Genomic DNA, 57671 nt, shown 5'->3' on the forward strand with positions numbered 1-57671 from the left:
CTGTATCTGAACGGCACCAAGACGGCTACTCAGACCAGTACAATCGACAAACAAGACCGGATCACCAGCCTAACTTCCACAGGCACGAACCAATACAGTTCCCGTCTGGACGTCGCTTACGATACGCTTGACCGCATTACCAATCAAAAGAACAGCTTGTCCGGTAGTAGCTTTTTCACCAACTATGGCTACGATAAGCTTCGTTTGAGCCAGATTCAGACCAATGGCGCACAAACACGCAACACCGCCAAAGCCAATAATGTAAACTACGAATACACGCCACTCGGGATGGTACAAGCAATCACGTTCCCAACGTTAGCGGATGGAAGTGTATTGAAAGAAAGCTTTACCTATGATGCTTTGAACCGTTTGAGCCAGATGAGCAATACGAAAGGCAGTAACACGTTGTCTGCTTATAGCTACACATACGACAACAACGGCAATATCCTTACGGTGAGTGAAAGTCTAAACGGTGGCGAAGCCAAAACATCCACCTATACCTACGACAAGCTCAACCGCCTAGCCACAGTGAAACGAATTGATGGAAGCACCGCCAGCTACACGTACGATCTACGTGGTAACCGGAAAACGCTGAGTGACACGCAGGAAGCGACAGCGACCAAAGAATCCAGCTATAGCTATGATCTGGATAACAAGCTGATTGCCGCAACCATTGATGGTACCAAAACAACGATTGATTATTTACCGGACGGACTCCGTTCTCAGAAAACAACAGGCACAGCGACCACCCAATACGGCTACAACGGTAGTGGACAAGTGGTATCTGAAAAAGCAAGCAACGGCAACTCTTCGACCTATATCCGAGGCGATCGAGTACTGGTGAAAAAAGACCAGAGTGCAAGTAAAGACTACTATTACCTGTTCAACGGACATGGTGATGTGGTGCAGATGGTTGATACCAGTGGTGCGATTGTGAACAGCTACCGGTATGATGAGTGGGGGAACATTGCTAAGCAACAAGAGACGGTAGCGAACAGCTTCAAATATGCAGGCGAAGCGTATGATAGTGAGACGGGACTGTATTATCTGAAAGCAAGATATTATGATCCGAGTCAAGGACGGTTTTTGAATGAGGATTCAGTGGAAGGTCAGATTACGAATCCGTTGACACTAAATATTTATGGATATGTAAGTAATAATCCTTTGCGTTACATTGATCCTACGGGTAATTCAAATTTTGAAGTAAATCCTGGAACCTTAAATGAGCCAGCTAAGCCAAAAAAAGAAGTATTACAAGATCCGACATATTGGGAAAGATTAAAAAAACGTGCTAACGAAGTGAAAAGTAAGGCTAAAAGAATAAATATATTTGGAGAAATTGCAAGTGCAATCGTTGAAGAGGGAGCTAAAAATGATACATCTAAGTACGTTTGGGATAAACTTTCTCCAACACAACGTGGAGAAATGATTGAAGCAATTCTAGCAGAATATGATTATAAATATTGGTACAATATTGGAAAAACCAAAGGAGGATACTTTCCTATAATTGATTTTACTTCCAATGATCGTCAGGTTGTAAGTCTAAAAACAATAGATGCAAGATTATTTACTAGTGGAGAGTTATTCAATAAAATATCAGAAGATCTAAAAACATTAAAATCTGCAAATATTACTATTGCAGGAGAGCAAGTAAGTCAAGATAGAAGAACTTTAGATGTACGAGTTCCAAAAGGCTATAGTGATAAAGTCGATCTAGAAGGCCTACTACAAAAAGCTGGAGACACAAAAGTATTTATAAGGGAGTTTTAATATGGAAATTAAAAGTTGTAGCATTCGAATTGTAATAAAAAACGAATTTGTATTCGAAGAGAGTATTCTAAAATGGTTAGAAGAAGCTCCATCATTCGAAGTATCTTCTTTTTTAATTGAAGATCGCAAATTTGTAAATCCTATTGCTTGGGATAAAGACTTATTTCATACATTCTTTATCAAAGAATGGTCTAAAAAACCACCTGTATTTATCAAATTCATGGATAATAATCAAAATAAAATTATGTTTGGTAAAGGAAAAAATAATTCAAGTATTATCATAGATGTAGTAGATCCTAATGCTTCTGTAACAGCATGGATTGAATACACTAAAACTTTTTTTGAAAACGATAATAAAGCGATTGTTGCTTGTATCTATCCTAAAGGCGATTATTTTTGGCAAATGAATCTTGATCCTGATCGCTATGAATCGGCAGGTAAATCTTTAGAAAATTTGGAGTTGAAGCCATTTTCTCAAACCATGTCAACCATTGATCCTAAGTCTTTACCTGGATACGCTAATTATATAGATGATATCTGGTTTGGTTCAACATGGATTATGATATTTGGTCAAAAATATTTTGAATTTATTTCTCAAAGTCGTTTACAGTCTTATCCTAATGCATTTGCTATTGAAGTTTTAGAGAACGAAACGATTTTTGTAAAGTTATTTGAAAATCTAGAAGATTACGATACGTTAGAGGCTCGTAAAATACAATTTGATTTTCGGAATTATATTGATCGAGATGAGTTAGTAAAACGATTAAGAAAACTATATTTAGAGTAAGAGAATAATTTAGATCGAAAGGAGTATTCGATTGAAAAAATTATGGATTAGTCATTTGGTTATTTTTTCATTGTTTTTAAATACTTGGAGTTGTTCCAATGGAAGTACAACTATTTTACAAAACAAAGAAATTATAGAGCATACAGATACTAGTGAGGATGTGAAGGATATGAAAAACGATGAATTTATTCAAAATTATCTTCTAGGTCATTGGAAAATCTCAAAAATTATAAAATATTCATGGATTATGACAATGTCTAAAGAAAGTGCTGAAAACTTAGTTCATTCTGAATTTGATTTTACAAACGATTACATTAAAACGAATAGCAAAGTATGGCAATCGATTTTAACCGAATCCGACCAAGACACAACTCCAATGCTTAAAGATCCTCAATATGTTCAAAATATTATAAGCAAGGAAGAGTTTGAAGCTGATGATATGGCGAAATTAACAGAGCTTGGATTCCATGATGGGACAGTTCATATGATTGAGGTCTATAAAGATGAGCAATATGAAAACCCTTGGAGTTTAGGATATATTTATATTGATTCTGTCACACCTAATCGCGCTGTTATTTCTACAAATGGAGTATATTTAGAAATTGAGAAATTATCTTAAAAAATTAATGATTTTATTTAGTCAGCTAGCTGTTGTCTTCTAAAGACAATAGCTAGCTTTTTTATTTTTTTGGCAATTGAGATTCCAATTTATGAAAAACATAAAAATAGATATCGAAAGTGCTTTTTCTGTGTTAAAATCTTTCTGAAATTAAACGGAGTATACATAGAAAAGCTCTGTAGTGAGGAGGTGGTTAGCATAAAAAATAAAGATAGCATTCAACAACGTATTCAGGGATATCTAGATCAAGAAAAGATTAATATATATCAGTTTTCTCAACGTACAGGGATTAATCGGGGCATTCTGAGCAGAGTAATGAATGAGTATCCTCCTAAATTACTGTCACTACATCAATATGATCAAATCACCAAAGTATTCCAGTTACCTGAAGGAACGTTATATTCTCTGTATAGAGAAGAATATTTTCATAAACAGGGAAATTGGCGTCGATTGCGTCCTTTTCTGATGCGCTGTGCCGCGTTGCAACGATTCGATGATATCATTCAATGAATGAAAGACTTGTCAGAGAATTTGCACCATATTCCAGAAATCTTTCTAACTGCTGAACAGATGCTCAAAGAAGGATACGATCAAGCCGCTTTATTACTATATGAATGTGTGATTGAAAGTGAAAAAGATCATTTATCAGAACGGTTGGCGATTAGTCACTACCGGATACTCAAAATTCAGCAGTATGATAAACAGAATCTAGAAGAAATAGCTATTCGTTTTGCAAGTTATCGAACTCGTTTACCTGAAGCTTATGCACTAGATAGTTTGCTTCTTTTAATAAAAATCTATTTTGCTCAATCTAAATGGGATGAAACTATGAATTATATTGAAGAGTTGTTCCAATTGACTCAAGCCATGTACAGTAATCCATATTCGGATGAGACAAATTTATTCAGACCATTAGTTTATTATTACGGAATGAGTTTTTTATGGAAACATGCCGTTTATGATAGTCAAAATTTATTTGAGGAATCCCAAGAATGTATTCCACATTATCAGGATTTAAGTTGGTTTGAAGGACTAAATAAAGAAGGACAAAAAGTAGTCATCAATTTCCAAAAGTTTGCTCATGCTAATTCTCTAAGTCTCTCTATTAAATTGGGTAATTTTACCTCGATCCCAGAATATATAAAATATCTGAAACAGAACCCAAACGAGATCATAGAAGGGCTAAATACGCTATTAGAATCGTCTAATCAATATAGTTGGAATATTCAAGAATGGTTGGATGAATTTAAAATTGAGATCGAACAGTTTCAACATATAAGCATTACTATGCAATCTTTGAATGATGCACAATCAGGCTTGATTCAAGACATTTATCATTATCGCAGATATTCTATTTTTTTCTATAAGTTTGGGATTTACTGTATGCGTCATCAGAACATCAGAGAAGGAATTTCATACATTTTACAATCATTAGAGCTATGTTTAGTGTTTAATGATAAAGAAGGAATAATTAGTGGTTTGTCGTGTATTGAACCCCATAGATCCTTTTTAAATAAAAATCAGGAAATTAAACTCAAAAGATTAAGTGAGGAGGTTAAGAAAAATGAGAAAAACAATGGTTATATGGGCTTCGTACCTTCTTTTGGTTAGTCCAATTATTTTACAAGTAGCAGAATTTATAAAGCCATTAATTCATGGAACGGATTACTAAATGTTATACAGCTCTCTTGGTGTGGTCAAGGGGGCTTTTATTCTATTTATTTTTATCTAAATTACATAAAGTTTTTAATATAACGAATCTACTGGTCAATACACCAACACGGCTACAGGAGCGGTTACCGTACTGAGTCGTCAATCGTCATACTATGATGGATTTGGATTTTTGCGAGTGGATAAGACGTACAACGAAAGTAACGGCTGGACGCGTTCTCAGTATCATCCTGATGATCAAGGACGCGCCATTTATGCGATCGATCCACTAGGGAATACGCAGACCGCTAGTTATGACGCATGGGGGCAACAAGTGGAAGCGACCGATCCATATGGCAACCTGTATATTACAGCCAACCATATGACCCAGCGGAAAAACAATCATTTTGCGATTGCCGCCGCCGATGTATCCGCTTATCGTGCAAATGCAGATAACCGTAGCATCCGTCTCAATGCAGTAGAACAATCCTATGATGTCTACGGCAATCTAGCGACAACGACTGCATTCAAAGACGGTGCTTCTCAAAGCCAACCGATTCAAGAAAGCTACACCTATGATCTACAAGGCAACATCCTAAGTTATACCGATCCGAACCAGACGAAAAACAGCAATGGAGTCACCAGCAACTATTCCTACGATGCTCTAAACCGACTGACTGCGGTGCAAGATGGGATCGACCAGACGACTCGTTATGCGTACGATGGTACAGGCGGTCTGACGAAGATCACTGTGAACGACTCTGCTGGCAAAAGCGAAACATTATACACCAAAGCGTACAACGAAGCCGGACAACTGACCGACAAAACCGATACGTCAGGCAAAAACACAGCCAATAGCTACAGCTCTCGTGGCTTAGTCGAAGAAATGCGAGATCGTAACGGAACGATCACCAACTACCAGTACGACGAACGAGGTCAACGTACGGTAGCGACACTGACTGCAACCAACGGCAATACCTTACAAACGAAAACCATTTTCGGTAGTGGCGGTAATATCTTAACCGACCGACACGAACTGTATCTGAACGGTACCAAAACTGCTACCCAGACCAGTACGATCGACAAACAAGACCGGATCACCAGCCTGACTTCCACAGGAACGAATCAATACAGTTCCCGTCTGGACGTCGCTTACGATACGCTTGACCGCATTACCAACCAGAAAAACAGCTTGTCCGGCAGTAGCTTTTTCACGAACTATGGCTACGATAAGCTTCGTTTGAGCCAGATTCAGACCAACGGCGCACAAACACGCAACACCGCCAAAGCGAATAATGTAAACTACGAATATACGCCACTCGGGATGGTACAAGCAATTACGTTCCCAACGTTAGCCGATGGCAGTGTGCTCAAAGAAAGCTTTACCTACGATGCACTCAACCGTTTGAGTCAGATGAGCAATACAAAAGGCAACAGTACTTTGTCTGCCTACCGTTACACTTATGACAACAACGGCAATATCCTTACGGTGAGTGAAAGTCTCAATGGTGGCGAAGCCAAAACATCTACCTACACTTACGACAAGCTCAACCGCCTAGCAACGGTGAAACGAATCGACGGAAGCACCGCCAGCTACACGTACGATCTACGTGGCAACCGGAAAACGCTGAGTGATACGCAGGAAGCATCAGCCACCAAAGAATCCAGTTACAGCTACGATCTGGATAACAAGCTGATTGCAGCGACGATTGACGGTACGAAGACCACAATCGACTATTTACCGGATGGACTCCGTTCTCAGAAAACAACAGGCACAACCACTACTCAATACGGCTACAACGGTAGTGGACAAGTGGTATCTGAAAAAGCAAGCAACGGCAACACTTCGACCTATATCCGTGGCGATCGGGTACTGGTGAAAAAAGACCAGACGACAAGCAAAGATTACTATTACCTGTTCAATGGACACGGTGACGTGGTGCAGATGGTCGATACGAGTGGAACGATTGTGAACAGCTACGGATACGACGAGTGGGGAAATATTGCTAAGCAACAGGAGACGGTAGCGAACAGTTTCAAATATGCAGGCGAAGCATATGATAGTGAGACGGGACTTTATTATCTGAAAGCGAGATATTATGATCCGAGTCAAGGACGGTTTTTGAATGAGGATAGTTATGAGGGACAGATCACGAATCCGTTGACGCTTAATATTTATGGATATGTAAATAATAATCCATTAATCTATGTTGATCCCACAGGTCACTATAATCAAGCGAGTGGAAGTGGTGGAAGTCCTTCCGAAGCTCGTTATTATAACTTAGCGAATGCCATAGATACACGAGTCGTAATTAATATGCGTGGAAGTAATCAGAACACTCAGCAAAATATGCTGACCAAATTAATTGATAATTATAAATATTCATTTTATGGACAATCTTACAATGGAGAAATGACACGTAACCAATTCACTTATTTGTATAATATGTCTACTGATTCCAATAATCCAGGAAGTGTAAAATGGGCACTTGCTCAATTAGATGATTTCTTTACCAATGGAATGAACGATAAAAATAGTGATATCGCTTTAGGTTTTGGTATGGGAGGAGCAGGAGCATTAGGAGGTGCTGGTAAAGGCAGAAGTAGTGATTATTTATCTAAAGCTTTAAAACAACAAAATTTATCAAGCGCACCTGCAAACTTTAAACAGTCTTGGTCTCAAGATGGGTACGATTATCAAGTAAGGATTCATCCTGCTAATCCTCAGTATGGAAAAGAAGGAAGTATATATCGAGTTGCACGTAGACAGCAAGGTCAAGATGCAAAAGGTCAAGGATATGGGTGGGAATATATTGATACCAACGGAAATTGGCATCCTACAAGTACATTAAAACCGACGAGTGATAAATATAATGCGAAAGCAGCAGCAGATACGCATATTAATTTACCGTAAAGGACGTGATTTCTGTGAAAAAAAATGATGTCTTATTATTAGTTAAAGATATTAATAGTAAATTAAAAAATAATCTATGGTTTGATTTTGAAGTGGTTAAATATGAAAAAAATGAGGTCATTATTGGTGGCGGGAAAAGCTTATCCTATCCACATGAAATTGAGATTCAGTTCACAGACGTATTTTTTATATCCTTACCTATGGAGTGGCAAACTGATACTTCAAAGGATGTATTGGTTATTCTTGAAGGTGAAGAGGCGTATAATATAAATACTCAGTTTCAAGTAGAACAAGGTCATTATATTTTCAAGTTTATTCCAGAAGGTTATTCAGAGGAGTTTGGTTGTTTGATTGGCGCAAAGAATATTACGGTCGATTTTTAGTGATAAATACAAATATATCATGAAAAAACTTTGAGGAATAAATTTCTTCAAGGTTTTTCTTTGAACTGATTAAGTTGAAAGTAAATACAGAAATTATATAATCATAATATTGCGGAGATACATCGGGTAAAAACACAGCGAATAGCTACAGATCACCCACTACCAGTACGACGAACGAGGTCAACGCACGGTAGCGACACTAACCGCAACCAATGGCAACACCTTACAAACGAAAACTATTTTCGGTAGTGGCGGCAATATTTTAACCGTAAGCGAAAGCCTCAACGGTGGGGAAGCGAAAACGTCCACCTACACGTATGACAAGCTCAACCGCCTAGCCACGGTGAAACGAATCGACGGAAGTACGGCAAGCTACACCTACGATCTACGTGGTAACCGGAAAACAATGAGTGACACGCAGGAAGCATCAGCGACCAAAGAATCCAGTTACAGCTACGATCTGGATAACAAACTGATTGCCGCAACCATTGATGGTACCAAAACAACGATTGACTATTTACCGGACGGACTCCGTTCTCAGAAAACAACAGGCACAGCGACCACCCAATACGGCTACAACGGTAGTGGACAAGTGGTATCTGAAAAAGCAAGCAACGGCAACTCTTCGACCTATATCCGAGGCGATCGAGTACTGGTGAAAAAAGACCAGACCGCAAGTAAAGACTACTACCTGTTCAACGGACATGGTGATGTGGTACAGATGGTCGATACCAGTGGTGCGATAGTGAACAGCTATGGGTATGATGAGTGGGGGAACATTGCTAAGCAACAAGAGACAGTAGCGAACAGCTTCAAATATGCAGGCGAAGCCTATGATAGTGAGACGGGACTGTATTATCTGAAAGCAAGATATTATGATCCGAGTCAAGGACGGTTTTTGAATGAGGATAGTTATGAAGGACAGATTACGAATCCGCACAGTATCAATGGATATACGTACGTTCATAACAATCCGTTAATCTATGTCGATCCCACAGGGCATGTTACAGAATCGTATAATGATGGAGCATTACGGAATTTATTGCAAGATGCTCGAAGTAAGGTGAATTCAAAGTCCGATGCATTATACTCGAAGTATAAAGCGAAGGTAACTGAAGTCTATGGGAATTTCGTAGATGATAACACATACAATTACCTGTTTGATTTAACGACAAAGACAAGTACGTATGGAAATAGCACAGGGAAATCAGACTGGGCGATAGAGCAGTTAGTTAGTGGTTATCAAGAATATGAACTGGCAGAGTATATTGCGACAATGGCTATGGGAGGAGTAGGCGGTGTCGGACCAGGTGGTGGAAAAGGTAGAACATATAGTGCAAATGGAAATGCAGAGTTAAGGGCATTGAGAAGACCTGCATTTGATGAATGGGTAGAAAATGGTTTTACTGTAGGTGATAATAAATTTCAGCTGAATCAGCATGCATATAATAGTCTATTCAAATCCGGTCGAAAAGATATAATGCCAGATGATATTGTAGGAGCATTAGAAAATCAATCAATGCCTGCGGCACCTGGAAGTGTATTGTATACAAATCCTCATACTGGAACTAAAGTCTATGTAAATCCTGAATCCAAATCTGTAGTAGGAATTCAACCTAAAAAATTTCAAGATTAGTAAGGAGAATTAAAATGACTTTAAGACTACTTGCTCTTAATAAAAATAATTTAATTTCAAAATCTATATGTACTTATACACCATCGATTCGAACATTTAATATTGTAACTAAACATATGAATGATGAATGTATACCTTATCAGATAGGAGTGGGTATTTGCATATGGTTAAATGAATCAGGCGCAATGGGAGAAATTGAACTTATATATCCTATACAAACATCCAAACACAATTTCTTTGAACCAAATAGTGTTGAAAAAATTATAGGAGAGCCTATCTTTAGTGTTAGTGAAACTGATTACGATAACGTGACCGTTGAAATTTCCCAAGACAATTTCGTAATATGGTTGAAAAGCAAAAGTGAATTTGATTTAAAGATTATCTCCGAGAATATCTATTACTTGTTTCAAGATAATAAATTAGTTGCAATAGGATCAGAATCTTACGATACCATAGAGTGAATTTATTTGATAAATAACTATATTTAGTGATAGTTTTAATTTGTAAGAAAGAAAATATAGTAGATAGAATAAATTAAAACATCTTCAAAAAACTGAAGTCCTTTTGAAAAGTGAAGGACTAATTTTTGAAGGTGTTTTTCATTTTCATATACTAGAGTCGATTATCAAAGATCAGTTTTCATAGAATATAAAAATAACTAATAATATATAGCGTTTTAGTAAAATATCGAAATTAGTCTGGATAGGGAAAAACCAATGAATTCTACAAAGATTAAGTTTGTAGCTGAAGAATATTCTGAAGAGGTAGAACTTTTGATTGTAGCAAAACAGATTTCGTATCGATTGTTAACAACTAAGAAGGAAATATGATATCTAACGTAAGCGAACTCACTATTGATGAGATAGGTAAAAAAGGTGCTGTTCAAGACTATCGTATTATATCTAGAGCAGATCAGGTCTATAAACAGACAAATGGTGATGTTCAAGCTTCAGGTGGTTTTTCGAAAATATAAAGATTAAAAAAGGGTTACCTTTATTAAAAGTAGTTTCTGATTCAACTGAATTTTGTATCGAGAATACTGATAACGGATTTATTATGTGGTTTGAGAAAGAAAAAGAAATTGATTTGAGAATAGAATGTAATGATATTTCTTTTCTTATTCAAGGTAATGAACTTCTAGGTATAGCTTGTACTAAAATAAATTTTATTTAAAAAATAACACTGTCTATGGGATATTTTAATATCTTGTAGGCTTACATAAAATACTGAAAATAAATGCTAAATCCTAACTCAATAAAGATACGATATACCTGCAAAAAATAGAGAGGACTTTAAAGCAATGGAATTTAAAGATGTTATAGGAGCAAGTGATGGTTCCGGAACCAAGTATATGCGTGTTGAGATGACAAATGGAGATATCATACACGGGCATCCAATTACAGAGGAAGAATACAAAGCATTACTAAAATAGGATGGTGATAATATGCTGGATGATCATGTGGATTTTAGAAGTGGAAAAATAGTGTTCAATGATTTTGATTTAAATTCGGATGTGCCATTAAATGAGCAGATATGGTCTTTGAAAGAAGATATTTTACAAGTTGAATATAGTAATGAATATATATTAGATGTAGGTTGGGTACATGATTTTGATGCTGAAAAAGGTTATTTTAAATTAGTAATTATTCAGCAAGAAGATTGGTTGAATCCAATATTTGTATGGGAAACTAAGAGTGTAAGGCAGTTATATAATTATATGAATGAAGCAGTATCAAAACTTGAAATATTAGTTAAATAATATTGGTAAATTTCTTTTAAAGATGATTTGATTGATTTTAACCAGTCGAAGATAGCTACTTTTGTTTTCAATAACAAAAGTAGCTATCTCCATTTAATTTATAAAAATCATCACGTTAAATAAAATAGAACATTATTATAGAAAATGATTTTTAATGGTACGGCATAATCTAACTAAGACTCAATGCAGTTCCCGTCTGGACGTCGCTTACGATACGTTTGACCGCATCACCAATCAGAAAAACAGCTTGTCAGGTAGTAGCTTTTTCACCAACTATGGCTACGATAAGCTTCGTTTGAGCCAGATTCAGACCAACGGCGCACAAACACGCAACACCGCTAAAGCGAATAATGTAAATTACGAATATACGCCACTCGGGATGGTACAATCGATCACGTTCCCGACGTTAGCGGATGGCAGTGTGCTCAAAGAAAGCTTTACCTATGATGCACTGAACCGCTTGAGTCAGATGAGTAATACCAAAGGCAGTAGCACGTTGTCTGCCTACAGTTACACATACGACAACAATGGGAATATCTTAACGGTAAGCGAAAGTATCGATGGTGGCGAAGCCAAAACATCTACCTACACTTACGACAAGCTCAACCGTCTAGCAACGGCGCAACGAATCGACGGAAGCACCGCCAGCTACACGTACGATCTACGGGGTAACCGGAAAACGCTAAGTGACACGCAGGAAGCGACAGCAACCAAAGAATCCAGTTATAGCTATGATCTGGATAACAAACTGATTGCAGCAACGATTAACGGTACGAAGACTACGATCGACTATTTACCCGATGGACTCCGTTCTCAGAAAACGACAGGTACAGCGACCACCCAATACGGCTACAACGGTAGTGGACAAGTGGTATCTGAAAAAGGAAGCAACGGCAACACTTCGACTTATATCCGTGGCGATCGAGTACTGGTGAAGAAAGACCAGAGTGCAAGTAAAGACTATTATTACCTGTTCAACGGACATAGTGATGTGGTGCAGATGGTCGATACCAGTGGAACGGTTGTGAACAGCTATGGGTATGATGAATGGAGGAACATTGCCAAGCAACAGGAAACGGTAGCGAACAGCTTCAAATATGCAGGCGAAGCATATGATAGTGAGACGGGACTGTATTATCTGAAAGCAAGATATTATGACCCGAGTCAGGGACGGTTTTTGAATGAAGATTCAGTGGAAGGTCAGATCGACAATCCCTTAAGTTTAAATATATATACGTATGTAAATAATAATCCTTTATTATAGTATGACCCATCAGGACATAAAGCAAAATATGCTATTGGTAGTATGAAGTATGGTAGGTACACACATACAGCGCTAGGTACAATTTTTCAGCTAGTTAATTTATTAACTGTTGATGAGGTTGCGTTTACAGAAGAGAAAGTTACACTTACTAGTGGTAAAAACGGGAGGCTAGATTATGCACTTAAAACAGGTACTAGTAGTTATGAAGTTTATGAGTTAAAGCCTATGAGCTATCGTACTAATTCTAAAAAACATGCTTCTGCACTAAAACAACTTAATAATTACGTTAATGGTATAAATGCAAATGGATTTTTAAATGATCCTAAGGCAACTGCTACAAAAGGAACAAAGTTTAATCCAAATGGATTAGTAATTAATGATCCATTTGATTCAAATAAAGTTATCAAATTCTATACGTATGATGATGATCCAGGGATGATATATTATGATTCATTAGACAGAGAAAAACCAAATGAAGATTTAAAAGTAGTACCAGAGCCTAAAACAAGTGAAATATGGGATGCATTATCAGGGTTTTTCGCACCTTCATATCGACCTAATGGAATACCTTTGCCTAATGGACTGCCACCTTTAGGTGGTGACAAAGGAAATGGAGGTTTGACTCCATTTCCAATTCCTATCCCCAAATATATTATTCCATAAGATGGAGGAGAAAATGAAAATACTATCAATAATAAAAATAGTAATGAGTAAAGAATTGGAAAAATTAGGTTTCAAATATCAGAAAGAAAACGATGCTTGGTTATTTATAAGAAATAATAATGGGAATGTAGAAGGTATAAGAATTGAAAAAAGTAATTGGGAAAAAAATTCAATAAGGTTTCGTTTTTTTAATAGCGGAGGACAAATCAGTAGCTTTAGATTAACTGGAGAACGTGGAGAATCATGGTATTACTATGAAAATGAATCTGATTTACGAAATATATTGATTGAAATTTTAGAAATCACTAACAAGTATGCACTTAAATGGTGGAATGAAAATCAGCCTATTGATAGTTATCCCAATGAATTAAGAACAATGTTAAATCATAAAGAAGATTTTCAACTAAGTTCTACTGATCCACAAATGCTAGTTAATGTAGAGGAACTCTTACGCAAACATCCTAAAAAAGATGTAGTGATTGCAATGACTTACTTTTTAGGAAATATATTTATTGAGAACTTAGGTGGAGAGTGGTCATATAATGAGAAGAAAATTCCTTATATAAAACACATTGGAGGATTTGATTTTTTGAATCGAGAAATGTATGATCCAATAAAAAATTTTCTAGATTCTCCTTTTTCAGAAAGTTTATTATCCTATTATAAAAGTTTTGAAGAAACAGTCTCTAACCTCAAACAAGGCTGATTTAAAAGTATATTGTATAGCCACATTAATATGTTGATGTGGCTTTTTTCTATACATTTTGTAGTATGAATTTAAGTTTCTAGAATAAATATAATTAAGTAGGAGGAGAAAATTTGGATAAGACTATAACTTTGAAAAAGATAATGTGTAAGCCTCTTATGAAATTGGGATTTGAGTATAATAAAGAATGGAAGTTTATTCGTAAAAGCAACGGATTTGCTGAATACATTTCTTTAGATCAGAGCCAATGGCAAGACAATGTAATAAGAGTTTATTTTTCAAATGGAGAAAAAACCGTAAGTGCAAAAAGACTAATAGGTGAAAAAGCCAATGATTGGTTTGAATTTCATGATGAGAAGTCTTTAGAAAAAGTCTTATTGAGTATTTTAAATATTACAGAAAAATTAGGATTACAATGGTTTAAAGAAAATGTGCCTAAAATTACTTTTTGCCCGTTTCTAGTTGAGATTTTGGATGGAAAACATCAAGATGAACTAGAGACTTTTTTTAGTTAGACTTTGTTGAAGAGAGATGATCCTAATTCTCTTATACACGCAGAAAGTTTTTTGTTAAAGAATTCGAACGAGAAAGATATAGCGAAAATTAGTTATTTTTTTGGTGAATTAATTATTTATAATTTAAAAGGAAAATGGGATATTGATGAATTTGGAGTTCCCATTTTAAGCCATATTGGAGGAAAAGAAGGCATGAAAAAAAATCCTTATAAAATTGTGTCTCGATTTATAGTTAATCCTCAATTAAACGATCTTATAGGGCATTATAATATTTTGAAAGATTTAGTTAAAAAATAAGTTTTAGTTATATGCTAAAAAATATGATAATCACAAGTAGGTAATTTTTGCTTGTGATTATCATATAATAGTATTAGATTTGATAAATTACATATGATTGAATGTCGAGTTATAGCACTAATCGAAATTTTCACTAATTTAATATATAAAAATAAAAGATTGGTATAACAGTTTTCTTCTCAGAATTCCCTATGGTTCCTTAGATTAGAGGAGGATTTATATCATGAGTATAAGTAAAATGATTGAACAAATAATGGGAGATAGGCTCAAAAAACTAGGATTTAATTATGAAAAGTCAGAAAATCTTTGGCTTTTCATCAGGAAAAAAAGTGGAACTACAGAAGGAATTCAAATTGATAAAGGTAAATGGCAGAAAAAAGCATTTAGATTGACCTATTATAAAGATGGAAAATCTATAGATAGTTTTCAATTTTTAGGTGGAGCTATCACGCAGCAGTGGCATTATTATGAAGATCAAGAATCCGCTCAAAAAATAATAGAGAAATTTTTGGAGATTACTGAACAATATGGTTTACATTGGTTTGAGGAAAATGAAGCTAAATATATAAAATTTGATCAAAATATTTTAAGCCAAGATTTTACTAATGAACTGAAAATATTTATAGAAGAATATAAGCTTTATTATTCAGATCCTAATTGTTTAAGTAAGATAGAACAAATCTTAGAACAAAATCCTACGCTTGAAAATATTTCTTTGGCAAACCGTTTCTTCGGAGAATATATTATTCATCAATTAGGGGCTGAATGGGATTTTCGTCCCAATAATGAAATTTATTTGAATCATATTGGTGGCATAAAAAACTTTAATAAAGGAACATTTCGAATTATTGATAACTATATATCTGACCCTAACATGCATTCGATCAATAAAAGTTATCTGACTATAAAAAATACAGTAGAAAATATTAAATCATCTTAAATTATTTTATTGAAGAAGCTATATCAATCATTACTACATGTGATTAAAAATTTGGGGAAAGTTGAATCTTTTTCAAATGTATTAGTAGTATTACTTTAATGTGTTTCTAATTCTTCACAATTATTTAGGGAGGAATACAATGATAAGAAATAGTGTCTCCATCTATAAAAGTAAGAAGAATAACAATATTTTTATAGTTCCTTCAGGATTTCTGGAAAATGGCATACGAACTACGATCAATAAGCCCATTATTCTAGGTGAGCATTACAATGCAGAAATATTAGGAGAAAGTTTGAAAAAGGGTTACGATATCATTTCGAATCAGGAGTTTCAAAAAGAAGATATCGGAGTTTTAGTGGTTAATGAAGTTACGGGGATTAAAAGTTTTTCGAGTTTTTCTAAGCAATATTTTTGCGTTTCTTCTGGTTATGACTCCATGAATGGATATGATTTTTACTCATTGATAAGAGGAAAAGATGGATCATATATGTATCCAGCTAACCCTTTCATTGAACTTTCGCCAGATGCTGATTATATCAGTATTGGAGCAGCTATTATTAAAGCTTTTGAATCGTGTGAGTAACATGATGAGTCTAACTGAGGCATAACTCAGTTGGACTCATAAATAATTTAACAGACGAATTTTTACATAATGAAAATATAGTATTACCTTTATCAGAAGATAGGGAGGAAAACATGTTACAGTTGCACACTATGATACTTTGGTCTAAACCAAAAGAAAAAGATTTTGAGAGTTTAGCTAAAACGGCTTATAGAATAATGGAAGTGTTAAAAGAATTTGGTTCAGAGGTAGAGCCAAAATATCTAACAGTAAATAGAAAAAAAGATGCTGTTCCTTTTGAATGGAGTTACGAGAATTTTAGAAATACTTTAAAAAAGGGAGTAAACAAAGAAGGAGGTGTAGAGTTTCCTGAATTAGGATACTCTATTGATTTTTTTTCATCTTTGGAGTCTCAACATTCTTCAAGTATAAGAATGAAAATAGGAAATCACAATTCCGAATTTGTTGATAATTTAGTGATTCAATTTCCTAAATTTTATTCTATCGAAAAAATAAATCAAGATAAAGATAAGATCAAAGTGTTATTTAACCAATGTATTCATCTATTTCAACCTTATTGGGGATGCATATCTAATAGTGTGAACATAGATAGATTTGATAATTATGCTAAAAATGATAAACCCTCAACCTTGCATTGGCTAAATTATTGGGGAGAAGATATATTAAGAAATATACCAGCCATAAAAGCTATGTCTGTTCCTGTATATTACACTGAACCGATAGAGAAAGGTTGGTTTATTCAGTTAAAAGATGACCCACTAGACGATACATTAGAGGAAGATGTTCAACTCCAAGCTGAAGCTAACAAATATTATGGTCTTTTAAGTTGATTCACTGAATTTTATTATTTAACTTAATTAAAATGAGATAGCTGGAGAGGTTAATAGGTTTGAAATATCTAATTCAACAATATTCATTGAATTAAGAAAGAACAACAATTTAATATTTTAGTACGTTATTCATGAATAAGCTGGAGGTGCTACAGATAGAATATCAATATAAGATGATGATCCCTCCATTTGAGATGGATGAATATTCAAAATTAACTAAACAACAAGCGCAAGAGTACTTTGATTGGTTTACAACACAAATTCCAGAGAGAATTGAGATATTGTTAGGAGCCATAGAATCATCCGGTGAGAAAAATTTAGAACAATTTGATATGACACCAGAATCATTAAAGCCACTTTGGTCATGGTTAAAGAAGAATATAAAAACTACACCTAAATCTCAGGCTGAAATGAATGAACTAAAAAGAACTCTACCTAATTGGATATTTGAAGATGTAAATGACTGGAAGCTTGATTCCTCAACATTGGTATTGGCAATGGATGTATCTTTATATTTTGCTGAAGTCTTTCTTAAAAATTATTCAAATCTATATTGGAATATATTAAGCAAACCTAAATCGCATGTTGATCTTAATAAACCTGTTATTATTGGTTTTAAGAATGCACCCTTATATCCTCCTAGAATTATCCGTAATTCATGTAGTTGCTATGCAGAAGGGGATTCAAGTAAAAATTTACTGTCCTTATATGAAGTTTGGAGAAATTTTATAAAAATATAATGACGTAGTGCATAAATTGATTAAGTATGTGGAGATAAATTAATAAATATTTGTGCCAAGAAATTAATAACATAAATAGGATCTACAAATGAATAGTGCTAACGTTTAAAATAGAGGAGTTTTAACATGTTAGAAACTTTTGATTTTAGAGATGGAAAAGTTAATTTTAATTATTTTGGGAAAATAGATTATAATTCGTCTCCGCAAGAAGATGATTATTTTCTTAGTGAAGATATGTTATCTCTATCATATGCTGATAATAAGTATATTATTGATATAGGTTGGTATGATAGCAACCAAAGTTTTGTGATTAGTTTAATAAAAGATGATGATTGGGAATTTCCTCAAAAAAAAGAAAAGGTTAGAAATAAAGAAAAAATAGAAGAAGTGTTAACAAAATTTATAGAGTTAGTTTATGAAAATATATAAATTTATTTTTTATGAAATAATATATTTTTTAAGAAAAATGATATAAGGAATGAAAACCAATGTTTACAATAATTTTAGCTGTAGAAGATAATAAAATATTAGAATCTATCTCAAGACCCCATAATCAAGAGTATCTAATTCAGCATTCAGAGGATTATCCAATACTTAAAGAATTATGTATTGATGATTATGATGTATTTAATGAACAGGATACAGACCAGCTAATATTTGAACTTAATAAAATCAAAGAAAACGTAGGAGACATAGAAGATTTAAAGCATATTGATGAAATTATTGGATTAGCTGAAAAGTGCAGGTTTATAAAGGGAAGTGTAATTGCCTTTAATCCATTCAACGCATCTTTATTAGGAGAATAATTTTTTAGGAAAAGCTTGTTCTTTTTATTAAGAAATAAACTAGTTATAATAGGCTAAAGAAAGATCTTGAACTCCAGCTTAAAGCAAATAGATATTATAATCCTATAACCTAATTATCTTAAGCGTAGCTATCTTCTATAAAAAATGATGAAGATCGCTATTTTTATAATAAATACCTACATAATTGACTATTAAAATTAAAGAGGGACAACCGACAAAATGATTAATAAACAAAAGTTTATTGAGAAAAATAGTAAAAGTGCTTATAGTTCATTGATTGATTTTTTGCATTTAGAAGTTACTGAAGATTCGTTTAACTGGATCTACGAATTTCTAAGTGTTAAAAACTTTCGTAATGGAGAATACGAGGGTACACAGTATATCCTCAAAAAATTGAATCCAGATGAAATTGTTATTGTTGATACAGTGGCAGAAGAATTCAGTAAAGATTTATCTACAACTTATTTTCAATTAAATGTAGCAGAGATGTTATATATTATGGATGAAATAGATAAGTGGAAAACAGGGTTTTAACATAAAGTAGTTTTATTGTACGACAAAATAAGAAAAGGAGAACAAGAATAACATGAATTTCCAAAAAAAATATTTTATGCTAAAGAATACTCAACGTTCATGGGAAGTATTGATTGATTTTTTACATATAGAAATCAAAGAAGAGAATTTTAAAACAATATATACTTTTTTAAAAGTAGGAAACTTTAGACAAGGGGAATATGAAGGCAATAAGTATGTTTTAAAAAAATTATATTCTGATGAAGTAATGATTATTGACCTTGCAATAGAAGAAAAGGATAATAATTCTTCCCCACCACCATTTTGTCTAACCGTAAATGAAATGGTGACTATTATGGATAATATTGATGAGTGGAAAAAGTACAAAATAGAGTAGAGAACTTGAAGATATCCGAGAAATTAATTAAAGCGATAGATCTTAATAATTCTAAAATATGGAGATAATACATGATTACAATTATATTAGAATCTAAAACAGTAGACAGAATTGCAAAAGTCTCACAACTGAATAATGAAGTTTATTTATTACAAAATAAATCTGATTATAAAATTCTAAGTGAATTGTCGACTGTTGATTATGATGCTTTTGCTAGAGAAGACATGAAGCAATTGATTATAGAACTAGAGATGTTAAAAGAAGATCTTTATGATGAAAAAGATCTACATCATATTAATGAAATTATTGAATTGACTGATAAATGCATTAGTATTCCCGATAGCTATCTTATATTTACCCCTTTCTGAAATGCAGTTCTTATAAAAAGAAAATATTAAAAAATCAGATTGAACTTAGCTATGTTCTGTTAACTACATAAGAATACAGTTACGTTTTTATTGAACATCTATATAGCCAATCACCACTAAAATAAGAGAGGTAATACATATGTATCAATATCATGGTTGGGCAGTACTTTCTATAAGTGTAGATGATGAGAGCAATCATATAGAAGATTCTAAAATGTTACTCCAAGTACAAAATTATATTTCTAAGATGAAAGATAATATTGATATTATTGAGGTTAAAGCTATAAATGGACAGTATCATTTTTTAATGACTGGATTTTCTAATCACAAAATCATAAGTGAATATAATCCTATAAATATTTTTAGACATATAGGTATATTAGCTTCTGGTTCATACGGGATATTATATGTTTATGATGATGAAGATTTAGAATATTTTAACGAGTTTCGAGTGTACGTTCTGACAAGAGGAGACATTTCTGAAAAATCTGATACATATTTATCACCTTTGATTCCAACAGTAGCAAATAAGTCTGAATTCGAGATTGAGTGAATATTACTAAATAAAACGATGAATAGGTATACGTTATTTATAGTGATAAGAAAATTGAGGTGATTTACTTTTGGTAAAACCTAATCTATTTTGTAAAGTTTTTATTGATACAGAAATACACCAAGATGAATTATTACATCTGATTAATAGTGAGATATCAGGAGAAGTGAATAAGTTGGAGATCACTAACTCAACTTTAATAATTGAAATAAGAAAGAACGTTGAATTTGATAGTGTAAGAAGTGAAAATCTATCGGATGGTTTTTTGTTTTATAAATATTATTTAGAAATAGAACCATTTTCTGAAGTAGTGGAAAGAGATTATATAAAAGCAGTAGCAGATTTGTTAAAGAAACTATGGGAATCAAACATAGGAGCAGTTGCAGCTTGCGACTTTGAAGATTTATTACCTAGAAATAGCAGATAATTTTTTTGGAATTTTATCTATAACCATAACTCTAGAGCAGATAGGTCTTATAATAGGATTCTAAGAAATGCAAAAACGAAATTTTGATTACTATTAACCAAGTAGCTCACTCGAAAATATATAAGAAGAATTAAGAAGGTAATTTATGAAAAATAAAAAAGAAAATCATGAAATCCCTATTTTATTAGACGCTTTAGATGATCTCCAAAATTCTCAAATGTTAGAAGAAGCTAAAGATGTAGTAGATTCTTTAATAGCAATGAGAGAACGAATGATTCCTCACCTTAAACTACAACAACGCGATTCGAGTTTTATTCATTATTTTGCGTATTATGTTATTCCCTACTGTGATACAGAATTTGTTGAATCTATGTGGAATGAATGTAGTAGTTTTTTCTATAAAGAAGATACTACTGAATATACAGATCTTATAATCCTAGATAGTTTGATTCAGAAAAATATAGATGTAGATAAAATAGTTGTTATTTTAAATGATAAATATACTAGAGCATATAATAGTGATCAAAACAAAAGTCTTGTTTTAGACTATTTAAAAGAAGTAAATATATTAATAAGAAAAATAAAAAAATAGATTAATTGCGATTTATTTTGACCTGAAGTTAGTCTCTGAAATTGTCTATTACTTGTTTCAAAGTAAGCAATTAATAGCTATAGTACAAAGATTATATAGTAAATAAAGGAGATATGAAGTTGAGTATAAAAAAAATAATCGACGAATGTGATCCGATTGGACTACTTCCCTATACTCCAGTTCAGATAACACTAGATTTTCAATTAGAATGTGGGAAGGCTATTTTGATATTATGATGTCTTATATTCAGCCTATTGCTAATGGAGAAAAAGGATTATTTTACTATTATGATACGCATATCGGTTGGTACGATCATTCTCCTTGGAAGCTCCTGGATATTTCAGGCGTTATTAATGAATTACAAAGTATAGACAAAACACGTTTAGATCAAACATGTTCAGACATTTTAAGTGATATGTATAACTTAGCTTTACAAGCAAAAAAACAAGAAACGTATATTTGGATTACATATGATTAGTAAATCTATACATTGTTATCGATCTGATTTTGAAAATATTCTAAAAAGGTGAACACAATATGTCATCAATAAAAATTTATGTTGAAGATGATTCGGAGTTAGCAAATTTTGAAGCGTTAAACAAAGGTTTTCGGTCAGATGTGTATGTAGAAATAGGACAACTTAGATATAAATTAGCTGTTCACGATATCGTTAGACTACAGCAGGATGTTCAATCAGAATACGAGAATTATGGATATTACGAGGTCTATCCAAATTTAATTATTGTAAAAGAAGTAACCATAGAAGAAATAACACAAACAGTAACTCATTTATATCAATGTCACTTTTTTGAACACTTAAAACCAATAAACTCGATCGTGCTATGTACAGATAACTAAAATAAAAGGAGAAACATATGAAAAAGAAAATTACTAAAGAAGAATTCATTAATCAAAAAGGTGAACTTGCCTATGATGCAATGACAGATTTTTTAAATCTTGAAATCGATGATGATTTTATTGAAGTAATGTATTCTTTTTTGAGTGTTGCGAATTTTCGGGTGGGAGAATATGAAGGCAATCAATATCTTTTGAGAAAATTAAATGCACAAGAAGTTGAAATCATTGATATTGGATCAGAAGGATTTGTTGAAGAAGAAAAGTTATTCAGATTTAATATAAGTGTAGCTGAGTTTTTATATATTTTAGACGAAATCGATGAATGGAGAAAAGATTTCTGGAAAAATTGATGGGAGGACCATATGGAAGATATTTATCATGTAGCGTTAACTGATATGCAAAAGATAAAGCATACATTTGAAAAGAATGAATCTCTGTATATTGCTGAGATCGATGGCAAAGAAATTCAGAGCTTAACTGATTATTTGACTCAAATGTCCGATATATTTCAATTTTCTATTATTTCAGTAAAAGGAGAATTATAAGGTGGAAATAAAGGTTACGATTCCAGATTATTCGTCTATCAATGGATTGCAATTAGATTGGGAGGAAGATTTTGAGATCTTTTCTAGCGTAGAAAATGATATCGTTAAGATCAGAGCTAATTCAGCAGGTCTAATTTCACTTGCCAAACACTTACTAATCTTAGCCCAAGCAGAAGTGCCAACAGGAAGCCATATTCACTTAGATGAATTGAATTCGTTAGAAACAGACTCAGCAGAAATAATCTTAGAGAAAATATAACTTCAACTGATTTTCACACTATAAAACAAGCTTTGTTACAGTGTAGAAATATCAAAAAAAGCGCGATTTCACTATATTGCATTTTTTTTAAATAATACGTTTCGATTAATTGAGGTGAATATTACGTTTACATATAAACGAACAAATAAAATTATTGAAGGGACACTGATCTACCGAAAAGAAGATCATTCGTTTGACTTTGAGCCAATGAGGAGTAGCGATTTTACTATACTTATTGGATATTTAAATATTACATTCGATTCTCATACTAGAGCAGCACGTCAGATATGGGGATTGAATTCTTATGACTCATGGCAACATAAAACTTTACAAAAAACCGTATCTTTTAAAGGCGATCTATTATTAGACGCTTCAATAAAGATAGAATCAGGAGAAGCTGAAAGAATTATTGAAGTGGATACCTGGTCTACTTTTTACGATAAGCAGTCTGGTTGGATTTGTATAGGTCATCCTGAATGCCATCTTGCAGAAATAGCGATCGAATTTGCTTCTTCTACTATAGCTATTTTAGAAAACTATACCTTGAAAGCTATCTGGCTGAAGCCTCATTTTGTGACTTAAAATAGAGTACAACGAATAGAGATCATATTGTTAAAAAGTGTTCACACAAAAAAGAGATAGATTCATTTATATGAACCTATCTCTTTTTGATTTTACTTTACACCAAGTGCTTATAATACAAATTTGTAGCATCTAATCCATCATTTCCAGACTTGGCGTAGTTCGGGATTTGTCCGGCTTGGATATAGCCTAATGACTGATAAAGAAGATTGGAAGGATCTCCATCTCGGGTATCCAGTACAAGTAGAATACGGTTTTCTTCTGTTGCTTTGTGTTCGATATGTTCCATCAGTTGGCGAGCAGTACCATGACGGCGGTAGTTCAGGTGTACCATAAGCTTGGCTACTTCAGCTCGGTGATCTCCATTGGGCTTGGTACATAGATGTAATTGAATCGTACCGGCAATAATATTGTTGATTTTGGCAACATACAATAATGTTCCCGGTTGTAGCACCTGTCCCCAGTAAGTATTAGCTTCTGCGTGATCCATAGGGGGAAGAAAACCGATAGATGCGCCTGCATCTACAATCTGTACCAGCATATCCGACATTTCATCCAGATACGGTTCGATATGTTGTACTTGTTCGATAACAACTGTCTGTAGCAAGGGAGCACCTCCATATATAAGTCAGTAATACTATAGGTTTTATTGTATCGTCTCACCTTTATTGTAAAAATAGTAAAGTGGAAGCGAAATATTTCTACTTTTCGTATCGAATCGGTTTTCTGTTTTTTAGACGATCAGGTGTCTTGAAACCACAGCGTAGCAAAGTCTACCCATCCTTTAGGATTTACGTGTACTCCGCGCAATGATGGATGATAGATTGTACTGGCTGTGCGTACCACTAGAAATGCACTGGTACAGGATTCCTGTAGTAACTGATTAACAGCAACAGACCATTGCATAATAGCTTCCTGTGCAGAAGAAGCAAGCATATGTTGAGTGAGTTGATCTAATTGATCGACCGTCCGGGCAGGAAGGGAATGTCTGATAAAGTTACGATGTGATTGGACATGTTCTAGTAGGCTAATTGGATTGTCGCTAACCATCGCTTCGAATAATATAAGGTCTGCTTGTTCCATCGTGTCCGGTTGTATCGTCTCTGCCCATGTTACAATATGCACCTGTATAACGATCCCGAATGTCTGATATTGTTGTTGAAGCCAGTACGCATGTGTAGCATGACGGGCAAACGTATACAAATGCAGTGCTTCTCCAGCATAAGAAGTTTGTTGTAACTGCGCTACTATATCTTCTGTCATGATATGATATGGTGCTTGCTCTGCTAACGATTCTGCTTGAATATGTAATCCAGATGCAGGACGCAGATATGTTGATCCTAGTTCGCGTACCATGTGTAGACGGTCGATGCCCTGTACTAACACTTCACGAAATCTGTGATCTTGCAAAATAGTATCTTTTCGCAGATTAAAGGTTAGTGTCGATACCCCTGTGACCGTTTGTGTTAAAGGCATTTCCAGATCGGCAGGAATAGGAAATTCTCCTGTCACTACAGTCAATACACCAGGGCTAGTCCCAAAGCAAGCTTCTGCTTCGTTCTCAGGTACAATAATAATCTCAATCTGATCGATATGACCTCTATATCCAAAATAAGATGGAAATAATGTCAGCGTACATTTTCCAGTATGATGAGATACCACCTGATAAGGCCCTGAACCGATCGGCAGTGTATGTTGTGGATGGGTTGAAAGCTCGGATGCAGGAGAGATCGAAGCAGCACTATGACTAAGATAGAAAAGAAATAGCGCATTCGGTCGGCGTAGTATTATCTGTATTTGATAAGGATGTATCACTTGAATATAGTCGATATCTTGAACCAACCAGTGATGAACAACAGATGGATCTTGTAATCGGGTAAGGCTAGCATATACATCTTGTGCAGTTAACTCTTGTCCATGGTGAAAAGTAATTCCTTTGGTAAGATAAAATGTCCAACAGGTAGCACCTTCGTTAACTTCCCAATGATGAGCAATGTCTTTGGTAAATGTCTGTTGCAAGTGATTGTATTGCACTAATCGGCTGTAGATTTGATGCACTAGATGCGTATCGAAAGCATACAAAGCGTTAGCTGGCTCTAGCGATACAATCGGTCTATAAATCGGCAACCGCAATGTCTCGATCACCCGATCTTGTCCAACCTGTTGTGTACTATATCCGAAGTAAGTCATAAGCCATTCTAGAAATAACGGGCGTACAATAGCGAGTGTCTCATGGGCTTGAAGCCAAGCAAAAGCACTTTGCACATCTCCTTGGAGAACTCGTTCTTTAGCTTCATCTAATAATGCAGTCGTCACCGGATGCAAAAAAGTTAGTTCAGACGTATTTCCACGACCTCGACCGGAGCGAAATTCGATCCAACGCGCTTGTTCCATTTTGGTAATAATTAATTTGGCATTACGAGGTGTGCAAAATAAAGCTTGTGCTAATTGATCCATCGTAATATGAAAAGATTGTTGATCTGCATACTGTTGAAAAGCGAATCTGAGCTGTACATAATCTTCGGCTATTCGCAAAATCGCTCTCTCCTTTACACTATCCAAAGCACACCATGAATAAGTTCTACTGTAAAACATAGTAGCAGAAAAGCAAAAGTAAAGAAAAGTGATCGCTGATAAACAAAATAGATATAATAGATAGTGTATATTGACTGGAAATGGAGATACATACATGTGGATTGCATTGTTAGTAACAGGAATAGTTTATCTAGGCTACTGGTTCGTTCAGCGTATGAAGAGCAAGCGATGGAATACACCGATAAAAGTGATTATCGGATTAGATACACCGCCACCTGCTACCTTTTTTGTCAAAGAAGCCAAGCAACAGGAAGGGATAGACTTTTATCATAAAGCCACATGGTTACGTGTGAAAAGTAACGATTCGATCGCAGTTCAAGTCGAAATCGACCGTATTCTAGCACAGATGGATCGCTTTGCTCCATCCCGGCAATCTGTCAGTGAAAAATGGGTGTTTACGACAGTCGAAGAGTGGATACTGGTAAGCAGTTATGATCTGCCTTCTCCTGAAGATTATCAGGGGGCGCAACAATTGGAACAACTATTACAATTATTAAGCAGTAGATTTGGAGAAGTTCATTATTTTGCTCATTATCAGACCGTTCATTATTACGCATGGGCCAAAGCAATCAACGGGCATTTAATTCGTGCATACGCATACATAAGTACAAAAGAAGATCCTCTCTGGGAAGAAGGTAGATTAACTCCTGAAGAAATACAGTTAGATTTGGATTTTCGAGATACAGGACGAATCGTGGAGTGGGAAGATAGTATAGAGGAAGAACAAAGCCATACACCTGATGAACATTCGGTAAAATTGATCGCTGCTGCATGGCGAGCTACAAGTGAACAGTCTGCTTTTGAGCCGAAAGGTTGATAGTTATAGATCAAAAAGCACAACTGCGCTACATATGGCAGTTGTGCTTTTGAATAAGACATTACTTTTTATATCCGTACACAAAGTGAATAGCACCGGAGTAATCTACATATACATCGTGTACATTCGACTTTTGCAGAAAATACGTATTAAAATAATAAAGAGGGATAGCAACCATCTGATCGGTAAGCATTTTTTCAGCGGCACGATATTCTTTCATACGAGCTTTGGCATCAGTTAAGTTGTATGCTTTTGTAATATGAGCATCATAGGTAGCATTTTTCCAACCTGATGTATTTTCACTGTTCCAGGAAGTAAATAATTCTAGAAAAGCAGCAGGATCGTTATAATCGGCTGACCACCCACTGCGTGCAATCTGATAGTTTTTCTTTTGCTTGTCTTGTAATAATGTATAGAAATTTTCAACTTTTACTTTGATCGTCACACCCAGATTTCTTTTCCACATATCTGTAATCTGATTAGCGACATATTGATTGCCTTCACCATTAGTAATTAACGTGATCGATGGCAGAGAAGTGATATGTTCTTCTCTCATTCCTTTTTTCAATAATTGACGGGCGATTTTAGCGCTAGTCTCAAAGTTCGTTACTGGATATTGTTTACGGAATGTAGAAGTAGCTCCTTTGATTACAGGTGGTACAAATCCATAAGCAGATTTGGGACTAATTAACGAAGAACGTTTGATCGACATCGCAAACGCTTTACGGATATTGACATTGTTAAACGGCTTTTTTGTCACGTTAAAAGTATAATAATAGAGCGATGCTGTGTTTGGATAGACTGTTTCTTTTCTCATGGTGTTAGTCATTTTATAGGTTGGAATATTACTTTCTGTGATGCCTGACCAGTCAATGGCTCCTGATCGGTACATATTATTTTCTTTATCAGGATCGTTGATAAAACGGACAAATACTTGATCAAAATGAACTTTTTCTGCTTGAGCATATTGAGGATTACGAGCTAATGTGATGGAGCGTCCTTTGGTCCAATTGGTAACGACAAAAGGGCCGTTACTTACAATAGATGATGCTTGGCTCCCCCAATGAGTAGAGGCTGTCATACTTGTAGCATGTACAGGGAAAAAGGCAGGAGACGATAATGTTTCGAGAAAGTAAGGCAACGGTTGTTGCAGAACGATTTGCAACGTATGATCGTCTAACGCTTGAAATCCTAATTGGCTCGCATCGGTAAGTGTACCTTTATAATAGTCTTGAGCATGAGCAATCGGAAATAACATAGAAGCTAATGGAGAACGGGTTGCAGGTGATAGTACTCGTTGCCATGCGTTGACAAATTCAGAAGCGACAAGTGGCTCACCGTTACTCCAGCGAGCATCGGCACGTAATGTAAATGTATATGTTTTGCCATCAGGTGAAATGGTCCACGATTCCGCAACCCCTGATTCTATTGCTCCATTCGGTTGGGTACGCACAAGCCCTTCAAAAATTGCTTCCACAATCGTACTGGTTGTGCTATCGCTGGACAATGCAGGATCAAGAGTAACCGGTTCCAAATACAGATTAAAACGAAACGTTTTGGCTGTAGTAGTAGCCGCTTGAGTGATGTTAGATGTACTTGTACCAAATAACAATACACAGGTAAATAAAATCAAAAAACGGGTTATGTAGGTACTTCTCATAAATAAATATATCCTCCTTAACAATAAGTACGTTCCTTCTAGTTATAGCATACTATTGTGTCAGGTAGCGTATCAATTCTATAATGTCCAACGATACGTTTACACATGTTTATCTATAAATATTCAAAAAAATTGTAATTCATGAACTATTGAAGTCGGGTAATATAATAATGTAAAGAAGTAAGAGTAAGGAGAGGCTAATAGTTATGAATAAGGTAGAAGTCATACAATCTGCACAGAGTGAATGGACATGGTATCGAATGAAAGATGTGAAGCTTCTTATGGAGCATCCTGATTTTGATGAACATTTGCAGAAATGGGCGCAGGAAAGCCTGATGTGTACGCACAATCGAATAGCTTCTATTTATTATAAAGAAAAAGACCAAAATTATATTAGTGGAACATTAGCGATTAATATGAATCCGGATCACTGGGAAGATATCAATATATTGCATTACTATATTGATGCGAATCGAATGATCACTATCGGCGATAATACATGGTTGTTACATGATATGAGTAATGAAGAGTGGGATCAATATATTTTGGGCTGTGATTATCCAGTCGATGGGTTTATGTTTGTCGTGAATGCGATTATTCGTGCATTTTTCGGGCGAATGGATGAGATTGAGATGCAATTGAAAGAGATCGAATTTAAAATGAAAGAAAATAATGGCGGGAAATTATTGCGGGAAATTGTAGATTTGCGTAATCAGATGACACGCTGGAACGTGCAGACAGTAGCGCTGAAAGAAATCCGTTTTGCGATCGAAGAAGTATTCCCTGATCTGGTCAAAGACGCGCAGACATTCCATACGTTAAAAGTAAGATTATCCCGTATTCAAATGCTTCAAACAGCCTATGAACATGAAATAGATACATTACTCAAAATCGATGATAACGTAGCAAATTACCGTTCTAATAATATTATGAAAACATTAACAGTCTTTACGGTATTACTAACACCGATGACCGCCTTAGGTGCGATCTGGGGAATGAATTTTAAAAATATGCCGGAATTAGAATGGAAATGGGGTTATTTAGCTTCATTGATTTTGATCTTCGGACTGACTGGCTTAACGTACTGGTGGCTCAAACGTAAAGGGCTGACCGGAGATATTTTGGATATGAATTTAGAACATCAATCCAAAAGTAAGCGTAAAAAGAATATTCCTCACAGTAAATAGATCACAAGATAACATCTCTTATATAGAAGGGAAGGTTGCTTATGTATCCAAAAATATTGTTGGCGGTAGATGGCTCCGAACACTCGTTACGAGCAACAACAGAAGCGATCAAGTTGGTATCATTACAACAGTCAGGTGAGATTGAAGTGGTATTTGTAGCGGATTTCGGCAAAAGTCGTGATGAAGTACTGCGCTATGGAGATATTGATGAATTAGAACTATCTAGACGACAAAAATTATTTCCAATCGAAGAACTTCTGCAACAGCAACAAGCCGCATATGCGATAAAAATATTACATGGAGAACCCGGACAAAGCCTAATCAGGCACGCTAATGATCATTCTTTTGATCTAGTCGTAATGGGAAGCAGAGGGCTGGGCTCTTTGAAAGAAATGGTACTCGGGAGCGTCAGCCACAAAGTAGCCCGTGGTGTCAAATGTCCTGTCCTGATCGTGAAATAAAATACAAAACACGTATACATGTGGAGTCTACCCAAAGTCCTCCCATTTTGTATACGTGTTTTTGTGTTGTTTCTCAAGTTATAAGCGTACTTCGCATCTCATCATCCTGCATATATCTCTGAATTGTCATTTCTATCGTAAAACACTACCTATTATCACTTAGGAACAGATACAGGAACATATTTAGCAACATCTACAGCAACCTGTTCCAGCTTCGCTTTACCCAGTAAATGATAAGGTGAAGAAATGGTTACATAACGATCATCTAATTTGAATGTTAACATATCTACTTTATCCGGTTTGTACCATTTGGCTTTGACTTGATTAGAATTAGGAAGAATTACTGTAGTACCTTTGTAATCATAAGAATAATCACGTGGGGATACCGAAACGGTCATATATTTGAACAAAAAAGTTACTCCATCACCCACACCACTGACTTTGCGAAAAGCATCACCTTTGATCATACGAGTAGGTACATAAGGAGTCTCAAATCCATCAAAGCCTGCAAAAGCTTGAGTGATTTTTTTCAATTGAGTGCTAGAGTAATCTACATTAGTTACAGGATATTGCTTGTTAGTCGTCGTAGAACTAGCAGTAGTTGCTTTAACTTTAACGTTATCTGAATGGGTTGTAGCAGCATGCATGGTAGTTGCTCCTGTCAGAAGTACCCCTGCGATAACCGAAGTTGCGATCCATTTGTGAATATTCATTATTGTACATCTCCTCTGTTGTGTAATTGTCTTGCTTTTTATATTACACATCAAATGTATCTAACTTAAATACCAATTGTATCCAACTTGTAAATAATCACAGCTACTGAAGCAATCATTAAAAAACTGTTGCTAATTTATGACGAATCTTTGGTTGTTACTTTGAGGTAACGATGTTAACTTACATATAGTCGATAGATGGGCGCCTGAGAATCAATCGATCATCAGCAAAAGATTCCAAATAAATAAACAAGTATGGAAACTTTTCAGCTATGGTGTTCGTCTAATAGACAGGGAATAAAGGACAAGCTTGGCAGATAGCGTTTGGCACTATTTCGGGGGAACGAGGATGAATACAAATGAAAAAGAAGATTTGTTCAGCAGTATTAGTAACAGCATTGACGGTAAGCGGAGGTCTACATACACCATCCGTCAGCGCAGCAACACCGATTAAAATTACGATCGATGGAGTTCAGCTAACAACAGACCAGGCACCTGTAATGTCAGCTAACCGTACGATGGTTCCATTAAGAGGTGTTTTTGAAGCGCTAGACGCAAAAGTACTCTGGAAACAAAGCACCAAAACAGTAACAGCTACCAAAGATGGTACAACGATTGTGTTACCACTTGGTTCTAGAACAGCAACAATCAATGGCAAATCTGTTGTATTAGACGTACCTGCAAAGTCGATTAAAGGACGAACAGTTGTCCCTTTACGCTTTGTCAGCGAAGCTTTAGGTGAAAAAGTAGGTTGGAACTCATCGACCAAGACAGTTAGCATTACAACCACTAACTCCAAACCAACAACGCCTACCACACCAACGACTCCATCGACTTCGATCTCACCGGTACCTTATGTGAATACCAAAGTAGTCGGGCAACAAGGAAATGGTAATGATTTAGAAATAAGCTTTCCAGCTTCTGCAAGTACAAAAGGAATCAGTCAGTATCGTATTCTAGTAGTCAAAGCCAATAGTAATACATTTAATATCAATACCGCACAAAATGTACCGGCAGCGAATTATACAGCTATTCCGCAAGGCAGTAGCAATTATACGATCACATTAATGCCTCAAGCTCGTGATACAGACGGACAATTGATTCAGAAAAATGTAAATTACCGTGTCTATGTACTGGCAGTAGGGGCGACTGGATATAACAATGCTTTATCCGTAAGTTCATCGATTGTGTCTCTAGGTGTAGTCGCTACAGCTTCTGCTATAGCAACCGACGTCAAAGCAAGTGATGTCTCCGACAATGGCGATGGACGAGATTTCTCAGTGACATTTACCAAAGCAAGCGATGAAAGTAAATTAAGCAATTACCGTGTATTTGTTGTAAAAACGACAAGTGCAGGTAGCTTTAGTTCAACAGAAGCAGCAAAAGTTAGCAGTTCTAACTATACAACCATTAACAAAACAGGTTCCAATCCAACAACACGCTTAACGAATACCACGCGTGATACATCGGGTGAATTGATTACAACAGGAACAGCATATACGGTATTTGTAGTGTCAATCACAAGCAGTGGCGACAATATTGGTATATCTGCTGGCTCTAATTCATTAACATTAGGACGTACAGTTGAAGCTCCTTCGATCACTAAAGTAGAAGATGTGAGTAACTACGCAGATGGACGGGATATTCAAGTGACGTTTACCAAGTCTTCTGAAGAATCCAAAATTAGCGGATATCGTGTATTCGTAGTGCGTAGCAAAGCATCAGGTGACTTTGATATTGCAACAGCTAACGGATTAGCCTCAAGCCGTTATATCGATGTATCCAAAACAGGTAGCGATCGCACAGTTACGCTATCGACATCACTGAAAGACAGTGGCGGAGAAGCGATTGCCAATGATGTGCCTTATCGTATCTATGTGATGGCGCTTGGTTCAGGTTCGTATGCGAATAGCTTATCTTCTGCTTCTTCTACACTTACACTTCAGACAGGTACGCAATCGACAGGAAATGTGAGTGGAATAGCTGTTAGTGATATTAGCGACTACGGCGATGGACGCGATCTCCAAGTGACATTTAACAAAGCAAGTGATGAAGGATTAGTAAATAACTATCGTGTTATGGTAGTCAAATCAATCAATGCGAGCAAATTCAACCTTTCTACAGCCAATAGTGTATCCAGTTCGAACTATTTACAAATTAGCAAAAATGGTTCTAATCGTACGGTAACGTTCAGTGCAGGTTCCAAAGATGTAAATGGTGATCTGATCAAAAATGGTACTAATTATCAAGTATTTGTTTTAACGACAGGTACAGGAAATGCTTCGGGCAACAATTCATTATCAGGCGCTTCGTCTGTTATTACATTAGCTGCCAATGCTGCAACATCAGCTGTTAATACTGTAGCAACAACGAATAGCAATTCAACAAGTACAGCATCGGATATTACGTTTAGTTTTGTACCGGCTAACGATACCGGTATTTCTGAATATCGTGTCTATGTGGTACGTGCTGATCAAGCAGGTTCATTTAATGTAAATACAGCAAATAATGTAGCTGCGGCAAATTATACACGCATTGCCAAAACAGCAACCAAAGTAACGCAAGCTTTAACAACGAGCACCAAAGATTATAACGGTAATGCGATTGTCAAAGATGTAGCTTATCGTGTGTATGTGTTAAGTGTAGCCGATGGTTCGGTTCGCTCGGTAAATACATTATCTGGAGCATCAAATGACTTTACGATCAAGACATCAACGGTAGCGCCGGTTACTAACCTGAATGCGACGGCAACCAATGGGGGAATCAAAGTAACTTTCTCCAAACCATCCGGTGAAACAGGTATTGCAAGCTATGCTGTGATGCTGGTACCGTCTGCAAGCTCAAACAATTTCTCATTGGCAGATGCGAATCGTGTGAGTGAACGCAATTATGAGACAGTCACCAAAGGCGTATATAGCGAGTGGACATTTACAACAACAGATGTTGATATTAATGGCGCTGCTATCCGCTCAGGTGTTGCCTATAAAGCATTTGTATTATCTATTGCTGATGGACGTGTAGCGACCGTTAATGCTCTCTCTGTAGCTTCGAGAGAAGCTCAAATCATCGCTCAGTAATGCTAAGCGGTATCTATAAGTTCTGTTCTCAAGCAAGCTCTTATCGGTCTTTACCGGTAGAGCTTGCTTTTTGATTGCTCCATCTGTACTGGTGATTCGGGCAAGAACATTTAGATTATTGACTCATTATGTCTATTTTTGGTTATGATAAGGAAGGAAGTATTGATTTTTTTTATGAATCATATCTACTTGCCTCCGGGCGGAAAAGAGGGACATTAATGCAATATGTAAAATTAGGTCGTACCGGTCTCGATGTATCGCGAATTTGTTTGGGATGTATGAGTTATGGAATACCTGATCGTGGAGCACATCCATGGACATTAGATGAGCAGAGCAGTCGTCCTTTTATCAAGCAAGCTTTGGAAGCAGGTATTAACTTTTTTGATACAGCCAATGTCTATTCAGATGGAACCAGTGAAGAGATTGTAGGAAAAGCGCTCAAAGAGTACGCGAATCGTGATGAGATCGTTATCGCTACCAAAGTACATGGTAAAATGCATCAAGGTGCAAATGGTGGTGGGCTTTCACGCAAAGCGATTATGGCAGAGATTGATCATAGCCTACAGCGTCTAGGAACTGATTATGTAGATTTATACCAGATTCATCGCTGGGACCCGCATACACCGATAGAAGAAACATTAGAAGCTCTTCATGATGTAGTGAAAGCAGGTAAAGCTAGATATATCGGTGCTTCTTCGATGGCATCTTGGCAATTTATGAAAGCTTTAGATATCAGTAAGCAAAATGGATGGACACGCTTTGTATCTATGCAGAACTATGTTAATTTACTTTATCGGGAAGAAGAACGTGAGATGCTTCCTCTTTGTAAAGAAGAAGGGATTGGCGTGATTCCATGGAGCCCATTAGCACGCGGTCGATTAACTCGTGACTGGGAAGAAGAAACGTCACGTTCTGAAAGTGATAGCTTTGGTCAAAGTCTATATGCAGCTAGTGCTGAAGCAGATCGTAAAGTGGTAGAACGGGTAGCAGAGATTGCCTCTGAGCGTAATATTCCACGTGCACAGGTTGCACTGGCGTGGGTATTGCAAAAAGAACCAGTCACAGCACCAATCGTAGGAGCAACTAAGCTACATCATTTGCAAGATGCAGTTGCGGCTGTAGATCTTGTTCTAACTGAAAATGAAATCAAGCGTCTAGAAGAGCCATATATTCCGCATCCTGTAACAGGATTCTAAATACGATATAAGCAAAACTCCAATCCTTAATATGTATAGGATTGGAGTTTTTGTTATTGTACTATACGTTATCGTAATAGAATTATCCTACATTACAAGCAGTCACCGTTTTGTTTTTACCTGTGCGTTTGGCTTGATAAAGATAATGATCGACCTGTTCAAATAACTGCTCTTTAGTCTGTTCAGAGCCATAGCTTTGCAGACCGATACTGACTGTAACAGACTTGCCATTCATTTCAGGATGTTGTAATTCAGCAACGCCATTACGTATACTTTCTACCAGAGCATAAGCTTCTTCAAATGTCTGATCAAATAAAAGCAACGCGAACTCTTCCCCACCATAACGGGCGGCAATATCGCTAGAAGACATATGTTGTTGAATCACTTGAGACACTTTCCCGAGAATAGTATCTCCTGCTTGATGACCATACGTATCATTAATAGCTTTGAAATCATCAATATCCAATAAAGCCAGATGAAGCTCAGCACCCTTACTAGCATAATCAAAAGCAGTATCATAATAATCATGAAAAGAAATTTGATTATATAGATTCGTCAGACCATCTGTTTTGGACAGTTTACTCATGATAGCATTTTTGACAATCAGATCTTGCTTCGCTAACATCGTCACCTGTAAATCGGTTAAAATTTCTATACCGCAAGCAACGATAATATGAGCAATACAGGTACTTACAATAATAAAAGCAATCACGGCAATCACATCAAAGGAAGATAGATAATTGCGGAAGTGTGAATCTGTCAGATACAATGAAGTAAATGCGATAAGTTGTAAGACTGAAGGAAGCCATAATAAACGACGTTTGAAAAATACGACAGCTGAAAGAATCGGCAACAAACATAGTGCGGTAATAATACGAATATCATAATTTAGATAAATAATCGTCCATGTGATCAGTGTACTTGCACTAAATAACACGTAAAAAGATAAATGATTCCAACGGACATACATCCATTTTGTGATCAAAGTAACGATGCTCATCCAAAGAGTAGGTAGAATTAGAATATAAATATAGAAATGAGAAGCACTATCGTCATAATCCAAAAATACAAAAGAACCCCACTGAGCAAAAAAGTGGACACTAATGACAATCCAGTATACTCTGAAAAATTGATGTATCCATTTGGACTGCTTATTCATAACATCACCATACAGCCTCAAGATTTAAAATGCGTAATCTTACACATTCATGTAAAGACAAGTATAAATCATTATAGGATCATAAGAAAAGACAAGCTTTACCAAAACAAAAAATATACGTATAGCGGGAGGTAGAATACGATGATCGATCCAAGCTGGTACACACAATTAACATTAGAAGATGATGCTTATGATGTGACTGAAGAAGTAACATTTGAAGGAGACTATACATTTCAACTGATGGGGCAAAAGGTTGTGATGCAAGTAGAGTTTATTCAGGCGATTGACAATGAAGAAGAGATTGAACATCTGACGGCTCCTTCTATAGAACAACAACAGATCTGGGAGCATTATATCGAGCATAGCGAATATATTCAGCAGCATGTGTTACAGATCGTTTTTGAACATTATCAAAAGATTGAAGAGCGTTATCGTCAAGCATGGCAAATTGATCCGCAAGATCCTGCTACGATTCAAGAACGAGATCAATCAATTCCGTATATTACACAGCCGGAGCAATTAAAAGCGTATATAACGTTACAAGGATTTCTGATCAAAGAAACTTCAGCGGAAGCGACGTACTATCTTAATTTTCACTGTACATGGGATACAGAACATGGATTAGGAGTCAAAGTAGTTGATCACCAACCTGTTCATGTGAGTACTTTTTATACAGCATACGATATCGATTAAACGGTAATTAACTAATAAAGTATACGCTTACATTTATTGTTTGAAAGCGATTCAGTTCTGTATGCTCTGGTATAAGTATAAAGTGAGCCTTATGACCTTAGCGATTGCTGACGAAAAATGTCACCACCTAAGATGAAAGATGCGGTTTAGCGAAATTACAAAAATTACCTGATAAAGACATTGTATTTATTCGTGTAATCGGTTATAATAAGAGTAACGAAAACGTGACTGGTACTCACATATTGTAGAGGGTTGTTATGTTAGAAGGCGAAGAGCCTTGTACAATATGTGATTATTCTATTTTATCGGATGTTAATCTTCTGAATAAAGAAGGTCATGTAAATTTAATTTCTTTGGAGGTACTACAATGCAAACAGGTACAGTAAAATGGTTTAACGCAGAAAAAGGATTTGGTTTTATCGAAGTTGAAGGCGGAAGCGACGTATTCGTTCACTTTTCTGCTATCACTGGCGACGGTTTCAAAACTTTGGACGAAGGTCAACGCGTAGAATTCAACGTTGTTGAAGGAAACCGTGGTCCACAAGCTGAGAACGTTGTAAAACTGTAATTCAGTTTATAAGACGCCCTTAACGTTAGTTAAGGGTGTTTTTTTATTCAAATATTTGTAACTTGTGCAAGAAACAAATAGATATTACTACTGGGAGGGGACTACACATGTACTATTCACGGAAAAATCCATCGCAAGAGATTCCAATGGCAATGACTGATATATGGGAATGTACAAATCCAGATTGCAAAGGATGGATGCGAGATAACTTTGCACTTGCAGATGTACCGGTTTGTTCACAATGCAAGTCGCCCATGACCCGCGCTCAAAAAGAATTGCCGGTGTTGGATAATACGAGCTATAGTAGACCCAACAAAAAGCGTTAATTCGGATGAAGAGTTTATCAACAATATTAAAAAGCATTAGTTTACTGATGGATGATTGTGATCCACAGATAGACTGATGCTTTTTTTAATTTAATATCATTTGAGATTAACTGAATATAACAGTCATTTACATAAACAATAGAAAATGATAACTATAATCCAAATATTTGGTGTATACCTCTTTGCATAAATGATATAACATAGTATACTAAATGATAATAGTAAATCTAAATTGAAGGTGATTGTATGGCAGATAGTTCAATATCGCTTAAACCGAGATACGAGCAAATGTATTTAACGTTACGTAATCGTTTTCATTCAGGCGAATATACAATAGGGGATAAGATTCCATCGGAGAAAGAATTGATGGAACAATTTGAAGTGAGCCGGATCACTTCGAAGAAAGCGTTAGATATGTTAGTGCAAGATGGATATATTGTACGGCAACCCGGTAGAGGTTCTTTTGTTATCTATAATGGAGATCAACTCGAAATGATAGAAACAGAAGATGGAGACAAATATGATGCTCCAAGCAGACCACGTACCGATCGTAATCAGATTGTACTTGGGCTCATTATGGAAGATTTTAGCGATAGTTATGGTAAAGAAATGCTGGTCGAAATGGAAAGAACTGCGCAAAAAATGGGTGTATATTTGATGTTACGGCTTTCTTTTTCACAGACCGATATCGAAGAAAACGCGATACGAATGTTGAGAGATTATGGAGTTGATGGGCTGATTATTTATCCGACACGCGGGCAAATATTTAATTCAGAGATCTTAAAATTGGTAATAGATCGCTTTCCGCATGTACTGGTCGATCGCTATGTCAAAGGGATTGATTCGACGTCGATTAGCACGGATAATGTAGCCGCAGCAAGCCTGGGTACACATTACTTGTTGGATCAAGGACATCGTCATATCGCGTTATTAACGTCCAAAGTAACCGATAATGTAGCGATTGAAGAACGAATCGAAGGATTCGTACAAGCCCATGCGGAACGTGGTGTGGTACTGGATCGCTCGTCGTGGTTAACCGATATGTACTGGAATAGTAATCAAGAAGAAGATGAGCAAGTGCTTGTTCAACATAATGTAGATATGATCCAGCAGATGATCGAAGCACATCCGCAGATCACAGCATTATTTGCGATGCAGTATGAACTAGCATTATTCGCCAAAGAAGCGATCGAACATATGGGACTGCATATCCCGCAGGACATTTCGATTATTTGTTTTGATAGTCCGCAGGCAAGTGCAGCATTATATCCATTTACACATATGCAACAAGATCAACAATCATTAGGCAGATTAGCGATAGAAAATGTACTTGCGCTGATCGAAGGTGCATCATTGCCTAGCAAAATTTCGTTACAAGCGAACTTGATTCATGGACATTCTGTTGCAGAAGCGTCTGTTCATTCATAAGTAATCTTATTCAAAGATGTATCTTGCTTGTTAAGAAGATACATCTTTTTTGCATAGATATACATTAGGTATACTTAATATTTTTCTTTAATAACATAATATAATGTATTGACATGTTAATAAGGTGTGATTTATTATATAGCTATAAATGTAAGCGCTTAATAAGAGGGGGATTGCAATGAATGATATCGGAAATGGTGTGTTACCATTCTCTGTTCAACAATTGATAGCAGATGTACAAGCCCATCTTACAGAACGTCCCAAGCTCGCACGTATGTTCAATAACTGTATCAGTAATACACTAACAACTACGCTCAAGCCTTTAGAAGATGGAACTGTATTTGTGATCACTGGAGATATTCCTGCAATGTGGTTACGGGATTCAGCCGCGCAAGTTAGACCTTATCTTATCCTTGCTAATGAAGATGGAGAGTTAAGTGATCTAGTAGCCAATGTAGTCAGACGACAAATACATTATATTCAGCTTGATCCTTACGCGAATGCTTTTAATGAAGCAGAGAATGGCAATGGACATCAGGACGATAAGACAGATATGAGCAAATGGATCTGGGAACGCAAATATGAGATCGATTCGCTATGTTATCCGATTCAGTTAGCTTATCTCTTATGGCGGACTACAGGAAGAATTGATCATTTGGATGAACATTTCCGCAAAGCCTGTCATATTATTATGACATTATGGCGTACCGAACAGAAGCATAATGAACATTCACCGTATACGTTTGAACGAATCGATTGTCCGGTATCCGATACGCTCCCTTATGAAGGCAAAGGAACTCCGGTTGGCTTTACAGGGATGACATGGTCAGGATTTCGACCGAGTGATGATGCTTGTGAGTACGGATATTTGATTCCTTCGAATATGTTTGCTGTAGTGGTATTAGGTTATATGGAGCAGATCGCAAGCGAAGTGTATCAAGATGAAGAATGGATTTCTCAAGCTTCTCTATTAAAAGCACAAATTCAAGCAGGTATTGAGGAATATGGTATTGTAGATCATCCTGAATTTGGACGGATATATGCTTACGAGACCGATGGATTAGGCAATTATAATCTGATGGATGATGCTAATGTACCCAGTCTACTTTCGCTTCCTTATCTAGGTTATTGCACGCTAGATGATCCATTGTATCAAAATACTAGAAAGTTTATACTCAGTCAGCACAATCCTTATTATTATAGCGGTACAGCAGCTCAAGGGATTGGTAGTCCTCACACCCCTCCTCAATATATATGGCATATTTCGTTAGCTATGCAAGCTTTGACATCCCAACATCAATCAGAAATTCTATCTTTGCTACACACTTTGGAAAATACCGATGCAGATACTGATTTTCTTCATGAAGGCTTTCATATGGATCGACCGGAAGAATATACACGTGAATGGTTTTCATGGGCTAATTCGTTATTCAGTGAACTGATTTTGACATACTGCGGTTATACAGTTCCCAGCGGTAAAATTCAATCGTCATAAGCTTGTGCAGTAATAGCTATTACGTCATACCCGGTAAATAACACCTTAGATGTCACATGATGTTGTACCCAGAATTAACGATAAGGGAGCGATAACGATGGCAAAAGGCAAACGTAAATGGATAGCAGGGTTATTGGTTAGTTTGACTGTATTAACAGCAGCATGTTCGAATAACAGCGCAGGAACGAGTGCTTCTGGAGGAGATTCATCGAACAAAGTGGTCAAAGTAGCTTATGGAAAATGGAATGAAACAGATAACTGGGGAAAATGGTTAACCAGTGTCAAAACAGAATTTGAGAAAGCGCATCCAGGGGTCACCGTTGAATTGCAACCGATTCAAGGAGCACAATATGCGACCAAAATTCCATTATTGATGTCTGATCCAAGTACAGCTCCTGAAGTACTGGCTGAAGATTCTTTTATGATCAATGCAGATAGTGAAGCAGGATATTTGGAACCGCTTAAAGTAGATAGCTGGTCAGATTGGAGTAATTTTAACGAAGCCATCAAAGCCGCGGCAAAAGGAAAAGATGACAAAACGTATGGCATCCCTTTCTCTACAGATGTACGTGGATTGTATTACAACAAAGAGCTATTTAAAAAAGCAGGCTTACCGGTTCCATGGCAACCTAAAAACTGGCAAGATATTTTAACCGCTTCCCAGACGATTCATGAGAAATTACCAGATATTATTCCATTCTGGATGAACTCCGGTAAAGCAGGTCAAGAAGCGACAACGATGCAGACGTTTGAAATGTTATTATACGGCACAGAAAATCCGCTATATGAAAATGGCAAATGGATTACACAAAGTCCGGGAATCTTGAGCTCGCTTAACTTTATCAACAATATTTATTCTAATGGCTTCGGGCCACCATTATCTCAAGTGCTGACTGCACAAGCAGGTCAAGTGTTAGAAACAGACTTGATGCCGAATCAAAAAGTTGCGATTGCACTTAATGGTAACTGGTTGACAGGGACATGGGCATCTTCAGGTAGCAAACCATGGCCAGAAGCGTTAGACGTCTATGATTTTGTCAAAATGCCAACAGAAAATGGACAAGCACCTGGATTCACTTCTATGTCTGGTGGCTGGACACTTGCTGTAGGTGCTAAATCTGTAGAAAAAGAATTAGGTTGGGAATTTATTCAACTGGCTGTCAATGAAAAACACAATAAAGAATTTGCGATGTTAGATGGGGCATTAACACCTCGCCTTGACGTAGCGAAAGACAAAGAATACAGCGAACAACCGGGTACATTGTATGCCAAAGCGGCTGATTTTATCACTTACACTCATGTTCGTCCAAGCACAGCCGATTATCCTGTTGTCTCTACTGCTATTCAAGAAATGGTTGAAAAAGTAGTCACTAAAGGGGCGAGCCCTCAAGACGCAATGACCCAATATGCGCAAAGTGTACAGCGTAGCGTGGGTGCAGACAAAACAGAGACCAAGTAAAGGAAGAGCATCGTTCAATCTATGATTGGCAGATAAGGTTGAGTAGAGGCGGGATCTAGCGTCGATCAGCCTTATCTGCTCGTCAGGATTGTCCGGTAAAGGAGGGTTCCAGATGGAAGTGTCACATCCGCGTGTGTCCAAACCCAAACGCCATGGAAGTGGTGAGCAATGGCGGGCAGCTTTATTTTTATCCCCTAGCTGGTTGCTATTGTTACTGTTCTTTTTTGTTCCAACGATTTTGACATTTTATTTTGCTTTTACCAATATGGCACTTACTGGTGCAACAGCAGCCAAAACAGAATTTATCGGGTTTGAGAACTTTAAATACATGTTTCAGGATGCTAACTTTCGTACGTCCGTATGGAATACATTAATTTTCTTGATCTTCTCAGCAGTGATCGGGCAACAAGTGATGGGCTTTATTATCGCTGTAATGATGAACGGTCGCAAACAATGGTTCCGCAGTGTCATTGGTTCGATCGTGATTGCAGGTTGGGTAGCTCCAGAAGTGGTATGTGCGTTTGTATGGTTTGCCTTTTTAAACGATACAGGAACCGTCAATACTGTTATTGAATCGCTTGGCATGAAGCCGATAGCCTGGTTGTATACTTTTCCAATGGTATCTGTCATTATCGCTAATATCTGGCATGGTACAGCCTTTTCGATGATGGTATTTCAGGCGGCATTAGGAGATGTGCCAAAAGAAGTTGAAGAATCAGCGATGATTGATGGTGCTTCAGCATGGCAACGGATGATTCGAATTACGTTACCGATGATTATGGGCTCAGTCACTACAAATATGGTATTGGTGACATTGCAGACGCTCGGTTCATTTACATTAATCTATGCGTTAACCGGTGGTGGGCCTGGGATGGCGACCGAGACATTGCCTATCTATATGTATCATCAAGCTTTTGTAAATTATCAATTAGGTTATGGTACAGCGATCTCACTAATGTTGTTAGTGATCGGTATTGTTGCCAGTCTGTTGTATATGCGCATGTTGAAAGTGAAGTTATAAAGGAGGAGAGACCATGAGCAGTCTAAATCTCGGTAAACGGCGTCGCATGAATCGCTTTGTCGTTGCACGTACGTTGCCTTATATTATTCTCTCTCTAATCGGTATGTTATTTTTATTACCTTTATTATGGTTGTTATTTGCATCGCTTGATCAAAATGCGACATTAGCTCTCAAGCTTCCAAGTGCATTTACATTGGATAATTACGTCTCTACTGTTACCAATACCGATAACCAGAAATCGTTTGGTAATGGATTGATATTGGCTGTCGGTCAGGCACTGCTTGTAGTGGTCGTAGCAGGGCTTGCTTCTTATCCATTGTCTCGTTATCAACTCAAGTATAAACGTTCATTTATGTATATCATTTTATTTGCTACAGGCTTGCCAATTACAGCCGTTATGGTGCCTGTTTACCAATTTTTTATCTATTTTCGTATGCAGGATTCGCTCTTTTTTACAGTACTGTTTTTGACTGCATCGGCACTTCCTTATTCGATCTGGATGATGAAGAACTTTATGGATTCGGTTCCGCTTGAATTGGAAGAAGCGGCATGGGTAGATGGTGCTTCGATCTGGACAACATTGCGATTGGTTATTGTACCGTTAATGTTACCGGGTATTTTTACTGTAGGCATCTTTGCTTTTGCAGGCAGTTGGGGTAACTTTTTGGTACCGTTTATTTTGTTACAAAGTCCGGATAAATTACCTGCCGCAGTAACGATTTATCAATATTTTGGGCAAAATGGTCTGGTGCAATACGGTACACTTGCTTCGTTTTCAATTATTTATACGATTCCAGCAGTGGCATTATATATTATCGGACAGCGTTATATGTCGCAAGGATTTAGCTTTGGCGGTGCGAATAAAGGTTGATCTCCAATATGCTCTAATGTATTCAAAGCATGTGTTAAAAAGAGTGATGATAGCTTGTAGATCATTGCTCTTTTTTTTGATTTGTTGCTCTATATCGAAAATTGTTGTCAGTTTACATAAAATTTACTGAAATCACTTGGTACAATAGAAGGAGTATTGTATGATATAGGTTGTGAAATCATCCCAATACTTATGAATGGACAAGGTGAATAAATATAATGAAACCAATAGATTTGCAATATAAGATGCCTGCGGAATGGGAACAACATGAACGTACATTATTATCTTGGCCGATTATGGATTCGATGGTCTATCCTGATGATTATGCTACTGTATGTGATGGATATGAAGAATTAGTGAGTGCGATTGCTGAATTTGAGCCAGTTACACTGGTTGTGAATCCAGATGATGTAGACAATGTCAGCAAACGTTTTGTCGGTCAAGCGGTAGACTTTTTGCCACTTGCACATAATGATGCTTGGTTACGTGACAATGGCCCGACGATCGTTGTTAATGACAAAGGTGAACGTGCAGGGATCAACTGGCACTTCAATGCTTGGGGTGGTAAATACGAGCCGTGGGATCTGGATGATGCAGTAGCTCCAGCGATTCTTAAACACTTGAATATTCGTCAATTCGATGCACCACTTGTACTTGAAGGCGGTTCGATTCATGTAGATGGTGAAGGCACTATGCTGACAACTGAAGAATGTCTGCTTAATACGAACCGTAACCCTGATCTATCTCGCGCAGAGATTGAACAGCATGTCAAAGACTTTACCAATGTAGAACAAATTATCTGGCTCAATCGCGGACTAGCTGGTGATGAAACAGATGGGCATGTTGATAATGTCGCTTGTTTTGCAGCTCCTGGTAAAGTGATTATTCAAGTGTGTCATGATCCTGCCGATGATAATTATGAGATCACGCAAGAAAATCTACGTATCTTAAATGATGCTGTCGATGCCAAAGGACGCAAATTAGAAATTATCGAGATTCAGCAACCACCTATGGTAATGCATGGTGAGCAACGTTTGACACTGAGCTATTTGAATTTCTACTTCGTTAATGGTGGTATTATTTTACCGGTATTCGGCGGTACAGCAGAAGAAGCGGATCAACATGCGATGAATGTATTGCAAGACACTTTCCCTGATCGCAAAATTCGTGCCATCAATGGTATGGCTGTGATTCGCGAAGGTGGTAATGTCCACTGCACAACGCAACAAATTCCTGCTCAAGCTTAATATAGACCTACATGACCTTACTATAGAAAGGATGATAACAACATCATGAGAAATGTAAAAGTAGCGGCTACTCAAATGAGCTGTACGTGGGATATCGATGACAACATCCGCAAAGCAGACAAATTGGTTCGTGAAGCGGCAGCGCAAGGAGCGCAAATTATTTTGCTACAAGAATTATTCGAGACTCCATATTTCTGTCAGAAAGAAAAAGCAGAATATTATCAATATGCAACTGAATTGGAGCAAAACAAAGCGATCAATCATTTCCGTCTAGTGGCGAAAGAATTAGATGTGGTGTTGCCAATTAGCTTTTACGAAAAGAAAAATTATGCGCGTTATAATTCACTTGCTGTGATCGATGCAGACGGTGAGATTCTTGGCAAATATCGCAAAAGCCATATTCCAGACGGTCCGGGGTATGAAGAGAAATTTTACTTTAATCCAGGAGATACAGGGTTCAAAGTATGGGATACCAAATATGCCAAAATCGGCGTCGGAATCTGCTGGGATCAATGGTACCCTGAAGCGGCACGCTGTATGGCACTGATGGGTGCAGAATTGTTATTTTACCCGACAGCTATCGGTTCTGAGCCACAAGATACATCGATCGATTCCAAAGATCACTGGCAAGCATGTATGCTCGGTCATGCTGGAGCGAACTTGATTCCTGTGATCGCTTCAAACCGAATTGGCAAAGAAGAAGACGAAGATTCTTCGATCAACTTCTATGGTTCTTCATTTATTGCAGGCGCTCAAGGTAACAAAATTCAAGAAGCTGATCGGAACAGTGAAGGGGTATTAGTAGCTGAATTTGATCTGGATCAATTGGAAACGCAACGTCTAGAATGGGGCATTTTCCGTGATCGTCGTCCTGAATTGTACGGTATCATCGGTACGTATGATGGTGAGAAAAAAGTTTGATTCACCTATAGATCTAGTGATATACAGCATAATCCAAAAGCAACTCAAGCTTTTAACTCAAAAACACTTTGTTATCTTTCGAGATAATAAGGTGTTTTTTTTAGGTTCTATCTTTGCCGAGGTTGCATACGTTTTTGGAGAGATAGCATACATATCGTTATTCTGTTCAGTCTATGTGCTAAGTCATGTGATATGTATGAATTGTTCTTAATGGTTCAATAACGGTTAATACTACATTAAAGTATTAACAGACTACTAAGGAGGATGACAGATGACTACTAAACGCCACATTACACTCAAAGACGGAACAGTTTTACCTGCAATTGGACAAGGAACATGGAATATGGGCGACGATTCTTCTCGTAGACAAGAGGAGATCGATGCGTTGAAATATGGAGTAGAATTAGGCATGACGGTGATCGATACCGCAGAAATGTATGGAGAAGGACGTTCAGAATTGCTTGTAGGTGAAGCGATTCAAGGGATGAGAGATCAAGTGTTTCTGGTCTCCAAAGTCTATCCTCATAATGCAGGTGGAGATTCCTTGATCCGTAGCTGTGAAAATAGTCTGAATCGATTGGGAACCGACGTGTTAGACTTGTATTTACTTCATTGGCGTGGACGTATTCCTTTGGAAGAAACGATCAAAGGGATGGAAAAATTGGTACAAGAAGGTAAGATTCGCCGCTGGGGTGTATCGAATTTGGACACAAAAGATATGCAGGAAATGATGAAATTACCTAATAGTGACCATTGTGCAACCAATCAAGTATTGTATCATTTGGGATCACGCGGTATAGAAGTGGATTTGTTACCATGGCAAAAAGAACAAGGAATGCCGATTATGGCGTACTCTCCACTAGCACAAGCAGGATCGTTACGAAGCGAACTCACTACAGATGCTACAGTACAACAGATTGCCGAGCAACATGGCGTGCATCCTTTCCAAGTGTTGCTGGCATGGTGTATTCGTGATGGCAATGTACTAGCGATTCCCAAAGCATCCAGCCGTAGTCATGTAGAAAGTAACGCTCAAGCCGCAGAACTGGTATTAAGTGAAGCAGAAATCGCTCAATTGGATCAAGCTTTTCCTGCTCCAGATCACAAAGTACCATTGGATATTATTTGATATGTACCACTATCGGTTCACCAGTAGCTGGAAGATGGAGACGCCAAGAGAGCAATTGTGGGAACTTGTGGATCATTTTGAAGATATCGATTTCTGGCAAGGGGTAAGCTTTGCGAAAATAAAGCAAACTGGAGATGCGAATGGAGTTGGCGATGAGTACGAGTGTACATTTCGCACCAAAATGTTATTCAAACTCAAAATTCTGCTAAAAGTAGCTGATAAAAGCAAACCCAATCAGTTTAAATTAATGGTAGAAGGCCCGCTAGCTGGCGAAGGCACCTGTTTTTTAGAAGAATTAGATCATGGACAGGCGACATTGATTCGTTGTGTCTGGGAAGTCCGTTTAGATCACTCTATGTTGCGAATGAGCAATCCAGTTATGCGCCCTGTCTATGTATGGAGTCATAATAAAGTGATGGATGAAGGGGTAGCAGGAGTAGGTCGACATTTGCAAGCCCGCGTATCTGAAGCTTCTCATATTACCAAAATATATCGTTAATACATCGCTGATGATCAGGCAACAATTTTTACACAGGGGGCATCATTATGGGGAAATATGAGTTCACCGAAAGCTGGTTACTGGAAGCAAGCACGCATGAGGTGTGGGATTTGATTAAAGATTTTGAGAAATTGCATTGCTGGCAAGGCGTGTCATTTCAGCGGTTGCAAGAAGGTGCCAGCAAAAATGGAATAGGCGATAAATATAGAATGAATATGAGAACCAAGCTCTGGTATACGATTTCGCTTGATTTTGTAGTCACTGAAAAGCAAGAACAGACGCTGATTTGTCTGGAAGCTTATGGTGATCTTAGCGGTCAAGGGATATTCCGATTGCAAGAAAGTGGAGCGTATACTCGTCTGGATTACGACTGGCAAGTACACACTAACAAACCATGGATGCAGCGCTGGGAACCGTTATTGCGTCCTCTTTTTATCTGGAATCATAATCGTGTTATGGGGGAAGCAGTGCGAGGTATATCTAATCAATTGGGCGCGCGTCTGGTATAATCAATAGATACTAATCAGATGCAGGAAGTGAATATATGTACCAAAAAGCAGTGCTACGGCTACTATTAATCATACTAATTATGGTGATTGCAGGATGTAATCACCAAGCGAGTGATGAAGAAAATTCGTACCGAATCGATGATGTAAATGTTCGAGCTTTTGTTTTACCGAATGGGAACTTGGATGTGCACGAGTTTTATACGTATACCTTTTTAGATGCTTTTCATGGAACTACTCGTTCTATAGGTCAACAAGGTCATAGGGGTATTTCTAATTTTCAAGCCTATGCTATTCCTAAAGGAGACAGTATACAGTCTATTATTGAACATCCTGAACGTTTAGAATTGTTACCGGTTCAGCAGTATAGTAACAGTAAGCTAGATACCTACCAAATTTTCAAGTCTTCTGTACATGAGACTCAATCTTTTTATTATCATTATGAAATTCAACAGGTTGTACATAAATATACAGATATTAGTGATCTTTACTGGTCTTTTTTTGATCAACAGAATAGTAGCACACTTCACAATGTCCAAATTAGTATTACATTACCGCAAAAAGGCTCTATACAAGATATACATGCTTATCTCAAAGACAAGTATGGCGGAACGCTTTTCTTTGATCAAAATCGAACCGTTTATTATGAAAATAAAGAACTTCCTGCACATCGAGTATCAGAAATACGTATATTATTTCCAGCGCAAATGATGTCTAATATGCAGGCACAACCGATTTTAGCCAAAGATTCACTAATTAGTGAAGAAGACACATTGGCTATAAAATATGCATCAAGAACTGCAAACTTAGAACAGTTACGATCCATTTCAAATCTTGTTATGATTGGGTTCATTCTTCTTATTATCGGTGGGTTAATCTGGCGAATCTATCATCGTCGTCGTGCTAAAAATGCTCGCTTCGCTGTCGGAGAGTTAGAACATACAGATCCTTTATTATTGGCTTATTTGTGGCATCCAGGTCAGATTATACCTGAAGATATTATAGCTTCGTTATTCTCTTTGTATCGTCGGAATGTAATTACTATAGAGACTGTTCCGATTCGACTTAATTATCTTCATGATAGTACAGCACCGGATTATACATTACGCTTCTCAATTAAAGATGTGATTTCTATCCCTCTGCAAAAAGATGAACGTTATTTGTTAGAATGGCTTTTCACTGACTCTCAACGCAGTTTTACATTAGATACTTTAGCAGGACCGACTTCGCAAGAAAAGCATGATCCAGAGCGGATGGAGTATTATCGTGTTCAATATAAAAAATTTTATAAACATTATCGAAAATGGAGCAAACAAGTCAAGAAACGGCTAGATTGGAATAGCTACTATCATGCGCCTATGCTGTTGTCTCCTATATGTATTATTCTAACGCTACTACATGCAGGGATGCTGGCTTATTTATACGTGATAGATATTTTGCCGTCGTTCACAACTACTATAGGATTAACTAGTCTAATCATCATGACAGGAATTACGATCGTATATTATCGTTCCAAATTCGTATTTACGTTATATATGATCGTATATGTATTGATACTGACACTTGGTGTGACTATATCCGAGGTATACACTCTGTTACTATGGTGTAGTATTTTATTATTAATAGGACGTTATGTATTACCTAATAAAGTATGGACAGCTCAAGGATTGCCTTATCGTTATGGAATTAAGTCATTTCGCGAGCAATTACGTACAGGTGGTTATACACATGAAAATAATCCAGAACAGTTAGATCTATTACTCCAATACAGTATTATTTTGAAAGAGGGTACATCTTTTTTAGCTACACATCCTCAACTCACTAGTTACCAACATATGAGTCAGACGGTTCCATTACTGTCTTGGGCAGAAATAAATACTTATACCATTCAATACACGTATCAGACGATGAGGAGATCCACATATTCTCCATCGGATCCTTCAACAATCTATACTCCTAATTATCGTAACGATTCAGATCAAAACCATTCCGATTCTTCTTCTAATCATTCTTCAGGTGGCGGCGGAGGAGCAGGTACTTTTTGAGAAATAACGATTTGCTTTCATATATATTTAACATTATGTTTACTTCATTAAAGATCGGGTAAGTTGTAGATAAGCAATACACACAGGAATCAAATGAAATGAACGTATATATTGAATAGGATGAAGGAGGAAATGAAAATGACTGGAAGAAAAGCGTTATGGAGTGCTATTGGAATGGGTGCGGCGTACCTTATGCGTAACAAAAGTGCACGCGATAAAGTGATCTCTCAAGTTCGTCGTGTAGCAACGTCGATGCGTGATAAGAAAAATGGTAATTCATCCAACACAACGAACAATAACTATTAATAGATTAGATCATAAAAAGACAGATCAAACGTCTACAACGTATGCTTTATACGAGGTGGGCGTTTTTTTATTGACAAATACCAAGTTATCAGATAGGATTTAAAAATAAACCGACTGACGAGTCAATCAAGGGGTTGATCGTATCGATCATACAACGTTAAGTTCTCGTGAACAGGATGCGATAGAGAAGCGTGAAAAGTTAATGCAGATTGCCCTCAAGCAATTTGTTGATGCTGGTTATCATGCAACTAAAGTGTCTGATATTGTTGCAGAAGCAGGGGTAGCGCAAGGAACGTTTTACTGGTATTTCAAAAGCAAAGAAAGTATAGCACTTCAAATTATAGAGCAAGGTAGACAGCAGTTATTGGAAGTGATTGGTGTAGGTTACCGTACCCATTCAGGTACTGCCGATGATATGGTGCAAGCTTCGGAGAAATTGTTATATCGATTATTTCAATTTGCCGAGCAACACACTCATTTGATGCGCATGTTGCTTGATGGTACAGGATTTAGCGAAGCAGTACGGGAACAGATTATGCTTACCCGTTCACAGATGGAGCAAGGATTTGTGCAAAATATTCAGCGGGCGATAGAGTTAGAGATGTTACCTGTACATACGGAAGCATCTGTAAGGGCAGCTTTTCTAATGAGTCTGATCGAAGGGGTAATTGTACGCTGGTTGTTCAGTTCAGGTACAAGTGCATCTTCTTCAGGGCTGGTGAATCATACCGCTGAACAATTGGCAAAAGAAACAGCACGTTTTGAATTTTATGGTCTGCTGGGCAGAACCGATTAAAGGAGAATACAATAATGAAATCATTACGTCGTACGTCTACACCGATCGTTTGGGCAATGTTACTTATGGTGGTATTGAGTGCTTGCGGTAATGCGGCTCCACGTTCTACAGCTACTGATCCAGCGAGCAATACCAGTGCAGAGACTACAGCCACCGCTACTTCAGGTAATACACTGGAAGCGATCAAATCTGCTGGTGTACTGAAAGTCGGATTAATGGGCACATATGCACCTTATAATTTTTTGAATGCAAATAAAGAAGTAGACGGATTCGATGCAGATATCGCCAAAGAAGTAGCCAAGCGTCTGGGCGTCAAAGCTGAATTTACAACACAAGCTTTTTCAGGATTGATTCCAAGTCTACAAGCAGGCAAGTTCGATGCGATTATCAGTCAGGTCACAATTACAGACGAACGTAAACAACAATTGGATTTCTCTGACCCGTATATTACCAATCAGGTCAAAATTATCGTGAATGCTAACAATACAGATATTACAAAGCTAGCTGATTTTAAAGATAAAAATATCGGTGTAGGTCTGGGAACAAATGATGAGACCTACCTACGTACAGAAGTATTGCCACAAGTCGGTAACTTTAATATCAAAACGTATAACGATGTAATCACTTCTTTACAAGATTTGAATGTAGGTCGTATTGATGCCACGATCAACAATATTTATGCTCTCAAACCTATCGTTGAAGAAAATGGATTCAAAATCAAAGCTGTCGGTGATGCAATCAAATCCGACCAAGCTGGTATTGCGATTCGTAAAGATAATCCTGACCTTTTAAAAGCACTGAACAAAGCGTTAACAGATATGAAAGCAGACGGTACGTACGAGACTATTTTTGTAAAATGGTTCGGTGAAAAGCCTGCTGCTGAATAATAACAATTATTAAAGCTTGATCAGGACTGCGTTCACTACGGTGCGCAGTCTTCTGTTTTACCATGATCAAGAGAGGAGATTATAGATATGCAATTAGTATGGGATAACCTACCTTTTCTTTTAAAAGGTGCAGGTTATACATTGTTGATTACGATCATATCCATGTTTTTCGGATTGATTATCGGGGTGATCGTAGCGATTGCGCGTATGCAAGGCAACCGTCCGATTCGCTGGATTGCCCGGTTCTATGTATCTATTATTCGGGGGACGCCGGTGCTTGTACAGCTAGTGATCGTGTATTACGGGCTGACTGATTATGGAATTACACTGGATGCGATTCCTGCCGCTTGTATTGCTTTGAGTATCAATATTGGTGCGTATTTATCAGAGACTTTTCGCGGAGCGATTCTTTCGATTCCAAAAGGGCAGACCGAAGCGGCTTATGCAACAGGGATGACATCAGCACAGACGATGTGGCGTATTATTTTACCACAAGCGGCACGTACAGCGATTCCACCGATGGGAAATACATTTATCGGTATGCTTAAAGAAACGTCATTAGTATCGGTTATTACGGTCACCGATCTATTGCGATCTGCTGATTTGTTGATTGCTCAATATTATGTATATATGCCTTTTTATATTGGAATTGCGATCATGTACTGGATTATGAGTACGATATTCTCAACGATTTTGGAACGTATTGAACGACGATTGGCTAAAGCATACTAAAACGAATGTGAGGGAAGTATTATGATCCAAACTCGTGGATTGTCCAAAACATTTGGTACACATCAAGTATTACATGAGATAGATCTGGATGTACAAGCAGGCGAAATTGTTGTACTGCTAGGCCCCAGTGGTTCAGGAAAAAGTACATTACTGCGCTGTCTAAACGGATTAGAAGATCTAAGCGCAGGTTCGATAGAAGTGAACAGTATTCAAGTAACTAGCACGATGAAGCTGAAAGAACGTCAGCACAAAATGCTCCAAATTCGTAGACAGACAGGTATGGTATTTCAACAATTTAATTTGTATCCTCACAAAACAGCACTCGGAAATGTAACCGAATCTCTCCGAATGGTCAAAAAGCTAGAAGCGACTCATGCTCGGCATGTCGGCGAACGAGTATTGGATCGAGTAGGCTTATTGGAAAAGAAAGATCAATATCCTTCAAGGCTGTCAGGAGGACAACAACAACGTGTCGGTATTGCTCGTGCATTAGCGATGGAGCCAGACATTATTTTATTTGATGAACCAACATCGGCACTTGATCCAGAATTGGTAGGAGAAGTGTTGGATGTTATGAAATCTCTAGCGCAAGAAGGAATGACGATGATTGTTGTTACCCATGAGATGAAATTTGCCCGTCAGGTGGCGAATAAAGTGATTTTTATGGATGAGGGACGCATTATCGAGCAGTCTGATCCTGAATCTTTTTTTGAACGACCTGTAACAGAAAGAGCGCAACGTTTCCTTAGTAAAGTGATGGATTATTAATATAATATACGAAAGCAGGTAGAGATCATGAACGTAACTACAGTATGGAATGGTAAAAGAGCATTTGAAGCAGTAGGTCCTTCCGGTTATCCAATCGGTATGGATGCTACAGCCGCGTATGGTGGTGATGGTAAAGGCGCAACACCAATGGAATTATTGCTTGCGGGTCTAGCAGGATGTATCGGTATTGATATTACAATGATTTTAGATGCGTTTTTGCATAATATTGATAAAATTGAGATCGAAACGGAAGGTACGCGCAAAGAAGCTATGCCTAAAGGATTTACTGCGATCGATCTTATTTTCAAAGTAGATGGAGATATTCCAGATTATCGTGTGTGGAAAGCGATTCAAATGGGCAAAGAAAAGTATTGTGCTGTCTCTGATTCACTAAGTGCAGATATTCATTATCGTCTGATTTTGAATGGTGAAGAAGTGGTACAACCTGCTTAATAGTAAAGAGATATCTTGTTGCTTATACAAGATATCTCTTTTTTTATATCATAAGCGTGATCTTGAATCGGAATAAGTGAAAAATTATACATAATAAAGATAGTCAACGACTATTCGTTAAACGCATTAAAGGGTAGTTTATACATATGAAAGCTTTCCGATTCTCAATTGCGAAAGTGCGTACGGCAACATGGAGGGGAATACAGTGATTAACCATTCAGAACAAAATCAATTGATTTATGAACATATATATCGTATGTCTCCTTTTGGGATTGCTGTTATTTCACCTAAAGATGGAGCTTGGTTACAGGTGAACCCTGCTTTTTGTAAAATGCTTGGTTACTCTGAAGAAGAAATGTGCCGGATGCGTGAAGAAAATATTACTTGTTTGGAAGATCAATTCCAAATCGGATATCAAAGTATATATGCACAAATGAAAGAAAACCAATCCGAACAATATCATACAGAACATCGGTATTTGCACAAAAAAGGTCATTTAATCTGGACTTCTATCGATATTTCGATTATTTATGATATGCAGCATCAACCTTTATATTATATTGCTCAATTTCAGGATATTACTTCGCAAAAAGAACATGAAATGATTATTGCGGAGAATGAAGATTTATATACTTTAATTACCGAGAATGCGCGCGATTTGATTTCATATAGTACGCCGGATGGGATATTGCGTTATGTGTCAGATTCATTTTATGCTGTGCTAGGCTATCATCCTGAAGAAATGATCGGGCAAGATCGAATGCAATATTATCATCCTGATGATGCATTACAAATGAAAAATAGCGGGAATACGTATCTAGAATGGGGTACGATGACCCGTCGTCTTAAACATAAAAAAGGACATTATTTGTGGTTCGAGATTTTATTTCAAGTGGTACGCAATGATCAAGGAGAGATCGAGAAAGTTCTAGGTGTTGGACGTGATGTGAATGAACGCAAAAAGAATGAAGATCGACTGGTTGAAGCTCAGCGCATCGCGCATATTGGAGCATGGGACTGGGATATTTCGAATGGTTCCTTTAGTTTTGCAGAAGAAACAAGACGTTTGTTTGGATATGCATTTAGAGCGGAAGAGCCTTATAGCGAAGATATTTTGAAAATGATCCATCCTGAAGATCTACCGGATTTCCGTAAAGCGATTCGTTACACGATGCTTACTGGTGAAGGTGGCGAACATATTTACCGGATTATTTTAGCCGATGGTACGATGAAATATTTGCAGTCTCACTGGAGTGCAGCACTTGATGATCGAGGTCAACCGATTCATATTATTGGGATGACTCAGGATATTACAGAGCGCACACGTATGGAAGAACGTCTCAAAGATAGTGAACGTAATTATCGCTTGATCTCAGAGCAATCGCTAGATTTTATATCACGTAATTCTGTAGAAGATACTACGTATCTGTATTGTTCACCAGCTTGTTATTCTATTCTGGGTTATCAGCCGGATGAGTTAGAAGGAACACCAGCGATAGAGTATATTCATCCTGATGATGTAAGTGATATCAAACAGTATATGACCTTGAATCTGCAAGGAGAACAGCCTCAACCGATTACGTATCGTCAGCGCCACAAATCAGGTAGCTACGTATGGATGGAGTTGTCCGGTCGCTATGTATACGATGAACATGGCAATATTCAAGAGATGGTGTCGATTGCGCGTGATATTAATGAGCGCAGACAGGCGGCTTTGTTAATCGAAGAAAGCGAACAACGGTACAAATCGTTATTTGAATATAATCCAGCAGGGGTATTTTCATTTGATGTGAATGGACGTTATACCACTGTTAATTCTAATATGGAAAAATTACTAGAACGTACAGAAGCCGAACTGATCGGTATGCCTTTTGAACCGCTGGTCGCTCCTGAAAATATTTATGATACAGCGGAACATTTTGAACTGGCTTTAAAAGGAAAACCGCAGACGTATGAATCTCAGATTATTTTGAAAAATGGAGATCGGCGCGCCATCAGTCTGGTGAATGTGCCGATTGTGGTAGATAAGCAAATTGTAGGTGTCTACGGTATAGCGACAGATATTACTGAAATGAGAAGGTATATTGAACAGATCGAGAAATTGAGTAATGAGTATACACTGATTCTGAATTCAGTCTCTGAAGGTATCTTCGGTCTGGACAATGAAGGCGTCGCTACCTTTATTAATCCGGCGGCAACGCGGATGTTAGGCTTCCATGCACGTGAGTTGATTGGTAAACATCTGCTGGATATGTTCCAGCTAGCTCATCCAGATGGAGGGCCGTATGTAGCGAAAGAAAATCCGATCTATGTTGCTCTATTAGAAGGTTGTTTTCATGAAGAACAGGAAGCGATTTTCTGGCGTAAAGATGGTTCCAGCTTTCTCGTATCGTATCGTATTACACCGATCTGGGATCGAGGTAAGCGCAAAGGTGCTGTTATTGTATTTAATGATATTACGAATGAAAAGCAAATTATTCGTGCCAAAGAATTAGCGGAACGTGCTGATCGTGCGAAGTCTGAATTTTTGGCTATTATGAGTCATGAGATTCGGACACCGATGAATGGGATTATCGGCATGACAGGATTATTAGCAGATACACCACTGGACGAAGAACAATTGAGCTATACCGAAATTATTAAAGACAGCAGTGATGCGTTACTGCATATTCTGAATGAAATTTTAGATTTCAGTAAAAT

Annotated in this window: 64 protein-coding genes (2 of these 64 running past the window's edge); 59 read left to right on the plus strand and 5 right to left on the minus strand. The window is 37.1% G+C overall.

Annotation, left to right across the window (positions count from 1 at the left end; all coding sequences use genetic code 11):
* The 33 genes from PQ456_RS01290 to PQ456_RS01450 form a co-directional block, all read left to right on the plus strand.
* On the plus strand, window positions 1-1770 hold the end of the coding sequence (locus PQ456_RS01290; protein WP_273614496.1) for an RHS repeat domain-containing protein. 3654 nt of this gene lie to the left of the window's left edge; 1770 of the gene's 5424 nt are visible here — the last part of the coding sequence; its start codon lies off the left edge, out of view; it ends in the stop codon at window positions 1768-1770.
* 1 nt (window position 1771) lies between these two features.
* Window positions 1772-2557 carry a hypothetical protein gene (locus PQ456_RS01295; RefSeq protein WP_273614497.1) on the plus strand — a complete coding sequence of 262 codons (786 nt, stop codon included), beginning with the start codon at window positions 1772-1774 and terminating at the stop codon, window positions 2555-2557.
* A 31-nt stretch (window positions 2558-2588) separates the two neighbouring features.
* Window positions 2589-3176, plus strand: coding sequence for a hypothetical protein (locus tag PQ456_RS01300; protein ID WP_273614498.1), 588 nt, complete (start codon window positions 2589-2591; stop codon window positions 3174-3176).
* A gap of 510 nt (window positions 3177-3686) precedes the next feature.
* Window positions 3687-4787 carry a hypothetical protein gene (locus PQ456_RS01305; RefSeq protein WP_273614499.1) on the plus strand — a complete coding sequence of 367 codons (1101 nt, stop codon included), beginning with the start codon at window positions 3687-3689 and terminating at the stop codon, window positions 4785-4787.
* A 238-nt stretch (window positions 4788-5025) separates the two neighbouring features.
* Window positions 5026-7740: an RHS repeat-associated core domain-containing protein gene (locus tag PQ456_RS01310; protein WP_273614500.1), complete on the plus strand. Its 2715-nt coding sequence runs from the start codon at window positions 5026-5028 to the stop codon at window positions 7738-7740.
* 14 nt (window positions 7741-7754) lie between these two features.
* The gene (locus PQ456_RS01315) at window positions 7755-8123 is read left to right on the plus strand and encodes a hypothetical protein (RefSeq protein WP_273614501.1); all 369 of its coding nucleotides are present in this window, start codon (window positions 7755-7757) and stop codon (window positions 8121-8123) included.
* 151 nt (window positions 8124-8274) lie between these two features.
* A complete protein-coding gene (locus tag PQ456_RS01320) occupies window positions 8275-9759 on the plus strand; it encodes an RHS repeat-associated core domain-containing protein (RefSeq protein ID WP_475722978.1) in 1485 nt (494 codons plus the stop codon).
* 14 nt (window positions 9760-9773) lie between these two features.
* The gene (locus PQ456_RS01325) at window positions 9774-10220 is read left to right on the plus strand and encodes a hypothetical protein (protein ID WP_273614502.1); all 447 of its coding nucleotides are present in this window, start codon (window positions 9774-9776) and stop codon (window positions 10218-10220) included.
* An 839-nt stretch (window positions 10221-11059) separates the two neighbouring features.
* A complete protein-coding gene (locus tag PQ456_RS01330; RefSeq protein ID WP_273614503.1) occupies window positions 11060-11191 on the plus strand; it encodes a hypothetical protein in 132 nt (43 codons plus the stop codon).
* A gap of 12 nt (window positions 11192-11203) precedes the next feature.
* Window positions 11204-11518 carry a hypothetical protein gene (locus PQ456_RS01335; RefSeq protein WP_273614504.1) on the plus strand — a complete coding sequence of 105 codons (315 nt, stop codon included), beginning with the start codon at window positions 11204-11206 and terminating at the stop codon, window positions 11516-11518.
* A gap of 154 nt (window positions 11519-11672) precedes the next feature.
* A complete protein-coding gene (locus PQ456_RS01340) occupies window positions 11673-12782 on the plus strand; it encodes an RHS repeat domain-containing protein (RefSeq protein ID WP_273614505.1) in 1110 nt (369 codons plus the stop codon).
* Window positions 12783-12824: 42 nt separating this feature from the next.
* Window positions 12825-13445 carry a hypothetical protein gene (locus PQ456_RS01345; RefSeq protein ID WP_273614506.1) on the plus strand — a complete coding sequence of 207 codons (621 nt, stop codon included), beginning with the start codon at window positions 12825-12827 and terminating at the stop codon, window positions 13443-13445.
* Window positions 13446-13458: 13 nt separating this feature from the next.
* The gene (locus tag PQ456_RS01350; RefSeq protein WP_273614507.1) at window positions 13459-14151 is read left to right on the plus strand and encodes a hypothetical protein; all 693 of its coding nucleotides are present in this window, start codon (window positions 13459-13461) and stop codon (window positions 14149-14151) included.
* A 113-nt stretch (window positions 14152-14264) separates the two neighbouring features.
* On the plus strand, window positions 14265-14666 hold the full coding sequence (locus PQ456_RS01355) for a hypothetical protein (protein ID WP_273614508.1): 402 nt from the start codon (window positions 14265-14267) through the stop codon (window positions 14664-14666).
* Between the two features lie 51 nt (window positions 14667-14717).
* Window positions 14718-14963 (plus strand): hypothetical protein, encoded by a 246-nt coding sequence (locus PQ456_RS01360; RefSeq protein WP_273614509.1) that lies wholly within the window; start codon window positions 14718-14720, stop codon window positions 14961-14963.
* Window positions 14964-15186: 223 nt separating this feature from the next.
* Complete coding sequence (locus tag PQ456_RS01365; protein ID WP_273614510.1) at window positions 15187-15903, plus strand: hypothetical protein; 717 nt, start codon at window positions 15187-15189, stop codon at window positions 15901-15903.
* 139 nt (window positions 15904-16042) lie between these two features.
* Window positions 16043-16486 carry a hypothetical protein gene (locus PQ456_RS01370; protein ID WP_273614511.1) on the plus strand — a complete coding sequence of 148 codons (444 nt, stop codon included), beginning with the start codon at window positions 16043-16045 and terminating at the stop codon, window positions 16484-16486.
* Window positions 16487-16599: 113 nt separating this feature from the next.
* Window positions 16600-17316, plus strand: coding sequence for a hypothetical protein (locus PQ456_RS01375; protein WP_273614512.1), 717 nt, complete (start codon window positions 16600-16602; stop codon window positions 17314-17316).
* Between the two features lie 131 nt (window positions 17317-17447).
* Window positions 17448-18056, plus strand: coding sequence for a hypothetical protein (locus PQ456_RS01380; protein WP_273614513.1), 609 nt, complete (start codon window positions 17448-17450; stop codon window positions 18054-18056).
* A 126-nt stretch (window positions 18057-18182) separates the two neighbouring features.
* Window positions 18183-18485: a hypothetical protein gene (locus PQ456_RS01385; protein ID WP_273614514.1), complete on the plus strand. Its 303-nt coding sequence runs from the start codon at window positions 18183-18185 to the stop codon at window positions 18483-18485.
* 59 nt (window positions 18486-18544) lie between these two features.
* Window positions 18545-18862 carry a hypothetical protein gene (locus PQ456_RS01390; RefSeq protein ID WP_273614515.1) on the plus strand — a complete coding sequence of 106 codons (318 nt, stop codon included), beginning with the start codon at window positions 18545-18547 and terminating at the stop codon, window positions 18860-18862.
* Window positions 18863-19081: 219 nt separating this feature from the next.
* The gene (locus PQ456_RS01395) at window positions 19082-19396 is read left to right on the plus strand and encodes a hypothetical protein (RefSeq protein WP_273614516.1); all 315 of its coding nucleotides are present in this window, start codon (window positions 19082-19084) and stop codon (window positions 19394-19396) included.
* Window positions 19397-19448: 52 nt separating this feature from the next.
* A complete protein-coding gene (locus PQ456_RS01400) occupies window positions 19449-19772 on the plus strand; it encodes a hypothetical protein (RefSeq protein WP_273614517.1) in 324 nt (107 codons plus the stop codon).
* A gap of 71 nt (window positions 19773-19843) precedes the next feature.
* Entirely contained in the window at window positions 19844-20140 is a 297-nt protein-coding gene (locus PQ456_RS01405) for a hypothetical protein (protein ID WP_273614518.1), read from the plus strand.
* A 139-nt stretch (window positions 20141-20279) separates the two neighbouring features.
* On the plus strand, window positions 20280-20693 hold the full coding sequence (locus PQ456_RS01410) for an Imm7 family immunity protein (protein ID WP_273614519.1): 414 nt from the start codon (window positions 20280-20282) through the stop codon (window positions 20691-20693).
* Window positions 20694-20763: 70 nt separating this feature from the next.
* Complete coding sequence (locus tag PQ456_RS01415; RefSeq protein WP_273614520.1) at window positions 20764-21120, plus strand: hypothetical protein; 357 nt, start codon at window positions 20764-20766, stop codon at window positions 21118-21120.
* Between the two features lie 145 nt (window positions 21121-21265).
* Window positions 21266-21712, plus strand: a complete 447-nt coding sequence (locus tag PQ456_RS01420; RefSeq protein ID WP_273614521.1) for a hypothetical protein — start codon at window positions 21266-21268, stop codon at window positions 21710-21712.
* 208 nt (window positions 21713-21920) lie between these two features.
* The gene (locus PQ456_RS01425; protein ID WP_273614522.1) at window positions 21921-22190 is read left to right on the plus strand and encodes a hypothetical protein; all 270 of its coding nucleotides are present in this window, start codon (window positions 21921-21923) and stop codon (window positions 22188-22190) included.
* 59 nt (window positions 22191-22249) lie between these two features.
* A complete protein-coding gene (locus PQ456_RS01430) occupies window positions 22250-22570 on the plus strand; it encodes a hypothetical protein (RefSeq protein WP_273614523.1) in 321 nt (106 codons plus the stop codon).
* Window positions 22571-22587: 17 nt separating this feature from the next.
* On the plus strand, window positions 22588-22920 hold the full coding sequence (locus PQ456_RS01435) for a hypothetical protein (protein WP_273614524.1): 333 nt from the start codon (window positions 22588-22590) through the stop codon (window positions 22918-22920).
* Window positions 22921-22932: 12 nt separating this feature from the next.
* Window positions 22933-23115 carry a hypothetical protein gene (locus tag PQ456_RS01440; protein WP_273614525.1) on the plus strand — a complete coding sequence of 61 codons (183 nt, stop codon included), beginning with the start codon at window positions 22933-22935 and terminating at the stop codon, window positions 23113-23115.
* Between the two features lies 1 nt (window position 23116).
* Complete coding sequence (locus tag PQ456_RS01445; protein WP_273614526.1) at window positions 23117-23374, plus strand: Imm32 family immunity protein; 258 nt, start codon at window positions 23117-23119, stop codon at window positions 23372-23374.
* 114 nt (window positions 23375-23488) lie between these two features.
* Window positions 23489-23956 carry a hypothetical protein gene (locus PQ456_RS01450; RefSeq protein WP_273614527.1) on the plus strand — a complete coding sequence of 156 codons (468 nt, stop codon included), beginning with the start codon at window positions 23489-23491 and terminating at the stop codon, window positions 23954-23956.
* 97 nt (window positions 23957-24053) lie between these two features.
* On the opposite strand, the gene PQ456_RS01455 is transcribed toward PQ456_RS01450, so the two are convergent.
* Complete coding sequence (locus tag PQ456_RS01455; RefSeq protein WP_273616214.1) at window positions 24054-24506, minus strand: GNAT family N-acetyltransferase; 453 nt, start codon at window positions 24504-24506, stop codon at window positions 24054-24056.
* Window positions 24507-24697: 191 nt separating this feature from the next.
* The gene (locus PQ456_RS01460) at window positions 24698-26491 is read right to left on the minus strand and encodes an ABC transporter substrate-binding protein (RefSeq protein ID WP_273614528.1); all 1794 of its coding nucleotides are present in this window, start codon (window positions 26489-26491) and stop codon (window positions 24698-24700) included.
* Between the two features lie 154 nt (window positions 26492-26645).
* Here PQ456_RS01460 and PQ456_RS01465 point away from each other — a divergent pair, with 154 nt between their 5' ends.
* Window positions 26646-27368: a hypothetical protein gene (locus PQ456_RS01465; protein ID WP_273614529.1), complete on the plus strand. Its 723-nt coding sequence runs from the start codon at window positions 26646-26648 to the stop codon at window positions 27366-27368.
* Between the two features lie 61 nt (window positions 27369-27429).
* On the opposite strand, the gene PQ456_RS01470 is transcribed toward PQ456_RS01465, so the two are convergent.
* The gene (locus tag PQ456_RS01470; RefSeq protein ID WP_273614530.1) at window positions 27430-29028 is read right to left on the minus strand and encodes a peptide ABC transporter substrate-binding protein; all 1599 of its coding nucleotides are present in this window, start codon (window positions 29026-29028) and stop codon (window positions 27430-27432) included.
* Between the two features lie 206 nt (window positions 29029-29234).
* Between PQ456_RS01470 and PQ456_RS01475 the strand changes: the two genes are divergently transcribed.
* Entirely contained in the window at window positions 29235-30215 is a 981-nt protein-coding gene (locus PQ456_RS01475; RefSeq protein ID WP_273614531.1) for a magnesium transporter CorA family protein, read from the plus strand.
* 41 nt (window positions 30216-30256) lie between these two features.
* A complete protein-coding gene (locus PQ456_RS01480; RefSeq protein ID WP_273614532.1) occupies window positions 30257-30676 on the plus strand; it encodes a universal stress protein in 420 nt (139 codons plus the stop codon).
* A gap of 155 nt (window positions 30677-30831) precedes the next feature.
* Here PQ456_RS01480 and PQ456_RS01485 read toward each other — a convergent pair whose 3' ends face one another.
* Window positions 30832-31389 (minus strand): hypothetical protein, encoded by a 558-nt coding sequence (locus PQ456_RS01485; RefSeq protein WP_273614533.1) that lies wholly within the window; start codon window positions 31387-31389, stop codon window positions 30832-30834.
* Window positions 31390-31748: 359 nt separating this feature from the next.
* On the opposite strand from PQ456_RS01485, the gene PQ456_RS01490 reads away from it, so the two are divergent.
* On the plus strand, window positions 31749-34466 hold the full coding sequence (locus tag PQ456_RS01490; protein WP_273614534.1) for a copper amine oxidase N-terminal domain-containing protein: 2718 nt from the start codon (window positions 31749-31751) through the stop codon (window positions 34464-34466).
* Window positions 34467-34684: 218 nt separating this feature from the next.
* A complete protein-coding gene (locus PQ456_RS01495; RefSeq protein WP_273614535.1) occupies window positions 34685-35662 on the plus strand; it encodes an aldo/keto reductase in 978 nt (325 codons plus the stop codon).
* An 82-nt stretch (window positions 35663-35744) separates the two neighbouring features.
* On the opposite strand, the gene PQ456_RS01500 is transcribed toward PQ456_RS01495, so the two are convergent.
* Window positions 35745-36821 (minus strand): GGDEF domain-containing protein, encoded by a 1077-nt coding sequence (locus PQ456_RS01500; RefSeq protein WP_273614536.1) that lies wholly within the window; start codon window positions 36819-36821, stop codon window positions 35745-35747.
* 141 nt (window positions 36822-36962) lie between these two features.
* On the opposite strand from PQ456_RS01500, the gene PQ456_RS01505 reads away from it, so the two are divergent.
* The 21 genes from PQ456_RS01505 to PQ456_RS01605 form a co-directional block, all read left to right on the plus strand.
* Window positions 36963-37514: a DUF6985 domain-containing protein gene (locus PQ456_RS01505; RefSeq protein WP_273614537.1), complete on the plus strand. Its 552-nt coding sequence runs from the start codon at window positions 36963-36965 to the stop codon at window positions 37512-37514.
* A gap of 367 nt (window positions 37515-37881) precedes the next feature.
* The gene (locus PQ456_RS01510; RefSeq protein WP_069329657.1) at window positions 37882-38082 is read left to right on the plus strand and encodes a cold-shock protein; all 201 of its coding nucleotides are present in this window, start codon (window positions 37882-37884) and stop codon (window positions 38080-38082) included.
* A gap of 107 nt (window positions 38083-38189) precedes the next feature.
* The gene (locus PQ456_RS01515) at window positions 38190-38408 is read left to right on the plus strand and encodes a cold-shock protein (RefSeq protein ID WP_204826365.1); all 219 of its coding nucleotides are present in this window, start codon (window positions 38190-38192) and stop codon (window positions 38406-38408) included.
* A 246-nt stretch (window positions 38409-38654) separates the two neighbouring features.
* The gene (locus PQ456_RS01520; RefSeq protein WP_273614538.1) at window positions 38655-39836 is read left to right on the plus strand and encodes a GntR family transcriptional regulator; all 1182 of its coding nucleotides are present in this window, start codon (window positions 38655-38657) and stop codon (window positions 39834-39836) included.
* Between the two features lie 178 nt (window positions 39837-40014).
* Entirely contained in the window at window positions 40015-41331 is a 1317-nt protein-coding gene (locus PQ456_RS01525) for a glycoside hydrolase family 125 protein (protein WP_273614539.1), read from the plus strand.
* 97 nt (window positions 41332-41428) lie between these two features.
* A complete protein-coding gene (locus tag PQ456_RS01530; RefSeq protein WP_204826368.1) occupies window positions 41429-42790 on the plus strand; it encodes an extracellular solute-binding protein in 1362 nt (453 codons plus the stop codon).
* A gap of 112 nt (window positions 42791-42902) precedes the next feature.
* Window positions 42903-43811, plus strand: a complete 909-nt coding sequence (locus PQ456_RS01535) for a carbohydrate ABC transporter permease (RefSeq protein WP_273614540.1) — start codon at window positions 42903-42905, stop codon at window positions 43809-43811.
* A gap of 13 nt (window positions 43812-43824) precedes the next feature.
* The gene (locus PQ456_RS01540; protein ID WP_373462021.1) at window positions 43825-44682 is read left to right on the plus strand and encodes a carbohydrate ABC transporter permease; all 858 of its coding nucleotides are present in this window, start codon (window positions 43825-43827) and stop codon (window positions 44680-44682) included.
* 218 nt (window positions 44683-44900) lie between these two features.
* Window positions 44901-45929, plus strand: a complete 1029-nt coding sequence (locus PQ456_RS01545) for an agmatine deiminase family protein (RefSeq protein ID WP_273614541.1) — start codon at window positions 44901-44903, stop codon at window positions 45927-45929.
* Window positions 45930-45974: 45 nt separating this feature from the next.
* Window positions 45975-46850 (plus strand): N-carbamoylputrescine amidase, encoded by an 876-nt coding sequence (aguB, locus tag PQ456_RS01550; protein ID WP_273614542.1) that lies wholly within the window; start codon window positions 45975-45977, stop codon window positions 46848-46850.
* A gap of 271 nt (window positions 46851-47121) precedes the next feature.
* Window positions 47122-47979: an aldo/keto reductase gene (locus tag PQ456_RS01555; protein ID WP_273614543.1), complete on the plus strand. Its 858-nt coding sequence runs from the start codon at window positions 47122-47124 to the stop codon at window positions 47977-47979.
* A gap of 34 nt (window positions 47980-48013) precedes the next feature.
* Window positions 48014-48478, plus strand: a complete 465-nt coding sequence (locus PQ456_RS01560) for an SRPBCC family protein (protein WP_273614544.1) — start codon at window positions 48014-48016, stop codon at window positions 48476-48478.
* A 47-nt stretch (window positions 48479-48525) separates the two neighbouring features.
* Window positions 48526-48987 (plus strand): SRPBCC family protein, encoded by a 462-nt coding sequence (locus PQ456_RS01565; RefSeq protein ID WP_273614545.1) that lies wholly within the window; start codon window positions 48526-48528, stop codon window positions 48985-48987.
* Between the two features lie 35 nt (window positions 48988-49022).
* The gene (locus tag PQ456_RS01570; RefSeq protein ID WP_273614546.1) at window positions 49023-51029 is read left to right on the plus strand and encodes a DUF2207 domain-containing protein; all 2007 of its coding nucleotides are present in this window, start codon (window positions 49023-49025) and stop codon (window positions 51027-51029) included.
* Window positions 51030-51167: 138 nt separating this feature from the next.
* Window positions 51168-51335, plus strand: coding sequence for a hypothetical protein (locus PQ456_RS01575; RefSeq protein WP_273614547.1), 168 nt, complete (start codon window positions 51168-51170; stop codon window positions 51333-51335).
* 202 nt (window positions 51336-51537) lie between these two features.
* Window positions 51538-52131 (plus strand): TetR/AcrR family transcriptional regulator, encoded by a 594-nt coding sequence (locus PQ456_RS01580; RefSeq protein WP_273614548.1) that lies wholly within the window; start codon window positions 51538-51540, stop codon window positions 52129-52131.
* 14 nt (window positions 52132-52145) lie between these two features.
* Entirely contained in the window at window positions 52146-53018 is an 873-nt protein-coding gene (locus tag PQ456_RS01585; protein ID WP_273614549.1) for a substrate-binding periplasmic protein, read from the plus strand.
* 87 nt (window positions 53019-53105) lie between these two features.
* Complete coding sequence (locus tag PQ456_RS01590) at window positions 53106-53750, plus strand: amino acid ABC transporter permease (RefSeq protein ID WP_273614550.1); 645 nt, start codon at window positions 53106-53108, stop codon at window positions 53748-53750.
* A 21-nt stretch (window positions 53751-53771) separates the two neighbouring features.
* Complete coding sequence (locus tag PQ456_RS01595; protein ID WP_273614551.1) at window positions 53772-54518, plus strand: amino acid ABC transporter ATP-binding protein; 747 nt, start codon at window positions 53772-53774, stop codon at window positions 54516-54518.
* Window positions 54519-54545: 27 nt separating this feature from the next.
* On the plus strand, window positions 54546-54971 hold the full coding sequence (locus PQ456_RS01600) for an OsmC family protein (protein ID WP_204826381.1): 426 nt from the start codon (window positions 54546-54548) through the stop codon (window positions 54969-54971).
* 205 nt (window positions 54972-55176) lie between these two features.
* Window positions 55177-57671 carry the 5' portion of a PAS domain S-box protein gene (locus tag PQ456_RS01605; protein ID WP_273614552.1) on the plus strand. Its footprint extends 970 nt past the window's final position, so 2495 of the gene's 3465 nt are visible here — the first part of the coding sequence; the start codon lies at window positions 55177-55179; its stop codon lies beyond the right edge, outside the window.

This window comes from Paenibacillus kyungheensis, assembly GCF_028606985.1.
Lineage (GTDB): Bacteria > Bacillota > Bacilli > Paenibacillales > Paenibacillaceae > Saccharibacillus > Saccharibacillus kyungheensis.

Excerpts from the sequence above, each read along its gene's own strand:
- PQ456_RS01295 (WP_273614497.1), top strand. The coding sequence starts at position 1,772 with ATGGAAATTAAAAGTTGTAGCATTCGAATTGTAATAAAAAACGAATTT.
- PQ456_RS01305 (WP_273614499.1), top strand. The coding sequence starts at position 3,687 with ATGAAAGACTTGTCAGAGAATTTGCACCATATTCCAGAAATCTTTCTA.
- PQ456_RS01325 (WP_273614502.1), top strand. The coding sequence starts at position 9,774 with ATGACTTTAAGACTACTTGCTCTTAATAAAAATAATTTAATTTCAAAA.
- PQ456_RS01330 (WP_273614503.1), top strand. The coding sequence starts at position 11,060 with ATGGAATTTAAAGATGTTATAGGAGCAAGTGATGGTTCCGGAACCAAG.
- PQ456_RS01335 (WP_273614504.1), top strand. The coding sequence starts at position 11,204 with ATGCTGGATGATCATGTGGATTTTAGAAGTGGAAAAATAGTGTTCAAT.
- PQ456_RS01340 (WP_273614505.1), top strand. The coding sequence starts at position 11,673 with ATGGTACGGCATAATCTAACTAAGACTCAATGCAGTTCCCGTCTGGAC.
- PQ456_RS01345 (WP_273614506.1), top strand. The coding sequence starts at position 12,825 with ATGAAGTATGGTAGGTACACACATACAGCGCTAGGTACAATTTTTCAG.
- PQ456_RS01350 (WP_273614507.1), top strand. The coding sequence starts at position 13,459 with ATGAAAATACTATCAATAATAAAAATAGTAATGAGTAAAGAATTGGAA.
- PQ456_RS01365 (WP_273614510.1), top strand. The coding sequence starts at position 15,187 with ATGAGTATAAGTAAAATGATTGAACAAATAATGGGAGATAGGCTCAAA.
- PQ456_RS01370 (WP_273614511.1), top strand. The coding sequence starts at position 16,043 with ATGATAAGAAATAGTGTCTCCATCTATAAAAGTAAGAAGAATAACAAT.
- PQ456_RS01375 (WP_273614512.1), top strand. The coding sequence starts at position 16,600 with ATGTTACAGTTGCACACTATGATACTTTGGTCTAAACCAAAAGAAAAA.
- PQ456_RS01380 (WP_273614513.1), top strand. The coding sequence starts at position 17,448 with ATGAATAAGCTGGAGGTGCTACAGATAGAATATCAATATAAGATGATG.
- PQ456_RS01385 (WP_273614514.1), top strand. The coding sequence starts at position 18,183 with ATGTTAGAAACTTTTGATTTTAGAGATGGAAAAGTTAATTTTAATTAT.
- PQ456_RS01390 (WP_273614515.1), top strand. The coding sequence starts at position 18,545 with ATGTTTACAATAATTTTAGCTGTAGAAGATAATAAAATATTAGAATCT.
- PQ456_RS01395 (WP_273614516.1), top strand. The coding sequence starts at position 19,082 with ATGATTAATAAACAAAAGTTTATTGAGAAAAATAGTAAAAGTGCTTAT.
- PQ456_RS01400 (WP_273614517.1), top strand. The coding sequence starts at position 19,449 with ATGAATTTCCAAAAAAAATATTTTATGCTAAAGAATACTCAACGTTCA.
- PQ456_RS01405 (WP_273614518.1), top strand. The coding sequence starts at position 19,844 with ATGATTACAATTATATTAGAATCTAAAACAGTAGACAGAATTGCAAAA.
- PQ456_RS01410 (WP_273614519.1), top strand. The coding sequence starts at position 20,280 with ATGTATCAATATCATGGTTGGGCAGTACTTTCTATAAGTGTAGATGAT.
- PQ456_RS01420 (WP_273614521.1), top strand. The coding sequence starts at position 21,266 with ATGAAAAATAAAAAAGAAAATCATGAAATCCCTATTTTATTAGACGCT.
- PQ456_RS01425 (WP_273614522.1), top strand. The coding sequence starts at position 21,921 with ATGTGGGAAGGCTATTTTGATATTATGATGTCTTATATTCAGCCTATT.
- PQ456_RS01430 (WP_273614523.1), top strand. The coding sequence starts at position 22,250 with ATGTCATCAATAAAAATTTATGTTGAAGATGATTCGGAGTTAGCAAAT.
- PQ456_RS01435 (WP_273614524.1), top strand. The coding sequence starts at position 22,588 with ATGAAAAAGAAAATTACTAAAGAAGAATTCATTAATCAAAAAGGTGAA.
- PQ456_RS01440 (WP_273614525.1), top strand. The coding sequence starts at position 22,933 with ATGGAAGATATTTATCATGTAGCGTTAACTGATATGCAAAAGATAAAG.
- PQ456_RS01455 (WP_273616214.1), bottom strand. The coding sequence starts at position 24,506 with ATGTCGGATATGCTGGTACAGATTGTAGATGCAGGCGCATCTATCGGT.
- PQ456_RS01465 (WP_273614529.1), top strand. The coding sequence starts at position 26,646 with ATGTGGATTGCATTGTTAGTAACAGGAATAGTTTATCTAGGCTACTGG.
- PQ456_RS01470 (WP_273614530.1), bottom strand. The coding sequence starts at position 29,028 with ATGAGAAGTACCTACATAACCCGTTTTTTGATTTTATTTACCTGTGTA.
- PQ456_RS01475 (WP_273614531.1), top strand. The coding sequence starts at position 29,235 with ATGAATAAGGTAGAAGTCATACAATCTGCACAGAGTGAATGGACATGG.
- PQ456_RS01480 (WP_273614532.1), top strand. The coding sequence starts at position 30,257 with ATGTATCCAAAAATATTGTTGGCGGTAGATGGCTCCGAACACTCGTTA.
- PQ456_RS01485 (WP_273614533.1), bottom strand. The coding sequence starts at position 31,389 with ATGAATATTCACAAATGGATCGCAACTTCGGTTATCGCAGGGGTACTT.
- PQ456_RS01490 (WP_273614534.1), top strand. The coding sequence starts at position 31,749 with ATGAAAAAGAAGATTTGTTCAGCAGTATTAGTAACAGCATTGACGGTA.
- PQ456_RS01495 (WP_273614535.1), top strand. The coding sequence starts at position 34,685 with ATGCAATATGTAAAATTAGGTCGTACCGGTCTCGATGTATCGCGAATT.
- PQ456_RS01500 (WP_273614536.1), bottom strand. The coding sequence starts at position 36,821 with ATGAATAAGCAGTCCAAATGGATACATCAATTTTTCAGAGTATACTGG.
- PQ456_RS01505 (WP_273614537.1), top strand. The coding sequence starts at position 36,963 with ATGATCGATCCAAGCTGGTACACACAATTAACATTAGAAGATGATGCT.
- PQ456_RS01510 (WP_069329657.1), top strand. The coding sequence starts at position 37,882 with ATGCAAACAGGTACAGTAAAATGGTTTAACGCAGAAAAAGGATTTGGT.
- PQ456_RS01515 (WP_204826365.1), top strand. The coding sequence starts at position 38,190 with ATGTACTATTCACGGAAAAATCCATCGCAAGAGATTCCAATGGCAATG.
- PQ456_RS01520 (WP_273614538.1), top strand. The coding sequence starts at position 38,655 with ATGGCAGATAGTTCAATATCGCTTAAACCGAGATACGAGCAAATGTAT.
- PQ456_RS01525 (WP_273614539.1), top strand. The coding sequence starts at position 40,015 with ATGAATGATATCGGAAATGGTGTGTTACCATTCTCTGTTCAACAATTG.
- PQ456_RS01530 (WP_204826368.1), top strand. The coding sequence starts at position 41,429 with ATGGCAAAAGGCAAACGTAAATGGATAGCAGGGTTATTGGTTAGTTTG.
- PQ456_RS01535 (WP_273614540.1), top strand. The coding sequence starts at position 42,903 with ATGGAAGTGTCACATCCGCGTGTGTCCAAACCCAAACGCCATGGAAGT.
- PQ456_RS01540 (WP_373462021.1), top strand. The coding sequence starts at position 43,825 with ATGAGCAGTCTAAATCTCGGTAAACGGCGTCGCATGAATCGCTTTGTC.
- PQ456_RS01545 (WP_273614541.1), top strand. The coding sequence starts at position 44,901 with ATGAAACCAATAGATTTGCAATATAAGATGCCTGCGGAATGGGAACAA.
- aguB (WP_273614542.1), top strand. The coding sequence starts at position 45,975 with ATGAGAAATGTAAAAGTAGCGGCTACTCAAATGAGCTGTACGTGGGAT.
- PQ456_RS01555 (WP_273614543.1), top strand. The coding sequence starts at position 47,122 with ATGACTACTAAACGCCACATTACACTCAAAGACGGAACAGTTTTACCT.
- PQ456_RS01560 (WP_273614544.1), top strand. The coding sequence starts at position 48,014 with ATGGAGACGCCAAGAGAGCAATTGTGGGAACTTGTGGATCATTTTGAA.
- PQ456_RS01565 (WP_273614545.1), top strand. The coding sequence starts at position 48,526 with ATGGGGAAATATGAGTTCACCGAAAGCTGGTTACTGGAAGCAAGCACG.
- PQ456_RS01570 (WP_273614546.1), top strand. The coding sequence starts at position 49,023 with ATGTACCAAAAAGCAGTGCTACGGCTACTATTAATCATACTAATTATG.
- PQ456_RS01575 (WP_273614547.1), top strand. The coding sequence starts at position 51,168 with ATGACTGGAAGAAAAGCGTTATGGAGTGCTATTGGAATGGGTGCGGCG.
- PQ456_RS01580 (WP_273614548.1), top strand. The coding sequence starts at position 51,538 with ATGCAGATTGCCCTCAAGCAATTTGTTGATGCTGGTTATCATGCAACT.
- PQ456_RS01585 (WP_273614549.1), top strand. The coding sequence starts at position 52,146 with ATGAAATCATTACGTCGTACGTCTACACCGATCGTTTGGGCAATGTTA.
- PQ456_RS01590 (WP_273614550.1), top strand. The coding sequence starts at position 53,106 with ATGCAATTAGTATGGGATAACCTACCTTTTCTTTTAAAAGGTGCAGGT.
- PQ456_RS01595 (WP_273614551.1), top strand. The coding sequence starts at position 53,772 with ATGATCCAAACTCGTGGATTGTCCAAAACATTTGGTACACATCAAGTA.
- PQ456_RS01600 (WP_204826381.1), top strand. The coding sequence starts at position 54,546 with ATGAACGTAACTACAGTATGGAATGGTAAAAGAGCATTTGAAGCAGTA.